Origin of the sequence: Microcystis viridis FACHB-1342, assembly GCF_014698335.1 — a bacterium.
GTDB classification, from domain to species: domain Bacteria; phylum Cyanobacteriota; class Cyanobacteriia; order Cyanobacteriales; family Microcystaceae; genus Microcystis; species Microcystis ichthyoblabe_A.
The window spans coordinates 1-56,707 of sequence record NZ_JACJSV010000025.1 but is presented as its reverse complement, the minus strand read 5'-3'; the positions used below and the strand labels follow the sequence as shown (position 1 = coordinate 56,707).

At 43.7% G+C, this 56,707-nt stretch carries 55 protein-coding genes, 1 other RNA gene and 1 pseudogene; 29 read left to right on the top strand and 28 right to left on the bottom strand.

Annotated elements, in window-relative coordinates; translation table 11 throughout:
• Positions 1–344 precede the first annotated feature (344 nt).
• The 6 genes from H6G40_RS10370 (at position 345) to H6G40_RS10345 (ending at position 8,204) form a co-directional block, all read left to right on the top strand.
• Complete coding sequence (locus H6G40_RS10370; protein ID WP_190537632.1) at positions 345–2,036, top strand: Cas10/Cmr2 second palm domain-containing protein; 1,692 nt, start codon at positions 345–347, stop codon at positions 2,034–2,036.
• A gap of 284 nt (positions 2,037–2,320) precedes the next feature.
• Positions 2,321–3,325, top strand: coding sequence for a CRISPR-associated protein (locus H6G40_RS10365; RefSeq protein WP_190537631.1), 1,005 nt, complete (start codon positions 2,321–2,323; stop codon positions 3,323–3,325).
• Positions 3,326–4,210, top strand: a complete 885-nt coding sequence (locus H6G40_RS10360) for an RAMP superfamily CRISPR-associated protein (protein ID WP_190537629.1) — start codon at positions 3,326–3,328, stop codon at positions 4,208–4,210.
• Positions 4,207–4,677 carry a hypothetical protein gene (locus H6G40_RS10355; protein WP_002733192.1) on the top strand — a complete coding sequence of 157 codons (471 nt, stop codon included), beginning with the start codon at positions 4,207–4,209 and terminating at the stop codon, positions 4,675–4,677. Before H6G40_RS10360 ends, H6G40_RS10355 begins: the two co-directional genes overlap by 4 nt.
• Before the next feature lies 1 nt (position 4,678).
• Positions 4,679–6,430 carry a hypothetical protein gene (locus H6G40_RS10350; protein ID WP_002732226.1) on the top strand — a complete coding sequence of 584 codons (1,752 nt, stop codon included), beginning with the start codon at positions 4,679–4,681 and terminating at the stop codon, positions 6,428–6,430.
• 244 nt (positions 6,431–6,674) lie between these two features.
• Positions 6,675–8,204 (top strand): hypothetical protein, encoded by a 1,530-nt coding sequence (locus tag H6G40_RS10345; RefSeq protein WP_069474078.1) that lies wholly within the window; start codon positions 6,675–6,677, stop codon positions 8,202–8,204.
• A gap of 267 nt (positions 8,205–8,471) precedes the next feature.
• Here H6G40_RS10345 and H6G40_RS10340 read toward each other — a convergent pair whose 3' ends face one another.
• The 4 genes from H6G40_RS10340 to H6G40_RS10325 form a co-directional block, all read right to left on the bottom strand.
• On the bottom strand, positions 8,472–8,636 hold the full coding sequence (locus tag H6G40_RS10340; RefSeq protein WP_170863675.1) for a hypothetical protein: 165 nt from the start codon (positions 8,634–8,636) through the stop codon (positions 8,472–8,474).
• Positions 8,637–8,751: 115 nt separating this feature from the next.
• Positions 8,752–9,129: a hypothetical protein gene (locus tag H6G40_RS10335; protein WP_069474077.1), complete on the bottom strand. Its 378-nt coding sequence runs from the start codon at positions 9,127–9,129 to the stop codon at positions 8,752–8,754.
• 5 nt (positions 9,130–9,134) lie between these two features.
• Positions 9,135–9,569 (bottom strand): ribbon-helix-helix domain-containing protein, encoded by a 435-nt coding sequence (locus tag H6G40_RS10330; RefSeq protein WP_002774994.1) that lies wholly within the window; start codon positions 9,567–9,569, stop codon positions 9,135–9,137.
• Between the two features lie 483 nt (positions 9,570–10,052).
• Positions 10,053–11,777 carry a diflavin flavoprotein gene (locus tag H6G40_RS10325; protein WP_069474076.1) on the bottom strand — a complete coding sequence of 575 codons (1,725 nt, stop codon included), beginning with the start codon at positions 11,775–11,777 and terminating at the stop codon, positions 10,053–10,055.
• Positions 11,778–12,085: 308 nt separating this feature from the next.
• On the opposite strand from H6G40_RS10325, the pseudogene H6G40_RS10320 reads away from it, so the two are divergent.
• Positions 12,086–12,679: pseudogene (locus H6G40_RS10320) on the top strand (transposase family protein); the annotation flags it as partial.
• A 326-nt stretch (positions 12,680–13,005) separates the two neighbouring features.
• Here the strand turns inward: H6G40_RS10320 and H6G40_RS10315 are convergent.
• Positions 13,006–14,052: a glucokinase gene (locus H6G40_RS10315; protein WP_069474075.1), complete on the bottom strand. Its 1,047-nt coding sequence runs from the start codon at positions 14,050–14,052 to the stop codon at positions 13,006–13,008.
• A 190-nt stretch (positions 14,053–14,242) separates the two neighbouring features.
• Here H6G40_RS10315 and H6G40_RS10310 point away from each other — a divergent pair, with 190 nt between their 5' ends.
• A complete protein-coding gene (locus H6G40_RS10310) occupies positions 14,243–14,884 on the top strand; it encodes a beta-carboxysome protein CcmP (RefSeq protein ID WP_002766539.1) in 642 nt (213 codons plus the stop codon).
• A gap of 385 nt (positions 14,885–15,269) precedes the next feature.
• Here H6G40_RS10310 and H6G40_RS10305 read toward each other — a convergent pair whose 3' ends face one another.
• The 3 genes from H6G40_RS10305 to ssrS all read right to left on the bottom strand — a co-directional run bounded on the left by H6G40_RS10305 (position 15,270) and on the right by ssrS (position 17,343).
• The gene (locus H6G40_RS10305; RefSeq protein ID WP_190537627.1) at positions 15,270–15,524 is read right to left on the bottom strand and encodes a hypothetical protein; all 255 of its coding nucleotides are present in this window, start codon (positions 15,522–15,524) and stop codon (positions 15,270–15,272) included.
• A gap of 52 nt (positions 15,525–15,576) precedes the next feature.
• Positions 15,577–16,956 carry an NAD(P)/FAD-dependent oxidoreductase gene (locus H6G40_RS10300; RefSeq protein ID WP_190537625.1) on the bottom strand — a complete coding sequence of 460 codons (1,380 nt, stop codon included), beginning with the start codon at positions 16,954–16,956 and terminating at the stop codon, positions 15,577–15,579.
• Between the two features lie 199 nt (positions 16,957–17,155).
• Positions 17,156–17,343, bottom strand: a non-coding RNA gene (gene ssrS, locus H6G40_RS10295) — 6S RNA.
• Positions 17,344–17,596: 253 nt separating this feature from the next.
• Between ssrS and H6G40_RS10290 the strand changes: the two genes are divergently transcribed.
• The 3 genes from H6G40_RS10290 (at position 17,597) to H6G40_RS10280 (ending at position 20,562) form a co-directional block, all read left to right on the top strand.
• A complete protein-coding gene (locus H6G40_RS10290) occupies positions 17,597–18,886 on the top strand; it encodes a M16 family metallopeptidase (protein WP_069474073.1) in 1,290 nt (429 codons plus the stop codon).
• Between the two features lie 189 nt (positions 18,887–19,075).
• The gene (locus H6G40_RS10285; protein WP_069474072.1) at positions 19,076–19,936 is read left to right on the top strand and encodes a fructosamine kinase family protein; all 861 of its coding nucleotides are present in this window, start codon (positions 19,076–19,078) and stop codon (positions 19,934–19,936) included.
• A gap of 35 nt (positions 19,937–19,971) precedes the next feature.
• Positions 19,972–20,562, top strand: coding sequence for a Uma2 family endonuclease (locus tag H6G40_RS10280; RefSeq protein ID WP_069474071.1), 591 nt, complete (start codon positions 19,972–19,974; stop codon positions 20,560–20,562).
• Here H6G40_RS10280 and murG read toward each other — a convergent pair.
• On the bottom strand, positions 20,544–21,617 hold the full coding sequence (gene murG / locus H6G40_RS10275) for an undecaprenyldiphospho-muramoylpentapeptide beta-N-acetylglucosaminyltransferase (RefSeq protein WP_069474070.1): 1,074 nt from the start codon (positions 21,615–21,617) through the stop codon (positions 20,544–20,546). The two genes, H6G40_RS10280 and murG, sit on opposite strands and share 19 nt — an antisense overlap.
• A 77-nt stretch (positions 21,618–21,694) precedes the next feature.
• Here murG and H6G40_RS10270 point away from each other — a divergent pair, with 77 nt between their 5' ends.
• A complete protein-coding gene (locus H6G40_RS10270) occupies positions 21,695–22,501 on the top strand; it encodes a hypothetical protein (protein WP_002734171.1) in 807 nt (268 codons plus the stop codon).
• 47 nt (positions 22,502–22,548) lie between these two features.
• On the opposite strand, the gene H6G40_RS10265 is transcribed toward H6G40_RS10270, so the two are convergent.
• On the bottom strand, positions 22,549–23,400 hold the full coding sequence (locus tag H6G40_RS10265) for a cytochrome c biogenesis CcdA family protein (protein WP_069474069.1): 852 nt from the start codon (positions 23,398–23,400) through the stop codon (positions 22,549–22,551).
• 87 nt (positions 23,401–23,487) lie between these two features.
• Positions 23,488–24,069 carry a TlpA family protein disulfide reductase gene (locus H6G40_RS10260; protein ID WP_002734087.1) on the bottom strand — a complete coding sequence of 194 codons (582 nt, stop codon included), beginning with the start codon at positions 24,067–24,069 and terminating at the stop codon, positions 23,488–23,490.
• A 363-nt stretch (positions 24,070–24,432) separates the two neighbouring features.
• Between H6G40_RS10260 and H6G40_RS10255 the strand changes: the two genes are divergently transcribed.
• From H6G40_RS10255 to H6G40_RS10245, 3 genes are read left to right on the top strand one after another with little or no spacing between them, the layout of a single operon-like run.
• The gene (locus H6G40_RS10255; RefSeq protein WP_042790288.1) at positions 24,433–25,044 is read left to right on the top strand and encodes a cysteine dioxygenase family protein; all 612 of its coding nucleotides are present in this window, start codon (positions 24,433–24,435) and stop codon (positions 25,042–25,044) included.
• Positions 25,045–25,077: 33 nt separating this feature from the next.
• Positions 25,078–26,532: a sensor histidine kinase gene (locus H6G40_RS10250; RefSeq protein WP_190537623.1), complete on the top strand. Its 1,455-nt coding sequence runs from the start codon at positions 25,078–25,080 to the stop codon at positions 26,530–26,532.
• Positions 26,529–27,209: a response regulator transcription factor gene (locus tag H6G40_RS10245; protein ID WP_002731739.1), complete on the top strand. Its 681-nt coding sequence runs from the start codon at positions 26,529–26,531 to the stop codon at positions 27,207–27,209. The genes H6G40_RS10250 and H6G40_RS10245 overlap by 4 nt, the downstream gene beginning before the upstream one ends.
• A gap of 83 nt (positions 27,210–27,292) precedes the next feature.
• On the opposite strand, the gene H6G40_RS10240 is transcribed toward H6G40_RS10245, so the two are convergent.
• The 3 genes from H6G40_RS10240 to psb32 form a co-directional block, all read right to left on the bottom strand.
• Positions 27,293–28,105 carry a transglutaminase-like domain-containing protein gene (locus H6G40_RS10240; protein ID WP_190537621.1) on the bottom strand — a complete coding sequence of 271 codons (813 nt, stop codon included), beginning with the start codon at positions 28,103–28,105 and terminating at the stop codon, positions 27,293–27,295.
• A gap of 434 nt (positions 28,106–28,539) precedes the next feature.
• Entirely contained in the window at positions 28,540–29,139 is a 600-nt protein-coding gene (locus H6G40_RS10235; RefSeq protein WP_190537619.1) for a hypothetical protein, read from the bottom strand.
• Positions 29,140–29,283: 144 nt separating this feature from the next.
• A complete protein-coding gene (gene psb32, locus H6G40_RS10230) occupies positions 29,284–29,967 on the bottom strand; it encodes a photosystem II repair protein Psb32 (RefSeq protein WP_002734975.1) in 684 nt (227 codons plus the stop codon).
• Between the two features lie 194 nt (positions 29,968–30,161).
• Between psb32 and H6G40_RS10225 the strand changes: the two genes are divergently transcribed.
• The 6 genes from H6G40_RS10225 (at position 30,162) to apcB (ending at position 37,583) form a co-directional block, all read left to right on the top strand.
• Positions 30,162–32,171 carry a GAF domain-containing hybrid sensor histidine kinase/response regulator gene (locus H6G40_RS10225; RefSeq protein ID WP_016515378.1) on the top strand — a complete coding sequence of 670 codons (2,010 nt, stop codon included), beginning with the start codon at positions 30,162–30,164 and terminating at the stop codon, positions 32,169–32,171.
• A gap of 74 nt (positions 32,172–32,245) precedes the next feature.
• On the top strand, positions 32,246–32,698 hold the full coding sequence (locus H6G40_RS10220) for a hypothetical protein (RefSeq protein WP_069474067.1): 453 nt from the start codon (positions 32,246–32,248) through the stop codon (positions 32,696–32,698).
• Positions 32,699–32,703: 5 nt separating this feature from the next.
• On the top strand, positions 32,704–33,345 hold the full coding sequence (locus H6G40_RS10215; RefSeq protein WP_069474113.1) for an LppP/LprE family lipoprotein: 642 nt from the start codon (positions 32,704–32,706) through the stop codon (positions 33,343–33,345).
• A gap of 274 nt (positions 33,346–33,619) precedes the next feature.
• The gene (gene recJ / locus H6G40_RS10210) at positions 33,620–35,584 is read left to right on the top strand and encodes a single-stranded-DNA-specific exonuclease RecJ (RefSeq protein ID WP_002732373.1); all 1,965 of its coding nucleotides are present in this window, start codon (positions 33,620–33,622) and stop codon (positions 35,582–35,584) included.
• Between the two features lie 167 nt (positions 35,585–35,751).
• Positions 35,752–36,891 (top strand): glutamate 5-kinase, encoded by a 1,140-nt coding sequence (gene proB, locus H6G40_RS10205; RefSeq protein WP_069474066.1) that lies wholly within the window; start codon positions 35,752–35,754, stop codon positions 36,889–36,891.
• 98 nt (positions 36,892–36,989) lie between these two features.
• On the top strand, positions 36,990–37,583 hold the full coding sequence (gene apcB / locus H6G40_RS10200; RefSeq protein WP_199309388.1) for an allophycocyanin subunit beta: 594 nt from the start codon (positions 36,990–36,992) through the stop codon (positions 37,581–37,583).
• A 63-nt stretch (positions 37,584–37,646) separates the two neighbouring features.
• Here the strand turns inward: apcB and ruvX are convergent, their stop codons facing one another.
• Both ruvX and H6G40_RS10190 read right to left on the bottom strand, forming a co-directional pair.
• The gene (ruvX, locus tag H6G40_RS10195) at positions 37,647–38,126 is read right to left on the bottom strand and encodes a Holliday junction resolvase RuvX (RefSeq protein WP_069474065.1); all 480 of its coding nucleotides are present in this window, start codon (positions 38,124–38,126) and stop codon (positions 37,647–37,649) included.
• A complete protein-coding gene (locus tag H6G40_RS10190) occupies positions 38,126–39,367 on the bottom strand; it encodes a GNAT family N-acetyltransferase (RefSeq protein WP_002732511.1) in 1,242 nt (413 codons plus the stop codon). Before H6G40_RS10190 ends, ruvX begins: the two co-directional genes overlap by 1 nt.
• 211 nt (positions 39,368–39,578) lie before the next feature.
• Between H6G40_RS10190 and H6G40_RS10185 the strand changes: the two genes are divergently transcribed.
• The gene (locus tag H6G40_RS10185) at positions 39,579–40,085 is read left to right on the top strand and encodes a hypothetical protein (RefSeq protein ID WP_002731881.1); all 507 of its coding nucleotides are present in this window, start codon (positions 39,579–39,581) and stop codon (positions 40,083–40,085) included.
• Between the two features lie 8 nt (positions 40,086–40,093).
• A complete protein-coding gene (locus tag H6G40_RS10180) occupies positions 40,094–40,501 on the top strand; it encodes an MAPEG family protein (RefSeq protein ID WP_002734719.1) in 408 nt (135 codons plus the stop codon).
• Positions 40,502–40,591: 90 nt separating this feature from the next.
• Here H6G40_RS10180 and H6G40_RS10175 read toward each other — a convergent pair whose 3' ends face one another.
• Positions 40,592–41,632 carry an adenosine deaminase gene (locus H6G40_RS10175; RefSeq protein WP_002733386.1) on the bottom strand — a complete coding sequence of 347 codons (1,041 nt, stop codon included), beginning with the start codon at positions 41,630–41,632 and terminating at the stop codon, positions 40,592–40,594.
• A 241-nt stretch (positions 41,633–41,873) separates the two neighbouring features.
• On the opposite strand from H6G40_RS10175, the gene H6G40_RS10170 reads away from it, so the two are divergent.
• Positions 41,874–42,704, top strand: a complete 831-nt coding sequence (locus tag H6G40_RS10170; RefSeq protein WP_069474064.1) for a hypothetical protein — start codon at positions 41,874–41,876, stop codon at positions 42,702–42,704.
• A 227-nt stretch (positions 42,705–42,931) separates the two neighbouring features.
• On the opposite strand, the gene H6G40_RS10165 is transcribed toward H6G40_RS10170, so the two are convergent.
• Entirely contained in the window at positions 42,932–43,822 is an 891-nt protein-coding gene (locus H6G40_RS10165; RefSeq protein ID WP_069474063.1) for an alpha/beta fold hydrolase, read from the bottom strand.
• A 739-nt stretch (positions 43,823–44,561) separates the two neighbouring features.
• On the opposite strand from H6G40_RS10165, the gene H6G40_RS10160 reads away from it, so the two are divergent.
• The gene (locus tag H6G40_RS10160; protein ID WP_002731861.1) at positions 44,562–44,747 is read left to right on the top strand and encodes a hypothetical protein; all 186 of its coding nucleotides are present in this window, start codon (positions 44,562–44,564) and stop codon (positions 44,745–44,747) included.
• A 200-nt stretch (positions 44,748–44,947) separates the two neighbouring features.
• Here the strand turns inward: H6G40_RS10160 and H6G40_RS23250 are convergent, their stop codons facing one another.
• The 6 genes from H6G40_RS23250 to H6G40_RS10125 all read right to left on the bottom strand — a co-directional run bounded on the left by H6G40_RS23250 (position 44,948) and on the right by H6G40_RS10125 (position 49,774).
• On the bottom strand, positions 44,948–45,778 hold the full coding sequence (locus H6G40_RS23250) for a hypothetical protein (protein WP_242028740.1): 831 nt from the start codon (positions 45,776–45,778) through the stop codon (positions 44,948–44,950).
• A 37-nt stretch (positions 45,779–45,815) separates the two neighbouring features.
• Positions 45,816–46,262: a DUF6636 domain-containing protein gene (locus H6G40_RS23955; RefSeq protein WP_002794146.1), complete on the bottom strand. Its 447-nt coding sequence runs from the start codon at positions 46,260–46,262 to the stop codon at positions 45,816–45,818.
• Positions 46,263–46,275: 13 nt separating this feature from the next.
• Entirely contained in the window at positions 46,276–46,758 is a 483-nt protein-coding gene (locus tag H6G40_RS10140) for a CHAP domain-containing protein (RefSeq protein ID WP_002794147.1), read from the bottom strand.
• Between the two features lie 115 nt (positions 46,759–46,873).
• Positions 46,874–47,596 carry a CHAP domain-containing protein gene (locus H6G40_RS10135; RefSeq protein WP_002794149.1) on the bottom strand — a complete coding sequence of 241 codons (723 nt, stop codon included), beginning with the start codon at positions 47,594–47,596 and terminating at the stop codon, positions 46,874–46,876.
• A 46-nt stretch (positions 47,597–47,642) separates the two neighbouring features.
• Positions 47,643–48,602, bottom strand: coding sequence for a glycoside hydrolase family 75 protein (locus tag H6G40_RS10130; protein ID WP_069474062.1), 960 nt, complete (start codon positions 48,600–48,602; stop codon positions 47,643–47,645).
• A gap of 62 nt (positions 48,603–48,664) precedes the next feature.
• Positions 48,665–49,774 carry a DUF2235 domain-containing protein gene (locus H6G40_RS10125; RefSeq protein WP_069474061.1) on the bottom strand — a complete coding sequence of 370 codons (1,110 nt, stop codon included), beginning with the start codon at positions 49,772–49,774 and terminating at the stop codon, positions 48,665–48,667.
• Between the two features lie 520 nt (positions 49,775–50,294).
• Between H6G40_RS10125 and H6G40_RS10120 the strand changes: the two genes are divergently transcribed.
• The gene (locus H6G40_RS10120; protein ID WP_190537618.1) at positions 50,295–51,011 is read left to right on the top strand and encodes a hypothetical protein; all 717 of its coding nucleotides are present in this window, start codon (positions 50,295–50,297) and stop codon (positions 51,009–51,011) included.
• Positions 51,012–51,080: 69 nt separating this feature from the next.
• On the opposite strand, the gene cysK is transcribed toward H6G40_RS10120, so the two are convergent.
• Entirely contained in the window at positions 51,081–52,040 is a 960-nt protein-coding gene (gene cysK, locus H6G40_RS10115; protein ID WP_002734500.1) for a cysteine synthase A, read from the bottom strand.
• A gap of 252 nt (positions 52,041–52,292) precedes the next feature.
• On the opposite strand from cysK, the gene H6G40_RS10110 reads away from it, so the two are divergent.
• On the top strand, positions 52,293–52,487 hold the full coding sequence (locus H6G40_RS10110; protein ID WP_002753616.1) for a hypothetical protein: 195 nt from the start codon (positions 52,293–52,295) through the stop codon (positions 52,485–52,487).
• Between the two features lie 650 nt (positions 52,488–53,137).
• On the opposite strand, the gene H6G40_RS23680 is transcribed toward H6G40_RS10110, so the two are convergent.
• From H6G40_RS23680 to H6G40_RS10100, 3 genes are all read right to left on the bottom strand, one after another.
• On the bottom strand, positions 53,138–53,266 hold the full coding sequence (locus tag H6G40_RS23680; protein ID WP_256380573.1) for a hypothetical protein: 129 nt from the start codon (positions 53,264–53,266) through the stop codon (positions 53,138–53,140).
• Positions 53,267–53,664: 398 nt separating this feature from the next.
• The gene (locus H6G40_RS10105; RefSeq protein ID WP_002753611.1) at positions 53,665–54,027 is read right to left on the bottom strand and encodes a DUF5615 family PIN-like protein; all 363 of its coding nucleotides are present in this window, start codon (positions 54,025–54,027) and stop codon (positions 53,665–53,667) included.
• Positions 54,002–54,301: a hypothetical protein gene (locus H6G40_RS10100; RefSeq protein ID WP_103112216.1), complete on the bottom strand. Its 300-nt coding sequence runs from the start codon at positions 54,299–54,301 to the stop codon at positions 54,002–54,004. The genes H6G40_RS10105 and H6G40_RS10100 overlap by 26 nt, the downstream gene beginning before the upstream one ends.
• Positions 54,302–54,736: 435 nt before the next feature.
• On the opposite strand from H6G40_RS10100, the gene H6G40_RS10095 reads away from it, so the two are divergent.
• A complete protein-coding gene (locus tag H6G40_RS10095; RefSeq protein ID WP_190537615.1) occupies positions 54,737–56,014 on the top strand; it encodes a hypothetical protein in 1,278 nt (425 codons plus the stop codon).
• Between the two features lie 148 nt (positions 56,015–56,162).
• Positions 56,163–56,707 (top strand): RNA-guided endonuclease InsQ/TnpB family protein (locus H6G40_RS10090; RefSeq protein WP_190537613.1); only part of this gene is annotated, 545 nt, incomplete at its 3' end.

Here is a 56,707-nt window from a genome sequence, read left to right as displayed (position 1 = left end):
CATTTTGGGTCTGATTTGTTTTTGTTAATGATCAGACAGTACCTGATGAGCCTTTCTTTGTCAACTCTTGAGGTTGATGCGTTTCATTTTTGAATTGGCGAGATATAAAAGTACAAAAGAGCCAATTAATCTAACAATCCTATTTTTTTAGCCAGAGATAAGTCTTTTCTAGGTCTTTTCAAGGCTGTTGAATATACCTCTTAAACAATCGAGTTTTCTATAGCTACCTAAGCAAAATTAATTACACATATCTAACCACCCCTAGCCCCTTGCCCCTTGCCTCTTGCCTCTTGCCTCTTGCCTATCTTCACTAGGAAATTAATTTTGCACGACTACTTAGCTTTATGTCCAAATATATAGCCATCACCTTCTCCCCCGTCCAAAGCTTTATTGAAAAATCCCGCAAATTGAGGGACCTGTACGGAGCCTCTCAGATTCTCTCGGATCTGACCAGTACAATCGTCACCCACCGGCCCGAGCAGTACCACCTAATTAGCCCCGGACTGCTATACTCCCAACAGGGAATGCCCAACCGTGTTCTCCTGAAAATCGATAGCGAAATACAGTCCTCCTCCTCCGAGGAAATCATTGCGGAACTGCAACGAGCCTTTTTAAATCGTTGGAAAAATATTCTCGCAACCTGTAGAAAATGGGTCGAAAACGCCCTCGCGCCTTACTATCGATCCTCAGAATGGAATTGGCAAAAAAGCTGGAAAAAGTGGGAAAAACGCACCTGGGAATTTTTCTGGGGCATGGGGGACAATCTAGAGTCCGCCATGGTCGATCTAGAAAATCGTAAACTCGCCCGCAATTGGCAAGGGGTGAATTGGGTCGGGGAAAGCTCTAGTCTGTCCGGGACTGACGCGATCGCTTGGTACGGGATGGATCGGGAAAACCAAGACATGAAAACGCTTGACTGGAGCGAAGAAAACCGACATATCGCCCTATTCTACCGAAGATTAGCCTTCCTTCTCGATGGAGTTAACGATCCTGACGGCCAACCCAAAGATAGACAACCGGAAGGCAAATACATCGATGGAAACGAAAGATTGAATATTCCCGAATTAACCAAACGGTTGATCACTCTCCCACATATCGCCCGCTCTCTAGTAATCGAACTTCCCGAAGAACTTCGCCAGCGAGGATTTCGAGACCTGATCAGGAGACCGCAAGATAACCCCGCCTCAGTGGGACAAAAAACGGGCTGGTTCATGGGAGATGGCGATAAAGTGGGCGATTACCTGAAAGACCTCGGCTCAGACCAAAAAATCCGAGATTTCAGCAAGATTATGCGTCAGTGGGGACAACAATTTCAGAGGGACTTTAACCAGACCGAACTCGGCAGAATAATTTACGCCGGAGGAGATGATTTTTTAGGCATCGTTTATAATAGCCAATTTCCCGATCCACAACTCGACTCGATCGAGATCGATCGAGTTTTTCACTGGCTACAAACCCTCGATCAACAGTGGAAAACTGGAAAAACTGAAGAAATCAATCAACGGGTGACTCTAAGTCTCGGCTTCGTTTGGGCAGCCCACAGCATTCCCCAGAGAGACGTTTTACAGCACTGTCGGGAAGCAGAACAGCGCTCGAAAAAACTAGGACGCGATCGCCTCACCATCCGCGTTTTATTTAACAACGGGCAATATGTTCAATGGACAACCAAGTGGAAATACTTGAACACGCTAAACCACTATCGAGATCGGGACGGCGGGAAAAACTGGGGTCATATCTATAGCGACTTTGCCCGACTAAAAGCCCGTCACGCTTTCGGTCTGGGCTATCTCGATAACCCTAGAAGCCATTCCGATGGCGCAGACTCGAAAATCCTCGATAACCTCTCCACACTCCTACAGTTTTTCGATCTATACTTTAGCGGCTATAAAGAAATTTTAGAAAAAGAAGATGATCAGATCGTCTCCCTCCCAAAGGACGCGCCATCGAAGGACTACGCTAGGGCGATCGTTCGCTGGATAGACGAACTGATCGCGATCGGTTGGCATCTCTCGATCGGGGAAACGATCAAAAAATAATCCTAAATCTGAATCTATTGCCTATTGCCTATCCTAACCAAGAAATTAATTTTGCACGACTACTTAGGGTTTGCTGAATAAATCTAAAAACCTTGTTGGGTAAACCTTTTAGACTTTTTTTCCCTCAAAAAGTGCCAACCATTGGAGTGATCGGGGGTAAAATCCCTGAACTTTTTCCCTGAAAATTAGGTAATTGACCAGATGAAAATCGCTAAAACCCCACACCCTACACCCCACACCCCACACCCTGCCCCCAGGAAAACCTTTTTCAGCAGACCCTACTTATGTTTTCCCATCTCATCATCATTAAACCCCTCGGCATGATGTACGGCAGTTCCGGCGCGTTCCTCTCCCCAGAAAACCTTGTCGGACGTTCTGGCTCTAAATTTCCCCCCGATGCCGCCACCTTATCTGGACTATTTTTCAGCGCCAATAAAACGACCCATCAGTATAGCCATCGGGAATTAAGAGACAACCTCTTCATCGCTGGCCCTTTCTGGGCCAAAACCAATAGTCTTCGTAACGTCTATATCCCGATTCCCCGCACGAAAATAATCGCCACCGACAAATCCGACGAATGGCGAATCATAGCTGCACCCGATCGACAAGTCGTCTGGGAGCGAGATTGCGACAAGGACTCAATAGAACCCGAATTTTCCTGGATTTCTAGTGAAGATTGGACAGAATCGGCGCAATACATCGCCGACAACGGATTTGCGGAACTCTCACCGTGGGAATTTACCCCGATCCTACATCCCAAGCTAGAGATCGATCGACGCTGTACCGTCGAGAAGGACGGTCTGTTTTTAGAATACGCCGTGCAGATGAAGGAGGGAACCTGTTTGATCTATCTAGCCACCCATCCCCTCGATCCGGGATGGTATAAATTCGGCGGAGAAAATCATCTAGTCGAGATCGAGAGCGTTGAGATTAAACCCGATTGGGCCATCTATCAATTGCTGAGACAGCCAATCGAACAGGCCTTTGCGACGATCACTCCGGCCATCTGGGGATCGAAACGATTTTCCTCCCGAATTCCCGAACAACCCGATTTCCCCTCAGTTCAACTGCTGCTCACCGACAAACCCATCCCCTACCGTTACGGTTTAGGTGGACGCTTGGGACGGGGTAGGTATTCCGTTCCTTCGGGAAGCGTGTATGTGCTGGAAGAACCGATCGGGCGATCGTGGTGGGACTGGCCGGAAGACTGGTTTCCTAGAGAGGGGTTTCCCCTCAAACATATCGGCTGTGGACTATCTCTACCGCTAACAATAAAAGGATTGAATTGAATGTATCTAAAAGCCTACGGCATCATTGAAACCCTTGCCCCACTCCATCTGGGAGCCGCCGCCGGGGAAGAAAGCGGCAACCTTAACCTAATCTTTCGCGATCAGTTCACCCAAACAGGCATAATCCCCAGTAGTTCCCTACGCGGTCGTCTCCGCTCCGATATGTTAGCCCGTTTAACAAGCCAATACAAGAAGCGAGGGCAATCCCCAGAACAGGCCAAAACGAGCGCGTTACAAGAAGTGGAACGCTGGTACGGCCGCGGTGCGGAAAAAAACCGACAGGAAAACTACGATTATGAATCGATTATCAAACCAGAACACGCCTCGATCGTCTGGCTGCCGGTTTTCTGCCCCGGACAACCGATCGTTTGGGTTAGTTGTCCGAGTTTACTGCGACGCTACCAACGCATTGCCGACGTCAAGGCAGACATCCCCCCCGCGTACACCGGCTCGCAAACTCTAAAAACCCGTTCCAAAAACAACTCTGACCCCGTACTTTTCTTCAACTTGGGGTTTATCACGGTGAGTTACCCCAATTGGGATCTAACACCCTGGTTTCCCCTCAAAAACCTGCCCGCCGTGGTGGTCGATGACAATGATATGGGTATGATCCACGATATGGCTCTCTATCGTCAGAGTCGCGTGCAGTTAGAAGAAGATCGGAAAGTGGCGGCTAATAAAGCTTTTTTTAATGTCGAGGCAATACCAGAAGGAACAGTCCTCGCTTTTCCCCTTGCCCTTAAACCGATCGATGATAACGTTTGGGACAACTGGAAACCACTGGAACAAGATAAAACGGGGGATATTTATCTAGGGGGACTCGAATCGGTCGGCTTCGGCCACTGCATGATGACCTTGAAAAAACCATCGGGAGGTGCTTCATGACATGGAATCCTTATAACCTCGATCGGGCTGCCCAGGAATTGGTCTTAAAATACCGAGACAGCGAGAAAGTGTTAAATGAATCCCACAAAATGAGAACCACCGTCGCCTACGGTTTAGAACGTTTTTGGGGTGAACACCTGAGATTGATCGACAAAAATGACGCTACTGATCGACAAAAAGGACAATACTGGCGAGATGTCTGGCAGAAATTCGTCGATATCTTAGAAGAGGCGGGATTACGGGTTCCCCGTGGCAAGATTAATCCTCAAGATAAACCGGAAGCTCAAACCAAAGCTATCCAAGCGATCGCCAGAGAGTTCTGGAATCAAGAAACTTTTCCCCTAGAAGATCAGAGAATCGCTCTCTACGTCCTCACCCAACTTTGTGATAGCTTGGTCTGGTGGACGCAACGATACAAACAACCTAGCTCTAATCCCCAAAATCCGAACATCGAGGAGGAAGAATAAAATGCCGGACTGGTCAGATGTACCCCTCCTCTATCAAGCACAGATCGAGGGAAGATGTCAATTACAAAGACAAGAAAATAAACAAAAATCGCGAGCCTACGATTGGGTCGATCAGTGGACTAAACTTTATCATTCCACTGACGATAGCGGTGGTCGATCCGGGCAACCCGATAAAACTCCCAAATCGCAACAACGTCCGTCTCCTGTCAAAAAAAATAACCTTTCCGAACCACCGCAATTTAGCGGGGAAGCCAAGACGCGACCCTATACTATGACTTGGCGACTCGTCACCAATGGAGGTCAAGATGATGGCATTATCCGACCGGCTATCGGTGCGCGAGGCTATCCCTACTACCCCGGATCATCGATGAAAGGGGCTTTCCGTCGTGCCTGTGCCTGTACTACCGAACAAGCTCTAAAGTATTGCGGCAAACCCTCCCAAGGCGATCAGGGTTCTGAACCAGGTATTCTGCGCTTTCTAGGAGGCTATCCTACGGATAATAACTGGACTCGAAACTTAGTCGATATCGCTCATCCCCAGCAGGAAAAACAAGTTATTCAAGACGGAAAAACTAACGCTAATGTACTATTATCTTTTCACGAGGTAACTCTCAACTTCGGGATTTCCAGTACCATTCCCCTCGACGAACAAGAATGGCGAACGATCTGGCAAATTTGGGAGAAAGCGATCGGCAATGGACTCGGTTCCAGAGTTAGCGCCGGATACGGTCGCTTTAAAGATGTACCCTCACCAGAAACCCTCTTACAAGTTCATCTCAAAGGACAGGGAATCACCGCTACATTACTCGACAAAACCTCCGAATTCCGTCCCAATATGTTTAAAGCAGCCCTTCGAGGTCATACCCTACGTTTACTAGGAGGAATGACCGATGAAAAGACCGCTAAACATCTGACCCAAATCCTCTGGGGGGGTATCGACGGAGCCGCTACTCTGGGACAACTCGGCATCAGCTTCACCTACCATGATGATGATTTAAAATTTGACAAACATCCCTACACTCCCCCGGGTAAAAGCGAGCAAATTATGCCTCTATACAATCTCAAACGGGGAACTTTACAAATTTCCTGTATGAATCGTCGCACTTCCTCGGAAGATCGGCAAGAACTCGCGGAATTAGCCAAGGCAATAGTGCAATTTGCTCTTTTACTCGGGGGATTCGGCAAATCATGGCGAAGAGCGGATCACTGGCAGTTTTTCCGTCCCTATTTAGAAAAAGGCAATAAACCGATGATCGGGTGTCATTGGAAATTTATAGACTCTTCAGAATCTCTTTATCTTCCTATCACCGATTTACAACAAGATCTATCGCAATTTATCGATCGCCTTCGGATACGATTCCAGAATTACGCCGCTAAACAAGGCTATACGATTCATCCTGATAATCCTGTACACTGTGATTGGCGAGAAGCTTGGTATCCTTATGATAATCAAGGTGGGGTGCAAGTCTGGGGAAGAATTGTCGAGGATCGGATTAAAGCTATCAAATGGTTCCATCAACCTTACGAGGGAACCCACACCCTGCGGAACTTACAAGGAAGCATCGGACGGGACTCGCAAACTGGAAGACTTTGGCATCGAATTTACCCTTATTATCACTTGAATTCTGAAGGTAAACTGCAACGACAGAAACCACCGATCGAACTATTGACTTTCTTTCCCGAAACAACCGAGGATAGCGCTCATTTTATCGCTTTTCTCAACGAGCGATCGGACTTTGTACAAATTTGGTAATATTTGTCATATTTATCGGGTATGCTGAAAAAGTACGGGCGAAGCATTCGGATAGAAAATCTACAGTTTCACCGATAGGTTATTGCCCGAATGCTTCGCCCCTACAGGACGCGGGCCGATAAAGACGCAAGGTTTTGAACGACGATCAAAATCTTGCACCTGTGAGAGCAAAACAGAACCCTAAAACCCTTACCTCGTCCATATTGCCCATTTATTCAGCAAACCCTATTTATCGGGTAAAACCATGACTACTTGGATTATCACAACGGGAAACAGCGATATTCAATTAAATACCGATGCCAATTGGACGAGAGGGAAGGGATTATTTAAGAAGGCTAAAAACAACGAACCTCTCTGTAATTGCCAGGGAGAAGGTGCAGATTTTGCCAATCTTAAACGAGAAAACGATACTAAGCGTTTTCCGGTTGCCGCTAGAGTTTTGGGATTAGTTTATCAAGATCATGAACATTGTTATTCAGATTTAGTATTCCCTTTGCTTGATGTTTTAATTCAAGCATTTCAAGATCAAGAATTTCCCGATCGAGTTTATATCATCCTAACCGATCAAGAAAAGCTTTTTAAAACATCGGACATCAAAAATTCTTCCTGTCCTTTCTGGCAAGATACCTGTACCTTAAAACCGCTTTTTGAATGGTACTTCCAGACCAAACTTAAGCTAAAACCAGATTTTATCACTTTACAGCCTTCTGATAAGGATAAGGATAAGGATAAGGGGCTAGATCACTGGGATCAAGTGTTAACTCTTGTCACCAAAAAGTTAACAAAAATACAGCAAGATGATGTTTTTTACATCAGTCATCAAGCTAGTACCCCCGCTATTTCCTCGGCCGTTCAATTTGTCAGTATTGGTTACTTCTCTAACGTCAAGTTCTTGATAGTTAATCGATATTATGAAGAAAATAATATTAAAACAAGCCCCGAAATTATTCCGAGTTCTAGCTATTGGAAACAATTACAAATACAGAAGGCTAAAAAATTAATCACAGATGGTTTTCCGGGGTCGGCATTAGCATTATTAAAAGAGGTAGGATACAATAACTCAGAAAAAGAAAAAATTAAGGAGCTAGAAAGATACATCGATCTTTTTAATATGAAAACCATAGACACTGGCGATGAATTTGATCCGACACAAGCGATCAAGAGAGTTCGTGAAACCTTAGATTTAATCGAATATTTCTTGAAACAAGAAAACTATCTTCAAGCAATTATTCTATTATCTGCCGCTCAAGAAACGTTTTTAAAAGCTTCTATTTCACTCTATTTACAAAAACATATACCCGGAGGTTTTAAAGAATGGAACGAGAAAGGATTATCACTTAACTTAAAAGAAACAAAAATCCAGGAAGTGATTAAGCAACTTCAATCATCTAACCAGAGAAATTATAAATTTCAGAGTCCTCATGAACTTTTTCCTTTACTCAAAGAATTTACGAAAACTGTAGATAATGATTATTGGCAATTATTAATTTGGTCATCCATAAGAGACAGAGAGCATGAATTCGATCGCCGTAACCAACTAATGCACAATTTACGGGGAGTAAAAAAAGAAGAAGTGATTCTTTATCTCACCGATCCCAAAAAGTTAATCGATCTAAATCAAAACGATAGCAATCTCCCCAATAAGGTAGATGAGGTTTATAGAAACGAGATTAAAGGTAAATTTATTTCTGCATTGGAAACCCTATGTGGATGGACGGAAAATGATTATACCCCTTTAAAGCATCATCTCGAAGAATTAGCCAAATCCCTATAAAAAATACGTTCCCCTAGTTTTTAGTTAAACTAGGGGATATTGATTACTTAGGGCTTGCTGAATAAATGTAAAATATAGACGAGGTAAGGGTTTTAGGGTTCTGTTTTGCTCTCACAGGTGCAAGATTTTGAGAGAATCGTGCTTCAAAACCTTGCGTCTTCATCGGCCCGCGTCCTGTAGGGGCGAAGCATTCGGACAATAACCTATCGGTGAAACCGTAGATTTTCTATCCGAATGCTTCGCCCGTACTTTTTCAGCAGACCCTACTTATTTTTCATCTTTTGGCTTTCTGTTGTTGATGCAGATTTCGATCGATCCCCAGACCAGAACGTTTAGCGCAGGTGCGATCGCATCGTGCGGTGCAACTACCGAGACTACATTACAGACAACTAACGCGGAAACCTTAATGGCGGCGATTTTGGTGATTTTCATTACTACGTCTCCATGCGTAGACAAAAATCAGGTCTTTTCGCGATGGATAATTGTAGTCATTTCTGCCACACCTTTGACTAATATAACACATCAGATCGCAATCTGTCCAAAAGAATTAGACTTTTGGCTTCAAATAAACAAGTCGGTTAGTCCAATCCTGCTTTCCTTGCAGTTCCCACAAGGCTAAAAGCGAACGGATCAAAAGACCGAAATTGCTAGGGGGAATAGACTCATAATCGATAAAAATAACGCCGCTATGACTTTTCCAAGCTTCTCCCCATTCCCACAAAAGCGAGGGAATACTGTTCTGGTCGTAGGTTACTAGAGTTAATCGGGCTTCAGCCGCCGCTTTTAAGACGATTTCATCCGAATAGCCCAAATATCTACCTTTTTGCCAAGTTATTAGGGGAAAAATCGAGATTTCTGGACGTTTATAAATAATTTGTTCGGCAACCGTCGGAAAAATATGTTCATCCAATAAAAAAGATAGCATTTTAGCTATTCCCCGCTCAAATCAGCAGAAACCGTCATTGTTTCCAATTGCGGTAAGAGCCGCTTTATCGTCGTTTCATTCATCGCTTGAGCATCGGAAATCGCAGTTTGGACTTCGGACCGATAGGCTTCGGCATAGAGCAGGGCAGAGCGTACCCATTCCAGGGGTCGATGAAAATGTGCCGCCGTTTTTTCTTCATCTAGTCCGTAGCTTTGAGCGATTTGAATTACTTCCCACAGAGCCAAACTGGAGTTTTTTAGGTAGGGCTGCCGCCCCAAAGGAGAATGGCGAAATTCAATATAGGGGAACTCGCTTTCTCGGAGGGATTCCTCGATTAAAATCGCGCCGGTTTCGCTAGGGGTTTTTCCTAATCGGCGGGCTAACCTTTTCAGTCTTTCTGCTGTGTGGTCGGGCAGTCTGGTGCTAACAACTTGGGACATCAATTTTTTTAACTTTTAATTACACTGTAAACAGTGTAACTCAACTCATTCTGCCAATGCCATTAAAGAATTGACCGTTCACCGAAAAATTAGGACTAATACTAAATCCGTTGAGTACAGGCTAGTTATGAGGAGAGGCAAGAGGCAAAAGGGGGAATAAATAATCAGTTTTTAATAACCAGATTTAGTACAAGGTAGTGGCGCGGAGAAAAACCTTTTCTTTGAGTATTACCATAAGATAAATTTATATTGTTGTGACAATCTATAAGCATCTGAGGGGGTAAGACAATCCCTAAAATCCTTATTCTCTCGTTGACCCCCTCGGATGCCCTTGTACTTCTTTTGTCTATTGCCTATCCTGATATGTAGCCTATACTTAACGGATTTAGTATGACCAACTGGTTGAGAGGTTAAACCATCTCAAAAGCTGAGAGCAAACATCTTGATCTGTATTTTCTCAACCAGTCAAATCAAGCAAAAATCCTAATAATAATTACCGACTTTGCGATGGTGAACAGCCGTTAAACTATCAGGTTTAGAAACGCGACCATCGGTGACTTTATTGTAAACAATCCAGTGGTCAGCACATTCCATGCGACTAGCGACCTCACATTCTAAATAAGCGAGAGCATCGGCTAAAATTGGGGAACCATTATTAGCGGTGTGAGTATTGACTCCTGCGAAACGATCTTCCCCAGGTCCGAAACGTTTTAAAAAGTGTTTCATCAGGGTTTGATAATTGCCTTCTTCCAGAATATTTAAAATGAATTGATCCCCCACTTGCATTAAAGACTCGATCGCCCGATCTTTGGCCACAGCAACGGTAAAACCGGGAGGATCAAAACTTGCTTGCGTCACCCAAGAAGCGACCATTGCACCGCTTCTGTCTCCTTTCTTGGTGGTAATAATATATAAACCTCCGCTAATCCGTCCGATGGCTTTATCAAGGTCAGTATCGAGGGATTTTCTTTGTTTAACTTTTACCTCTTGGGTTAATAGTTGTCCCATGTCTGTACCCGCTTCTTCACAGCGTTGATAGAGACTCTCGTTAGGAGTTTCTGCGCTACGAATGGGATCAAAAGCTTTGGTTAAGCCAACTTCACGAAACTTATTAAATAGAGGTAAAATTGATTCATCATCATCCCCTTTAGATTCAAACATTCCGAGGTATTGTTTGGGGTTAACCGAGGCGAGAATTGTGCCTAGATTACCCGTAATTTCTTGGGCATGAATACCAGAAACGGGGGGAGTACCGATGACGATTCCCACCGCAGAAGAAGCTAATTCTTTTACCTCTTGGGGATCGGCGGATTTCAGGTCTAAAGTTTCTACAACCAAACCAGTTTTAGTAATACCTTTGGCAATCGATTGACAGAGGCGATCGCTATAACCATAATCGGCAATGTAGAAAACAGCGACGGTTTTTTCTGCCTTTGTTTGTGCCTGACTCCAATCACGATAATGGGTCAATAATTCAGTAACATTATATTTTAATACTGGTCCGTGACCATTAGCCACGAGATTAATATTACCTAGAGGTTCCATCCGTTTCATCGCCGCTAGTACCGAGCGAGCATTAGGAGCCATTAAACATTCATAATAGAAGCGATAATCTGGTTCAATAGCACTTAATTGCTCATCGTAAAGATCATCGGAACAATAGTGCATTCCGAAGGCATCACAGGTAAATAAAATTCCCGAACCGTGATCGTAGGTAAAAATAGTATCGGGCCAGTGTAAATTAGGAGCGTTAACAAATTCGAGAATGTGACCATTGCCTAGGTCTAACTGATCGCCATTTTTGACCAGTTGACGTTGAAAGGGATGATGAACTAAATTCTCTAAAAACTGAATTGCCACTTTCGACCCAACGACGGTAATATTGGGAGCGAGTTGCAGCAGATCTTTGACTAAACCACTGTGATCAGGTTCAGTATGACTGATAATTAAATAATCGATTTCTTGGGGGTTAATTAATCCGTTGAGACTATCAAAATATAGTTGACGGAATTTTTCGTGAGAGGTATCCACAAGGGCGATTTTTTCCCCACGAATCAGATAGGAGTTATAAGTCGTACCGTTTTGTAATCCGAATTCAATATCGAAGCGATCGCGATCCCAATCGAGGGAACGAATAGCGGTGATGTCTGCGGTGAGATCGGCCACCTGCACAGTGAGACGTTTTGTTTTGACTGGTGTAGCAACCATCGAACCCCTCCTTATTGTTAAGTTTTTTATACTTTGTCTCTATTGTGCCACGAGGAAATAAGGTATGGAAATTTATTTTCCGATAATTACTGATAACAGCTATCTTAATGGTCAGGGAGGAGTCGATCGTCGATTTGAGCAGAAACGCTCTCTAGGTATCTGTAGGAGGAAATGGGTGTTATACATTCCAGTCAAGGTGAACTACTTCCTATGTCACGGGGGATTGCCTCAAAACCGACTTACACCCAGTTTTTGGTCTTACATCCCCGACCTAGGCAGTATCTCCAGTTCCTATTTGGTATAAAGTTAGGATTGTAAATAAGACGGAAAAAATGCTTTTACAATCGGGAAACTTCCGTTTAAAAGGAAAAAAAGCTCTACTAAATCAAGCAGAGATACCGGTCATAACGGTAATGGATGTAACGGAAACTCCCAGGGAACTCCCCAAAAAGAAACAGAAAATTTTTTTTGGTGGTAAAAGAGGTTATCATACTTTAAAATCTCAATTAGTAGCTGATAAAAATACCGAGGAAATTATCTGTGTCTGTTGTGGGAAAGCTAGAGGTCACGATTTTAGTTTATTTTAAAAAAGTCGAGTTCGGTTTCATCCTTTAACTCCCAGCAGAGAAGACAATGATTATCAGGGAATAGATGCATAACATAGTAATAGTTATGCACTGAAAAAGAAACCGAAAAATAGAAAATTAACAGAGTTATAAAAGGAGTATAACAATGCTTTAACCAAAGAAAGGATTATCATTTAACCTATAAATAGTAAACTCAAAATTTTGAAAATATTATCGCGTAAATATCGGAATTGTCGTCGAAGATATAGTTTAAAAATTAACTTTTTGACGACTATTTATAACTATGAGTTAGGAATAGTTATAGCAACTTCTTAAAAGTTGCCAAACATTAATCCAGTCAAGGATAATTTATTCTCAATAATAAAAATTGAGATGGTTTCTGCAGCTTAAATAAAGAGGTTTTGATAACCAAATTAAAGCATATATAAAGAGTTTTGAGTTAAAAGTAAAACTTCAGGTTTTCATTCAGAAAAAATGCACTAATTGGCTAATTTTCCCAAAAAATTAGTTAGCCTACCATCATAACATATAATTAATTTGCAAGAGTTCTAATGCACAGCAAAGGAAAGGATTAAGCCTCCATCACTACTACCGAATCACCACCTGAAAATAATCCCTAGCCATCTCCACTAAACCCTCCCTCATAGCTGACTAGCACAGTAAACCGCCCCCATCAGTCCCACTTGAGCATTAAGAACGATATGGACGGGAATATTGCTTAATAGCTCCGTCATCCGACCTTTAGCCCGAAAAGCCTTCATAAAGCTACCCTCGGTCATTAGGGGAAGATTTTTGGCCGCAATCCCTCCCGCGATGTATAATCCTCCGTAGGGAAGCAACTTCAGGGCTAAATTGCCCGCTTCCGCACCGTAGGCCTCGACAAAGATTTTCATGGTTTGATAACAGAGATGATCCGAGTTATCTTGGGCAAAACTGGCGATTTCAGCCGCTAAATCGACGGTTTTTTGCGGTTTATCCATTTCTGCTAACCAAGTGCGGTAAATTTCCGCCATGGCCGGTGATGACTGACTATAGTTACTATCGTGGAGAAATCGATAGATAGAAGTGATTCCAGGACCAGAAACCACTCGCTCCACCGAAATTCGCTCGATATTATAGAGTTCCAAGAGATAATTTAATAGTTGATATTCTAAACTCGATCGAGGGGCAAAATCGGCGTGGGATCCCTCAGTAGCAAAGACCCGATATTTACCCTTCGAGACGGGAATCAAAAAACCCTCTCCTAACCCCGTCCCCGCACCGATAACCGCAATCGGGGCATCCGGTACCGTCGGGGCCGACTGTAGATTGTGCAGCTCCTCTGGGGCTAATCCTAACACCCCATAACCGATCGCCGCAAAATCATTAATCAATTTTACTCGCTCAATCTGCAGCTCACGGCTTAGGCGATCGCCAGTTAGAGACCAACTTAAATTAGTCAATTCGGAACTATTGTTAACCACCGGACCTGCAATACCGAAACAAGCTTTTGTCACTGGGGGAATAGTGGTTTGTCGGGCCAAAAACTGCCGGACGATCGGCACCAGATCGGGGTATTGTTCACTGGGATAAATTTCTTGATCGAGAGTAGTTAGCAGGGGTTGGGGACTATCCGATGAGTTTTGGCAATCCACTAAACGCAGGATTGTTTTAGTTCCCCCGATATCTCCCCCTAAAAGAATCGTCATGCTGGTTTTTCCCTGAGTTTGTCCCCATAATTATAGTTTTTTACCCTTTCTATCAGGCAAATTTAAAGGCCACCAATTCTATACTATAGTGAAAGATGGTAATGCCTAAGCCCTAATTAAGGATTGATTAATCGTCGCTCCGGGGTTTGCATGGGGATTGGCTAGAGGACAGAAAGAGGGAGAAATTAGCTTGGGTGTAGAACTTCGCAGTTACGTTTATCTTGACAATTTACAGCTTCAACACGCCGCTTACATCGGTACAGTCGCCCAAGGATTTTTACCCTTACCCGGGGATGCTTCCCTCTGGATTGAAATTTCCCCCGGCATCGAGATTAATCGCATCACCGATATTGCCCTCAAATCCGCCGTGGTTCGTCCGGGGGTTCTATTCGTAGAACGACTCTACGGACTCTTAGAACTCCATTCTAGCAGTCAGGGAGAGGTCAGGGCGGCCGGCCAGGCAATTTTGCAGTATTTAGGCGTTAGTCAGCGCGATTGTCTGAAACCGCAAATTGTCTCTAGCCAAATTATTCGCAACATTGACGCTTACCAAGCCCAATTAATTAACCGTAGTTCTCGGGGTATGATGTTAATGGCAGGACAGACTTTATACGTTTTAGAAGTGCAACCGGCCGCCTACGCTTCCCTAGCCGCTAATCAGGCCGAAAAAGCTGCTTTAATTAATATCCTACACGTTACTTCCGTGGGCAGTTTTGGCCGCTTATATTTAGGGGGAGAAGAACGGGATATTATCGCCGGTTCCAGGGCGGCAGTTTCAGCTTTAGAAAATATTCAAGGTCGAGCTTTTCCGGGTAGCGACAAAAAAGAATAAGCTAATAAAGGCCGGAGGCAAAAGGCAAGAGGTGTTTAGATATGTATAATTAGGGCTTGCTGAATAAATGTGAAATGTAGGCAACGTAAGAGTTTTATGGCTTTTCTCGCGAAACAGGTGCAAGATTTTGAGAGAATTGTCGTTAAAAACCTTGCGTCTTCATCAGCCCGAGTCCTGTAGGGGCGAAGCATTTGGGCATAACCTATCGGTGAAATCGTAGATTTTCTATCCGAATGCTTCGCCCGTACTTTTTGCCGCAAGCCCTAATTAATTGTGTCTAGCTACTTACTAAATCCCGTTTAAAAGGTATAGGATAGTGGGGAGTGGGAAGAAGGGAAAGAAAGTTTGAGCATTTGTACTAAATAGCTAAAAAAGGAATTTCGCCCTATTGGGGAGATTCAAAAATTAGTTCGCCATTATTCATTTTTTCAACGACTAAATGGCGATAGAGTGTCACTTGCCGGAGGATTTGGTCGGGATTATTTTTCTTATTAGAAAACATGATTGTTTTAATCGATTCAAATTCTATTCTTGTGATCACACCATCTTGGATCGCTCGTTCAATTGTAACTCGTAAATATTCTAATTCTTGGCTTTCCTCTGGGGTAATTTCTAGACTGTTAGGATGTTCTATTTTCATGATCGATTGTTCTTACCTGCTAACTGATAACTAGATAATCACGGCTATTTTTTCACACTTTCACAATCGGTGGAGAGAGAGTTTCCGTCTGGTTAGAAACGGCCAGATTATTATTATTTTGGCTGTTATTTTGCGGCAATTGTCCCGAGGCTAAATTCTGCCCCTCTCCCGTAATCAAACGAGCACCACGACCGCGGGTAAAATAATTCCAACCCCATTGCACCATCACCACTAATTTATTATCAAATTCGATCAGATAGTAAATATGAGCCCAAACCCAGACTAACCAAGCGATAAACCCAGAAAACTTGACAAATCCCAAATCAACCACGGCCGCATTTTGGCCGATCACTGCCAGACTACCTCGATCGATATAATGAAAAGGTTTAATACTTTGCCCTTTTAGGCGAGAAATTAATAAATTAGCCAGATATTCGCCCTCCTGCATGGCCACGGGGGCAATTCCGGGTAAAGGTTTATCTCCCTGATGGGCAAAATTAGCCAGATCCCCGATCACAAAAATATTGGCATAACCGGCGATACTTAAATCGGGTTCAACGATTACCCGTCCGACGCGATCGAGATTTACCCCGGTTCTTTCGGCCAAAATTCGCCCCATTCTCGATGCTTTTACCCCCGCTGCCCATAAAATTGTCTCGGCCGCGATTTCTGTGGTTTTTTCTCCCTGACGGACGGTGACACAACCTTCAACAATATTGGTAACGATGCTGTTAGTTTGCACTGTCACCCCTAATTTTATGAGAGAAGCGGCAGCTTTAGCGGATAAATCGGGCGCATAGGGAGGTAATACCCGCTCCATCCCTTCTAAAAGCAAAATTTTCGCTTCTGTGGGGTTAATCTGGTGAAAATCAGACCTAAGCGCACCGTGGGCAATTTCTGCGATCGCTCCTGCTAATTCTACCCCCGTCGGTCCACCACCGACAATAACAAAAGTTAATAAAGCTTGCCGCTTTTCGGCATCGATTTCTTTCTCGGCCTTCTCGAAAGCAAGATAGATGCGACGACGCATTTCTACTGCATCTTCAATGGTTTTTAACCCTGGAGCGTAGGGCTGCCATTGTTCATTGCCAAAATAGTGATGACTGACTCCCGTGGCAATAACTAATTGATCGTAGGCGATCGGTGGGTGATCTTCCAAGATCACTTCTCCCTTGACTGGATCTATATCTATGGCATGATCGAGGAGAATATCTGTATTGTCATGACCCCGTAGGATTAAGCGCAAAGGTGAGGAGATATCGGCCGGAGATAGCGCCCCAGTAGCGACTTGATAGAGGAGGGGCTGAAAAAGATGGAAATTTCGCTTATCGATGAGGGTAACATGAACGGGGGCGTTTTTTAGGGCTTTGGCCGTGTATAAACCCGCAAATCCGCCGCCTATGATAACAACTCTTGGCTGTTTTTCAGTCATTGCTTAACAATAATTCATAAATTTCTCCCTAGTGTAGTCCGGATTGTCACAATTTAGCGGTGACAAGCGTTACCGAAAATAGCAGTCTTTACCCTAGAAAAAAATATAGATACTGGCTTTTTTGACCAACCAAGAGGGCAAAACTAAGGAAGTACAGGAAATCTCCCCATAATTTGGCCTATATATGCTCGAAAAACTTGAAAAGACCGCTACGCCGTTTTACCTAAGTTTATGACCTGGGTTAACCAGGTGGGAACTTATATTCCGCGTTTCTGTTTCCGAGTACAAGCTCGGTTTACTACCACACGGATTGGTTATTTGCTCCCTTATCACAATCAAGCATAGATCAAAAAACTTGAAAGGCAGTCACCAACGTAGAAGCCCGATTTAGTTTTATCGTAGCATTTTTTTTTCTCAGAGGCAAGAGGGGAAGTGGGAAGTGGGGTGTGGGGTGTGGGGTGTGGGGTGTGGGGTGTGGGGTGTGGGGAGGATAAAGCGGCCCATTGCCCATTGCCTATTGCCTATTGCCTCCTGAATCCTAACACCCAACACCTGATCTTGTTTGCGCTCTGAAAGTCTGGGACTACAATAGAGAAAAGGGACAATCTTTGCCAGAGTGATTACCGAGGACTAATAAAGAATGACGGCTATCCTAGGGAAACCTGCCACACTTAACACTCCGATTCTGCACCGTCTTGCTAATGGTTTAACGATTATTGCCGAAAGTCAACCGGTAGAAGCGGTTAACCTCAATGTTTGGCTGCAGGTCGGCTCGGCCTTAGAATCGGATCAGATCAATGGGATGGCTCATTTTCTTGAACACATGGTTTTTAAGGGAACCCGTAACTTAGACAGTGGTGAATTTGAACGGGCGATCGAATCGAGGGGAGCGGTGACTAATGCCGCTACTAGCCAAGAATACACCCATTATTACATTACCACTGCCCCGCAGGACTTCGCCCATCTGGCCCCGCTGCAGCTAGAAGTGGTTTTAGACGCTTTAATCCCTGATGAAGCTTTTGAGCGGGAAAGACAGGTTATTTTAGAGGAAATTCGTCGTTCTCAGGATAATCCCCGTCGTCGCACTTTTTATCGCACCATGGAGACTTGTTTTCAAGTTTTACCCTATCGTCGTCCGGTGTTGGGTCCGATGGCAGTGATTGAAAATCTTACTGCTCAACAAATGCGCGATTTTCATCGGACTTGGTATCGTCCCGAATGGATGACGGTGGCGGTGGTGGGTAATTTACCTGTAGATGATTTAATGGCTATTGTGAGCGATTCTCTAGATACTTTAGGCAGTAAGGGCAATTCTGGGCTTATTTCCCATCCTATCGCTAATCTACAGCCCGAAGCTCCCTTTAACGAGATTATCCGTCAAGAATACGAGGATGAAAATTTGCAGCAGGCCCGCTTAATCCTATTTTGGAAAGTGCCGGGGTTGAGAGACTTAGAAAAAACCTATCCTCTCGATGTTTTAGCGGCTATTCTCGGTCAGGGCAAGGTATCGCGATTATTTCAGTCTCTGCGCCAAGAAAAGGCCTTAGTTTCCCAAATAACTGCCAGTAATATGTCCCAAGCAGTGCAAGGGGTGTTTTCCGTGTCGGCCCAATTAGCCTCGGAAAATATCGAGCAAGTGGAGAGAGAGGTGGTAGCACAGATTGGACGAATTCAACAGGAAGCTGTGACAGTTTCTGAACTGGAACGAGTTAAAACCCAAGTGGCCAATCGGTTTATTTTTAGCAATGAAAGACCGAGCGATCGGGCCAACCTTTACGGTTATTATCATACTCAGATCGGTGATTTACAACCAGCTTTTTGTTATCCCCAACACATTGAAGCCCTCACTTTAGAGGATATTCAAAATGCCTGTCAAGAGTATTTAAATCCCCACGCTTACGGTGTGGTGGTGGTGAGACCAATTCAGTAATCAGTAATCAGTAATCAGTGAACAGTAATCAGTGAACAGTAATCAGGGATAAAGATGAAGATAAATAAATAAATCAATAACTAATTAACTTAAAACTTACATCTGATAACTTACATCTGATAACTGATAACTTAAAACTTACAACTGATAACTTACAACTGATAACTGATAACTGATAACTGATAACCTATGTGGACTCAAATTGCTCGACATATTGCCCAAACCACGGAAAAACCCTTTGAAATCGAGAAAAGTCGTCCCGTTAGTGGTGGCTGTATCAATCAGGGTTATGCCGTTAGTGGCAATGGTTTAATTTATTTCGTTAAGATTAACCAAGCGAACCAAGAGGCCATGTTTGCAGCCGAAGCTTTAGGATTAAAGCAAATTCACGCCACCAAGACTATCAGGGTTCCAGAGCCAATTTGTTGGGGAATTGCCGATAAATCTAGTTATTTAGTGCTAGAGTGGCTAGAATTCGGTGGTGGCGATAGTCAAAGCTGGGAAAAAATGGGGCAAAATTTAGCTCATTTACATCAAGTTTCTTTATCCGATCGCTTTGGTTGGCATTGTAATAATACCATTGGTTCTACTCCCCAGATTAATACCATTAGTAACAATTGGGCGGATTTTTTCGCTCATCAGCGTATTGGCTATCAATTAAGACTTGCAAAGGAGCGCGGCGGCAATTTTCCCGACGAGGATCAAGTTATTCCCGCTATTAGCGAGATTTTGAGTCAGCATCAACCCCATCCCTCCCTCGTCCACGGTGATTTGTGGTCGGGAAATGCGGCAATTACCGTCGATGGGGAACCAGTAATTTTAGACCCTGCCACCTATTGGGGAGACCGGGAGGTAGATTTAGCCATGACGGAACTTTTTGGCGGTTTTCCGGCGGCTTTTTATCGGGGTTATAACGATGTTTTCCCCCTCGATGCCGGTTATCAAAAGCGCAAAACTCTTTACAATCTCTACCACATTCTCAATCACTTTAATTTATTTGGTGGTGGTTACGCTTCCCAGGCCAATCGGATGTTACAGGAAATTCTTTAAGGGTTTTACTTGTGAATATTTACCGAGGATAAGTTATGTCTATTCGAGAAACTAATGTGATTAAAAATCCAGAGACAAAAGTATGGACTGATGCAGAGTTTATGGCGTTACCTGACGATGGTAATCGTTACGAATTGGTCAAGGGAGAGTTAATTAATCTGGGTAATTCTGGTGCTTTACACGGTTATATTGCCATTATTTTAAGTGCTGCTTTATTCGCTTTAGTAACATCTCGAAAACTAGGGGTATTATTAGACTCCAGCACTGCTTTTACCATGAAAAATGGCAATAAACGTTCTCCTGATATAGCCTTTTTTGCCAAGGAACGTCTGCAAGAATTGGAAGAATTGCCGACGGGTTTTTTAGAAGGTGGGCCAGATTTAGTGGTAGAAATTCTCTCTCCAGGGAATACAGTGGCAGAAATCGAGGACAAAATTGCCGAATATTTTGCCAATGGGACTCGTTTGCTCTGGGTTATCAGTCCAGGTCAACACTATGTTTTAGTTTATCGTTGCGGGTACGAACCGCAGGGATTATTAACATCAGGAGATTTTTTGGAGGGGGAAGATGTGGTTCCGGGGTTCACTTTTCCCGTGGCTGATTTGTTTCAAAAACTATCTTTTTGACTCTTTCTTCTCAACAAATCGGCTAATAAATCGGCACTATCACTAATAGCTAGATGAGAAGCTTGTTGAGCCATGGCGGCCAATTTTTCGGGATTAGACCATAAATCGAGGACTAATTCGCCTAAAAACTGAGCAGTTAACTCATTTTGACGATAAAGATAAGCGGCTTGAGCTTCGGCGAAAACTTTGGCATTGTAGAACTGATGGTCTTCGGCAGCAAAAGGATAGGGAATTAAAATCGAAGGCGTACAAGTGATCGCTAATTCTGTTAAAGTGCCGGCACCGGAGCGACTGATAGCCAGATTAGCTCTTTGCCATAATCCCGCCATATTGTCGTAAAAAGGCCGGGAAAAATAGTTAGAATGGCGCAAACTATCCGCTTCGGGGTCGTTTTCTCCCGTGAGATGCACGATATAAATGCCTTTTTCTAACCATTGGGGAGCGCTTTGCCGGACAATTTGATTAAGAGCCACGGCCCCTTGAGAACCACCGGCAACGACAATTAAAAAAGCATCCTCTGGAATCGGTAAATCTAGGGACTGGGGAATGAGAAACTGCTCTCGTACAGGCGTACTAACCCAAGTGGTGCGAGTGCCGGGTAAATAGCTGGCGGTTCCCTGAAAACCGAGGGCAACCGTATCGCACCAGCGACCGAGAACTTTCGTGACTTTGCCCGGTATGTAGTTAGATTCGTGTAGGATGACAGGAATATTGGCTAAACGAGCCGCTAAAATGGTCGGGCCTGCAATATAACCCCCGGTGGTAAAAACTGCCGCTATCTGACGTTTTTTGATTAAATTACGCACTTGCCAAATGGCCCGCAGTTGACCGAACAGAATCTTGAGAGTTTTTAACCCGAAACGGGTTTGAAATCCCTCAATCGGGATGCTGTGCAGGGGATAGGTTTTTGGAACTAAGGACTGTTCCAGACGGTCTGGAACTCCTAACCATTCAATCTCGTAATCCGGCAAACGCTCGGCCAGGGCCAAAGCGGGAAATAAATGACCACCAGTACCACTAGCGGCAATCAGGAGACGGGTTGGAGTGCGTGCCATAATTCGAGAGAGGGTAAATTCAGCCCTAGAATGAAATAATCTACCATAGTTATCGATCCTTACACAAACTATCACTAATGCGTAACTTGAACACGATTCCCAATAAATTTTTTCGTCAATCCCTCAATTTTTCCCTATCGTTGCTGTTAGGTTTGGGGTTAACTTTGACCCTTGCCACCGGTCTGCGGGCCGAAAAGCCAGAAACTGCTCCGGCTAATTTAAAAACCCTTATCTCCAAAATCGAAACGGCCGCTAATGAGCGGGATCTCAAGCAATTGATGGAGTTTTATAGTCCGAAATTTACTAATTCCGATGGTTTGACCTACGAAAAAACTCAAAAAGCTTTAACTCATTTTTGGGAACGTTATAACAATCTACAATACACCACAACCCTCGAATCTTGGAGTCGTTCCGGGGACAAGTTAACGGCCAATACAATTACTAAAATTACTGGGACGGGAAAGGTGCAGGGACGAGTGGTGGGAATGAATGCCACGATTCGTTCTCGTCAACAATTTCAGGGTAATAAACTGGTTTATCAGGAGATTTTAAGCGAGAGAGTTGAGTTAAATACTGGCAAAAATCCCCCCAGTATTCAAGTGAGAATTCCCGAAAGGGTGAAAGTGGGTGAAGAATTTGATTTTGATGTGATTGTTCGCGAACCTTTAGGGGATGATTTATTGGCTGGAGCGGCGATCGATGAGAAAGTAGATATTGAGCGCTATATTAATACAAATCCCCTAGAATTGGAATTATTACAGTCCGGCGGTTTATTTAAGCGGGTAAAAGCGCCGGCAACACCAGAAAATCGTTGGTTATCGGCGATTTTAATTCAAGGAGATGGGATTGTTGTCGTTACTCAACGGGTTAAGGTAGAAAAATAAATTTTATCTGGCGGCTTTTTTGGCATTCCCCCTCTAGAGTTACCATCTTAGCTGCCCATAAACCACTGAGTACCAGTAACTAAATAATAGGCTCCCGTCGCCATCAGTGCCACGCTACCTAAACGGATAATCGTCTCGGAATGTTGCAATAAATTCCGGCTTTGTTTGGCTAGACCAGTAAATAAACTGGCCAAGAAAATGAGAATCGTATAACCAAGAGCATAACTAACCATGGTCAGGGTGCCGAGGACTTGAGAACCAGTAGCGGCAGCGGCGGCCAAAACAGCAAAGAGGACAGGACTAGCACAGGGAGAGCTAACAAGAGCAAAAGTTAATCCGACTCCGTAGGGGCCTGCTTGGGGGAGATTTAAGTTCATTTGCGGTAAAGGTAGCTTAATTACTCCCAATAACCACAGACCCATGACCGCCATAATCAAACCGACAACAATATTAATATAACCTCGGTACTCCACCATTACCGTCCCGGCAAAGGAAGAAACTAAACCAAAAAGACTTAAAATTGTCACCGCTCCTAGGACAAATAAACCTGCTTTGCTGAAGGCATCCCAACGAGATTCTATTTTCAGGGTGCCGATATAGCTGAGGTTAACGGGCAATAGTGCCAGAATACAGGGAGATATGCTGGCAATTACGCCACCCAAAAAAGCTAGGGGCAGTAAAACTAGAGGATTGTTTGTATCTTGTCGATCTAACCATTGCTGATAGCTATTTTCGATGATCGAGATTGCTCTTTCCAGAGGATGGCCGATAATTGGTCCGATAGTAAGGACTAAAATAAGAGCTAGAAGCCCTAAAACCAGATAAAATAATAATTTTTTCGATATTTTCGCTTTTTTGTCGGGTTTCAAACCCTTGACTGATTCCGATACTCGTCGCATAAAATTCTCCTGAGATGATCCAAAAAATAAAGTTGCCCTGGGAGTCCTTGGCGATCGCTGGTACTCCCCAAGCTGGGCAATCTTCGACTATTTTTTATTAATAGCCGAGTTCAGTACGGAGGAATAGGCGGATTTATCGGCATTATTCCGGTATTGTGCCAAAATACTGCCCGTAGCGGGATCAATAATCGCAATCATGCCAGTTTGGGACTTATTCGCCTCAAAAAAACGACCTAGACCCAATTCTTGGGCTTTGCGGGCCGATTGGGCCGCTTTCGAGCGATCGCTGACATCTAAGACGATAAAATTAGCTTTACCCGCGTAATCTTTTTTAAGTTGGGAAAGAGTGGGTGCAACATTTTTACAGGCAGGACACCAACTAGCATAGATATCGACAACCACTGGTTTTCCTTGCAATTGTCGCGCTAAGGGACCGCCCACATTACCCTGTTTAGCAGCGCAGGGATTTTTCGAGGCACAGGGATCAGTGCCAGCGCAGGGATTTTTCGAGGCACAGGGATTAGCTTGGGCAATACTAAAAGTACCTTTACTGACCACTGAATCAGAATTAGTCAAGGTTTTCGCCGATGTTCCGGCCACCAGGGAAACCGTAACCGCTAAACTACTAAGACAAAGACCGAGCCATAATAACGCTGATGGTTTACGCATGAGTTAAATTTTCCAATTAAGATTAGAGATTTTTTGGTAAGTCAAGGGTATTACCCCGGAAGAATCCAGCTTGCCACCGGAGGAAACCAGTGTAGCTGACAGTTAAGATTAAATTCTAGAAACCTGAGTCTCAGATGAAGACCAGATAGATAATAGATAAAAAATCTGACTTTAACTGGCAATTGCCCTCATCCATCCAGGAGAATCGTCCTTCCATCTTTTCAGCAAAAATTCATCTACCGATCACGAAGGGATCATCTTTTCCCGAAATCTTGCTGATAAAATCAAGAAGAAACCCGTTAATTGCGGCTAAAAGACAACTTTTCGCCCTAATATGCTAATTTAAACCATTATTTCGCAACTATGACAGGAAACGACTGGTTGGTGGATAATCATGGGCAATGCTCGGCCTACGAAATAACCCCCACAAACTCCGAATTATCCCATCCCTACTGGCTCTATCGCTTTTTATCCGATCTCGAAGATACCTTAACCCAGATTAGCGATGATCGCTCACGATTAGAAGCAATTCGGATTCTAGTTCGCCAACTCTTAAACAATTCACCCTGGTTAGATATTCTTAGTCTAGAACCCAATCCCGAAACCGGTTGGGAGGTATTAACCCTCTACGATGAGCCATTTTTTCCCCTGACAGTACAACTGGTCGCTTGGTCTGTGGGTAGCACTTCCCCGATTCATAATCATGGTTGTTGGGGGGTAGTAGCTTTGTTAAAGGGACAGGAAAAAAACAGCTTCTGGCAACGTTCCCCCACCCCCGAATTACCGGATCAGATCAGAAAAGTCGGCGATCGCCTACTCGTCCCGGGTGATATTCTCTGCTTAATGCCAGCTGCTATTCACCATGTAGAAGCGATCGGAGATGAGCCAACCCTGAGCTTTAACCTGTACGGTGAAACTAACTATAGTCAGCGTTTCGAGTTCGATCCAGGACAAGGTACGGCGAAAAATTTTTAAATCTCCCTATTTTTGATCACTAACCATACACCCATGAAGCTACCTCGCCTTGTCGGCATTTTTGGGCAATTTTTGCCCAGTAAACCTGTTTCTACTAGCTCGCTTCAGTTTCGCTTAACCTTAGAACTATTGACCATCTCGATTATCGGACTTGGTAGCGTAGCCATTTGGGCCGGTTGGCAAATGGAGCAGAATTTAGTCGCTGCCCATAAACAAACTCTAGAATATATCGCCAAGCGTTTTCCTGAACAGTTGGAAATGTACGCTCAGATGGGAACCCTGACTACGGGATTAGAAAAAACCATTGATCGAGTCTCCACTGCGGGGTTAGTCATCTGGGTTAAAAACTCCGATGGACAACTGTTGGGACAGTCTCCTGGAGTCGATGGCAATGTCACCGAGATGCGTGCGGCGGCATCCCTAACCAGAGTACCCGATGCACCCCAAATTATTCACTTTGATGGACGCGATATTGTTTTATGTGGCACTCCTCTGACTATCAAGGGTCAACTGTCGGGGAAATTGTATCTATCCCAAGATATCACGGCCGATCACCAGAAATATCAGGCGGGGTTATGGGGCTTATTTTGGCTGAGTATTCTCGTCCTATTGAGCTTAATTGTCTTAATTTCCCAACGGATTCGTCAGGCTATGTTGCCGCTGACCCGCATGAGTCAAATTGCTAGTGCCGTTTCTGCCGATGATTTAAGCGGGGCGAAATTGCAACTCGAACAAGCGCCAGATGAAATTTTAGGACTAGCTACCGCTTTTAATCAGATGTTGTGGCGATTATCGGGAGCTTGGGAACAGCAACGTCAGTTTGTCGGCAATGTTTCCCATGAACTGCGTACCCCTCTAACAGTCGTGATCGGTTATTTACAAAGTCTCCAGCGACGCAGCACTAATTTAAATCCCTACCAACAGCAAGCTCTGGAAACAGCCACGTCAGAAACCGAGAGAATTATCCGGATGTTACAAGATTTGCTCGATCTCGCCCGTGCCGATAGCGGTCATCTCCATTTTCGCTCCCATCCTATTATTCTCAATACTTTGCTGACAGAAGTGGCGGCGATGAGTCAAAAAGTTAGCGATCGCAAGATGACTTTATTATTAACCAATGAAGATGTGGTAATTTGTGGCGACCAAGATCGATTACAGCAAGTTTTAATCAATTTGCTCGATAATGCGATCAAGTATTCTACCCCCGAGCAACCGGTCGATCTGATCTTAGAAAAGCAGGCTAATTCGGCTCTTATCCATGTACGCGATCGGGGAATCGGTATCTCTCTCTCCCATCAAAATCGCATTTTTGAACGGTTTTATCGGGTTGATGAGTCGATGACTCGCTCGCGAGACGGTACGGGTTTGGGTTTAGCGATCGCTAAAAGTCTAATTGAAGGAATGGAGGGTCGCATCACTCTCCGCTCTCAACCCGGTCAAGGCAGTACCTTTACTATCATTCTACCTCTCTGGCAACCGCAGTTATGAACGACCATATTCTTCTCGTGGAAGATGATCCCAAGCTCGCCGAATTTATCGCCACAGAACTTCATTTGGAAGGCTATCAAGTTACTATTGCTTCTAATGGCATGGATGGACTGAAAATCGCTAGGGATTCTTCACCAGATTTGTTAATTTTAGATTGGATGCTGCCGGTTATTTCTGGATTAGATTTATGTTTACGACTGCGAAAAACCGGGATGGAAGCACCGATTATTATTTTAACAGCTAAAGATGAAATCCCCGATCGAGTGACGGGCTTAAATGCCGGAGCCGATGATTATGTTACTAAACCTTTTAGCATGGAAGAACTCTTAGCTCGGGTGAAAGCTCGTTTACGTCGCACCCATGCCCAAGATTTAAATATATTTACTTTTGAAGATTTGACCTTGAATTGTCTTGCTCGGGAAGTGTATCGAGATAGTCAATTGATTGAATTAACGGCTAAAGAGTTTGACTTATTAGAGTTTATCTTACGTCATCCCCGGCAGGTACTCACTCGCGAGCAAATTCTCGAAACCGTTTGGGGTTACGATTTTATGGGCGATTCTAATATTATTGAAGTGTATATTCGTGCCTTACGGGTTAAGTTGGAGTCTGCTAATCCTAAACGTTTGATCCAGACAGTGCGAGGAGTAGGCTACGTTTTAAGAGATTATGCTTAATTGTGATTTATCAGAGGAACCGAGGGAGGAATTATTTAGCCCCGATTTGATCAAAAAGGCTGTAATAAATACTCTGATTAAACCTAGAGATGGGAAACATCGCTCGTCCATACCTTAAATTTTGTTAAATTTACTTGACCAAAAGAAGTTGTTAGGGCAGCATCGACGGCATCTAAGCCGCGAGTCATTAAAATTCGCCCGATTCTGGGGGTGTTATGACGAGCATCGAAAGTGTACCATTGATGGTCTAAATAGACTTCAAACCAAGCACTAAAATCCATCGGTAGAGGTTGGGGAGAAATACCGATATCTCCGAGATAGCCAGAGGCATAACGAGCAGGAATATTTAGGCAACGGCAAAAAGTCAAAGCTAGATGGTTAAAATCGCGACAAACCCCCTTTCTTTCCCGATAGACATCATAGGCGGTTTTTGTCACCCGTGCGTATTCGTAACCAAAACGAATGTGACTATGAACCCAATCACAAACCGCTTGTACCCTTGCCCAACCGGGAGGAGTTTGTCCGAAAAGTTCCCAGGCAATTTCCGAAAGCAAATCCACTTCACAATAACGGCTACTCATTAGGTAGGGAAAAACTTGGGTTGGTAACTCTGTTAAGGGAATTTCTTGGGCATTCCAATTAACAATATCGGGTTTCCATTCATTTTCGATAACCGCTTCATTGTGAACGCGGATCTGTCCGGCGGGTAAAATTAGACGACTGGTTCGATTACCGAAGCTATCTAAAAATTCTTCTATTTTTGTTGCTGGTTGCACCTGCAACTTCTCCGATTGTCTAACTTGATCTAAAATTGAGGGGTGTAGATAAAGTTTTAACAACATGACTAGGGGTAAAGGGGCATCAAAGCCAAATTCATAACCAACATGGATTAACATTATTCCTCCTATCTAGATGAAATTTTGTCAGGATTGGTAGAGATGAAACGCCAATAATCGCCAGACTGAAAAAATTTAGGCCCGACTACTTAGGGGCTGCTGAAAAAGTTTTTCGTGGGGGCAGGGTGTGGGGTGTGGGGTGTGGGGTTTTACCCATTTTCAGGTGGTCAATTACCTAATTTTCAGGGAAAAAATCCCTAAATTTTCCCCCCAATCACTCCAATGGTAGGGACTTTTTCAGGGAAAAAAAGTCTAAAAGCCTTATCCAACAAGGTTTTTAGATTTATTCAGCAAACCCTACTTAGTTAAAAGTTTGAGGATAAAGTAATAGCCAAGCTGAAAACCGATAAGCTTTGTACAGAGTTACTTTTATTATAAACCGCCTCAACTAAAAGCTTTGTAACTTTGAAGACAAGCCATCGGCAGGATTATATCTATCGAAAAGAGTCTGGGGTGGATGGTTCCTCTAATGGACGGATTTCAATGGGGATGTAGGCTAGTTTAGCAAAAATCTTTTGTTGATAACTGACGGGCCACCATTCGTAAAGAAAAATTTCTAAAGGTCGCCAGAGGGCTACCCAACCACTAATTAATAATCCTTCTTCTAAGAAGTGAATAAATGTATCGGTGCCAAAACGACTAATTAATTCGCTGAGACTCAAACAAACAAAAAGAAAGGAGAGACCAATTATTAAAGATATGCGTCCCTGTCGCCAAATTGTGCGTAATTTTCTTTGTTCTCCCTGTTGGCGATAGTCAAAATAATTATGTAAAGCTGAGGGTAACAGATTTCGGGCGTTATTCTGTTCTTGACTGGGGAGATAAAAGACTAATTTAAGGGTGGTATTGAGGGGAAATTCATCCACAGAGTTAATAATATAATTTTCGGCGTTATCGTCTAAATCTCTATCTAAAAATGGCGAAGGATCCAAAGAATTAAAGACTTGCTGTAACTGATTAAGTTTAATTTCAATTAAGTAAGCTCCTTCCTCCTGTCGATAATAGGATTGTAATTTATTTACCATTTTAGGCATTAGTTATTAATGTTAAGCAAATGGGGTGAACTGACACAACTAAAATCTACTACTAGAAGTTACTTCATCTTGCTCATACAGGCTAAGGATTGAGCTATCTCTGAGAGTATTTTAGCTGTATCAGTCCCAGATCATTAATTTAATTTAGCGACCAAAACCAGCGTACCAAAAATAGGTAACCATGGGAATTACTGTGGCTAAAACCAGTAAAACTATCACCCAAATTGTGGCATTTTTATCGTCAGTTTCTTCTGCGGTAGTAAAGGTACTTTCGATATTAATTGTCGCTACTTCCGGCGGTCCGGGATCCGCTTCTCCAGAAAGTACCGCCGTTAGACGACGACTAGCATCGAGTAAAGCTTGATTATATTTTCCCCCATCTTTGAGGGGAACTGCCATAGTTTCCGAGAGGATACTATCAGCAATAGCATCGGTTAATAGGGGTTTTGCTTCCTCCCCAACCCGGATAGCAGTTTTATTGGTTAAAGTATCAAGGACGATGATAGTTTGATTGGCACGATCTTCGGAGTTAGGATACCATTCTCTCAGGATATCATCGGCTAAATTGTCAATTTTTTGACCGTAATCCAAGCGTCGGACTACCACCATTCTTACTTCTTGTCCGGTTTTTTCGGCGAGGTTTTTCAGATCTTTATTTAATTTTCCTTCGTTAGCGGCACTAATGGCCGAAACGGGATCGACCACATAAGTGGGCGCTCCAGAGCTTAAAATGGGGAGGTCATAGACTCCCATGGCAGCAGCCGGTGACAGAGAAACACCCAAGACTACACAGCAGGAGAGAAGGAGAGAAGCTAATAATTTGAGCATATTGATTCGGTAAAATTCCTATAGAACATAATAGGGGAAAAGTTTACTGTTTTTTGATTAGGGAGACGGGAGACGGGGTGATGGGGAAATTCAACTAATACCCTCAAACCCTAAAACCCCAACACCCAAACCCTTTTAACTGATAACTGATAACTGATAACTGATAACTGATAACTGATAACTGATAACTGATTATGAGTGATTTTGAGGAACTAGAGTCTAAAAAACGGGAAAAAGCTCTAGAAATGCAGGCCTATCGCGATAATTTGCTCTCACGGGTGACAAGATTACTAATTTCTCAAGATATCCACTTGGCGATTGATCATACCCTAGAACTGCTCTGTCAATTTACCCAGAGTGCGCGCTGTTACATTATTCAATATTCCACCTGTCGTCAGCAGTGGAGTATGGTTTATGAATACTGTCACCCCGACTATCCCCAAGTTATCCCGATTAGGGAACAATCACAAAATCTCTCGACGGAAACCTTTCCCTGGTTTTCTGAACAATTATTAAACGGTATTCCAGTTAAACTGAACTCTTTAGACGATTTACCCGCTACTGCTATCCCTGAAAGAGCTATTCTCGCTAATAGTTCTACTCCCTGTCTCTTAATCGTTCCCATGTGGGATAGTTGTGGGGTAACGGTGGGTTATCTGGGATTGGATGCCAGTGCAGAAAAGCAATGGACAAAGGAAGATGTCACCTTTGTGCGGTTGGTGGGAGAATTAATTGCGATCGCACAAAGTAGATATGAAGCGGAAAAAGGATTAAAAGAGGCTAAAGAAGCGGCAGTTAAAGCAAATAAAGCTAAAAGTGAGTTTCTAGCTAACATGAGCCACGAATTACGCACTCCTCTTAATGCTATCTTGGGTTTTACTCGCTTAATATCCCGGGATAGCAGCATCAGCAGTGAATATCGGCAATATTTGGAAATTGTCAATCGTAGCGGGGAACATTTATTAGAGTTAATCAACGATATTCTAGAAATGTCGAAGATAGAAGCGGGAAGAACGGTTTTTAACCCTAGTAATTTCGATTTATACGCTCTTTTAGATAATATTGCCGAAATGCTACGCTCACAAGCGCAAGCAAAAGCTTTAAGCTTAATTTTTGATCGCAGCTCCGATCTGCCTCAATATATATGTACTGATGAAAGTAAATTGCGACAGGTGTTAATCAATCTCTTGGGTAACGGATTGAAGTTTACTGAGTCGGGAGGGGTGACTCTCCGGGGAAAAGTAGGAGAGAAAAGAGGAGATTATCAGCGATTGCTCTGGGAAATTGAAGATACAGGCGCAGGAATCGCCCCAGAGGAGATTTATAAGCTATTTCAACCCTTTAACCAAACGGAAACGGGACGAAAATCCCAACAGGGGACAGGATTGGGTTTACCTATCAGTAAAAAATTTGTTGAGTTGATGGGGGGTGCGATCGGAGTTAGTAGTATTCTGGGTCAAGGAAGTATTTTTAGTTTTGATATTCAGGTGGGTTTGGTGGGGGAAAATGAGATTAAAACCGAAACCAATAGGGCAAAAGTTATCGCTTTAGCCGAAAATCAGCCTAAATATCGCATATTAGTCGTCGATGATCGACCGGAAAGCCGTTTACTGTTGCTGAAACTCCTGACTACCCTAGGATTGTCCGTGCAAGAGGCCGCTAATGGTCAAGAAGCGATCGCAATTTGGCAAGCATGGCAACCTCATCTTATCTGGATGGATATGAGAATGCCAGTGAAGGACGGTTACGAAGCAACCAGGGAAATTCGGCGGTTAGAGGCTGATAATCGCGGAAAAACGGTGATAATTGCCCTAACTGCCAGTGCTTTTGAAGAAGATCGCGCCTTGGTTATTGCCGCCGGTTGTGATGATTTCGTGCGTAAACCTTTCCGAGAGGAAGTTATTTGGCAAAAAATGGGCGAATATTTAGGATTAAAATATATTTATGCCGATAATGAGCCAAATCAGCCCAATTATTCGCCAGTTTTCCTCGATTCCCTGCAATCCCTATTAAAATTAATTAGTCCCGCTTGGATTGGACAATTGCAACAAGCGGCGCGAGAATGTGATGATGAAAAAATTATCGCCCTAACCGCAGAAATTCCCCCCGATTATGCTACCCTTGCCCAAGGTTTACAACAGTTAGCCAGAGAATTTTCCTTTGATGCGATCGAAACCATAATTAAAGATTTAAACATATCTTAAGAGAGTATTTTATCTAGATCTCAAAAACGTGATATTCTAAAGGCATAAATCCCTAAATATGGCAATTTTAAAGGATGAAACTGTTAAAAATGCTCATCGGTACTTTCCTAATACTACCGATTTTTTTCGTTCATGCTCAAGTACCCTCGCTTCCCCCAATCAAGCAAAATTCCCCCAATCTTGGTGATCTACCGAATGATCCCACCCAGCAGAAAAATTGGGTTTGTAACCAAGAAGATCAACGCATTGCCGTGGCTGCTAAAGAAGAGAAAGGTTGGAAAGAATTAATTGAAAAACAAGGTTGGCAATGTCGTGAAGGAAATACCGATATACCCGATCAAACTCTCAGCTTTTCCTGTGAACCAGAACAAGCCATCGGCATCTTGACAGTTTACTGGTTAAATGGTAGTAATGGTCAACAACAATTAAGTCAATGGCGAGATAAATTAGCGGCACAACAGGGGATGGTTTGTACCATTAATAACGTGCAGTTATTCGATACTCAAGAAAATATACCCAATCCATGACAACCATGATTAAATTAGCAGTTTTGCCTCAATCTATCCTCCTGGGTATCAGTTTATTATTAAACAATTCTCTGCCCTTACTTGCCCAATCTGCACCCCTGAGCGTGGATAATTTAAGAAACACCGTCTATAACATTCCTAATCGGGGTTCCGTAATTGTCAGCGATGGTATTTTTCAATCCAATGAGGGACAAATTTTAGGAGTGCAAGTCAGTCGAGAAGCTTTGATGGGGGACTATAATAATGATCAAAGGACTGATGGTATTGTCGTATTAAGAGTGATTACTAGAGAGCAACAGCAATTACATTATTTAGCCCTAGTGATTGATAATAATGGTACTGCCACTAACACCGATACTGTCCTGTTAGCCGATCGAGTAGTTGTCGATAATCTTAGTGCTAAAGATGGTACGATCACCGTCAACATGAGAAGATTTCTCCCCCGGGATCCTTCCTGTTGTCCGTCGGGAGTTATCACCCAACAATTTGCGATTAATCCTAGTATTAATCAATTGACTTTACTGAGTACCAACGAAAGTCAACCCACCACCCCAAATGTGCAGGTAATACCCGGTTCTCCCCTGAGAATTAATAATAGTAATCTCCCCTTTCAACCTCCTGCTGGGGCCATCCAAATTCGCTTTTAACCTTGTTTTTAGTGCGTTACGCTGGGTACATCTCCTATTTGTGAATCTACTCAGTTGGGATTCCCTGATAATCTTTTTTTTAAAACTGTGCTTTCTGGGTTTTTTGTCTTATAATTCAGACTCTTGGGGGGTTCTATCCCCCGATCCTCCTGTGCATTAGTTTTTCGGTGAAATGCTTAGACGCATTTGTTGATATATTTGTACCAGTCTAAGAGTCACTGATAATTCCTAAAGGCAACTCTCCTGACTCCTGACTCCTGACTCCTGATAAAAAATGCCCTACAAATATCCCATCCAGCGCTGGTATATTGCCGCAACTAATCCCGAAAAAATCGCGGGGTTAGCGCGGGAAATGGGATTATCATCCTTATTAGCAACTATCTTAATTAATCGCGGTATTGATACCCCCGAATTAGCTAAAACTTATATTGATCCTGAAGCGGATACCTTACCCTCTCCCCTGGGGGAATTTCCCGACTTAGAAAAAAGTGTCAATTTATTAGTAAAAGCGATCGCTAGGGGCGATAAAATTGCTATCTGTGGAGACTACGATGCCGATGGCATGACCAGTACATCTTTACTACTAAGAGCCTTAAGACATCTCGGCGCTAGGGTAAATCATGCCATACCCAGTCGCATGAAAGAGGGATACGGAATTAATCAGCGCATTGTCGAAGAATTTGCCGAATCTGGAGTCGGATTGATTCTCACCGTTGATAATGGCATTTCCGCTCACGAACCGATCGCCCTAGCGATAGAATTAGGATTAAAAGTTATTATCACCGATCATCACGATCTACCGCCAATTTTACCAAATGCCTCCGCTATTCTCAACCCGAAATTATTAACCCCTAACTCTCCCTATCAGGGATTAGCAGGGGTGGGAGTCGCCTATATTTTAGCGGTGACAACTGCCCAAAAAATGGGTAAATTACAGGGATTAACCGAGTCATTATTAGCATTATTTACCCTAGGCACTATAGCAGATTTAGCTCCATTAATCGGGGTAAATCGTCGCTGGTTAAAACGGGGTTTAAGAAAATTACCCAAATCCCAATTAGTCGGGATTCAATCCCTGATGCAAATAGCGGGAATTAGCGAGGAACAAAAGCAATTACAACCGGATGATATTGGCTTTAAATTGGGACCGAGAATTAATGCAATTGGCAGAATTGGCGATCCCCAGATAGTTATTGAATTATTAACCACCGATGACGCAGGAATTGCCTTAGAAAGAGCAATGCAGTGCGAACAAATTAATCGTACTCGTCAAGAATTGTGCGAAAAAATTGAAGAAGAAGCGATTAAATTAGTAGAAGAAACACCGATTCTTTGGCAACAAGATCGAGTTTTAGTCTTAGTGGAAAAAGATTGGCATCATGGGGTAATTGGTATTGTGGCATCCCGTTTAGTGGAACGCTACGGAGTGCCGGTTTTTATTGGTACTTACGAGGAAGAAGATACGGATAAAATTCGCGGATCTGCCAGAGGAATTGAAGAATTTCACGTTTTTGAAGCCCTGCAATTTTGCCAAGATTTACTAGGAAAATTTGGCGGTCATAAAATGGCGGGGGGTTTTAGTTTACCCACAGCTAATTTACTAGCATTTAAACAAAGATTAAGTCAATTTTCTCACAAAATTTTACAAATAGAACAATTAAAACCTTTAATTAAAATTGATACTATCATTGATTTTAAACAAATTACCCTGGAACTTTTTCAACAAATTGATAGTTTACAACCCTGGGGAATTGGCAATGAATTACCCGTTTTTTGGACTCCTAACGTGCGAGTAGTGGAACAGAAAACTATCGGAAAAAATCATTTAAAATTATTGCTGGCTCAAAGCGATAATACCAGAATTAAAGCCCTAGCATGGCGTTGGGGCGAATATTGTCCTTTACCAACTCGTTTAGATATTGCCTATAAACTCAAAGAAAATACTTGGAATGGTAATACAACCATAGAAATTGAATTAGTGGGAGTGCGATTACCCCAAGAAAATGATAATATTAAAAAAGCAATTTTTATGCACGCCGATAAAATCTATCAATGTAGTTTTTGGGGTGATTTAAACGAGATTCGCATCAAAAATGAACAGGGCGAGATTTTAGTCGTGCAGAAAGGGCAGCGCATTGGTTTATTAGGGAAAAATCGGCAACAAGCTAGAGAAGTCAACGTGACTGAACCCCGTTTTTATACTTTAATTAAAGTTGCCATCAAAGCTTTGGCTATCTAGGGCTGGCTGAATAGAGATAATACCAAATCCGTTTTTAATAGTGTGATTAACTCTCAAGTTATGAATTGTTTCTCCCTACACCCTACACCCTACACCCCACACCCCACACCCCACACCCCACACCCCACACCCTACACCCTACACCCTACACCCCACACCCTTTGACGATGAACCAAACCATAGTGATCAAAATCGGTACTTCCAGTTTGACCGATAATCAAACCGGCCAATTATCCCTCTCCACGATCGCCGCTTTAGTGGAAGTCCTCACTCGGTTGCGCGCTGCCGGTCATCGGGTGGTATTAGTATCTTCCGGGGCCGTGGGGGTGGGCTGCCGTCGTCTGGGAATACAGGAAAGACCGAAAAAAATCGCCCTCAAACAAGCGATCGCCGCCGTCGGTCAAGGTCGTCTGATGCGGATCTATGATGACCTCTTTACCAGTCTTGGTCAACCGATCGCCCAAATTTTGCTCACCCGTCCCGAATTGATGGAACGCACCTGTTATGTCAACGCCTATAATACTTTTCAGGCTTTGTTTGAATTAGGGGTGATTGCCATTGTCAACGAAAATGATACAGTGGCGATCGATGAGTTAAAATTCGGCGATAATGACACTTTATCAGCCCTTGTAGCCAGTTTAATCGAGGCTGACTGGTTATTTATCCTCACCGATGTGGATCGCCTCTACAGTGCCGATCCGCGGCTATTTCCCGAAGCACAGGCCATTGCCCGAGTTAGTCCCGCGCAATTAGCGCAACTATCGATCGATGCCGGTAGTAGTGGCAGTCAGTGGGGGACCGGGGGTATGGCGACTAAATTGGCCGCGGCCCGGATTGCCACCAGTGCCGGGGTAGAAATGGCGATTACTAGGGGACGGCAGCCCAGCAATATCTTAAAAATTATGGCAGGAGAGGCGATCGGAACCCGTTTTGAAGCACAAAAACGCAGTGATAACGCCCGCAAACGCTGGATCGCCTACGGACTAATGCCCATGGGTAAAATCTATCTCGATGCTGGGGCGATTCAAGCCATTTGTCAGGGGGGAAAATCTCTCCTAGCGGCCGGGATCACCAAAGTGGCAGGGGAATTTAGTGCCTCGGAATCGGTGCAATTGTGCGATCAAGAGGGCCGGGAAGTGGCCAGGGGAATTGTTAACTATAGTAGTGAGGAGATCGATCGAGTTAAAGGTCAACATTCCGAGCGTATTGCCAGTTTATTGGGTTATAGGGCGGCGGAAACCATCATTCATCGCGATAATCTCGTCATTTTGAGTGCCTCGTCCACCAACTCGACTAATAAGGGATAATTCCGCCACCCTGAGCAAGTCCAGCCAATGCCTTAAATGTAAAGAAATGTCTCAAAAAAACAACAAATTGTTAGACAAGCAAGAGAGTTAGACTAGGGATGTCCCCCGAAGTTCAACCCTGTGAGATTATAAATAAAGCGAAACTCAAAAATGTCTTTATTGCTGTTGGGAGAAACTTAATAATGCGAGACGCGGTAACTAGCCTGATTAGAAAATACGATGTCACCGGACGTTATCTCGATCGAGATGCGATCGATAATCTTAAACAATATTTTGCCTCGGGAACTGCCCGTCTAGCTGCCGCCGCCCTCATTAACGCTAATTCGGCGGCGCTCGTGCGTGGGGCGGCGATTCGTCTATTTGAAGAAGTTCCCGAATTGATCCGCGCTGGGGGTAATGCCTACACCACCCGTCGTTATTCTGCCTGTCTGCGGGATATGGATTACTATCTCCGCTATGCCAGTTATGCCCTAGTAGCTGCTGATACTAATGTTCTAGATGAGCGGGTACTGCAAGGACTGCGGGAAACCTATAATTCCCTCGGTGTCCCCATCGGTCCGACGGTGCGCGGTATCCAAATCATGAGCGAAATGATTCAAGCCATGGCTGTTGAGGCGGGTATTGCCGACACCTCTTTGATCGCTGAACCCTTTGATCATCTCACTCGCGAATTAAGCGAAGTGTCTATTTAAATTCAGTTATCGGTTATCAGTTAGGAAAGGCAAGAGGCAACAGGCAAGAGGCAAGAGTATTTATTAATTTGTCTCCCGTCTCCTGTCTCCTGTCTCCTGTCTCCCGTCTCCTGAATTATTAACTCGCCGTCGGCGATCGAGCCATTGTTGCAAAATAATCGCCGCCGCTTCCCGATCGATCGCTCCCTTATCCCAAGAGGAAAACTGTTTTTTGGCTTTTAAGAATTCTTCCGCCTCTAGGGACGTGCAACGCTCATCAATGTATTCGAGGGGCAAATCCAAGGCGATCGCTAGTTTCTGGGCGTATTTTTGTACCTGTTTGGCCTGAAATCCTAACTCTCCGGCCATGGTATAGGGCAGTCCCGCCACCAAAATCTTAATATTTCTTTCCTTGACAATTGCCTTAAACTGTGCTGCATCGGCAACAAAGGAAGAACGGATAATCGTAGTCAAACCAGTGGCGATTAAACCTGTACCGTCACATCCTGCCACTCCTACCCGTTTTTTGCCGATATCTAAGCCCAGGGCGGCGACCCTTTCCATTACACTGGATGCCCCTGATCCGGGGGTTCCGAGGGGGGTTTAGCGGGGGGAAGTTCTCCCGGACTGTCGAGGGAGTCTAGGGGGGGATTATTGGGCCATTTTAACCAAGACATCCGACTAGGGATGGGAGTTCGTGGCACCGATTGTAAACCCTGGAGCATTTCTGCTAAGGCGGAATTTTCCGGCTTAGTTTCGCGGATTTTGTGCCATACCGAGCGCGACATCATCAGGGTGTGGGAACTGCGGATTGCTCCCAATTGTTCCAGATATTCCCGTCTTTCGTGCTGATAATCGGCAGATATCAACTCTAGCGAGCGAGGGGGATACTTGCGAGTGATCTGGGCCATCTGGATTAATAACTTAGGATAGAGCCAAGTGTAGGCGGGATGGACAATTAATTTCGCTTGATGGGGTCGCTCATCCCGATTAGATAGAATTAATTCAAAATAACCGATCGCCGCTTTTCGTTGCGGTTCAAAAACGTAACCGCGACTAATTTGCGGACCGCCGCACCAACTCTGACAGCGACCGAACAAACTATCAACTAAACTGATTTTAAAATCCTGGATATGGCGATCAAATACCTGACGCAGTAGCGGCGGCATAGACACACAATCTAACTGATAAAGCAATTGAGCGTCAGCATTGCTCACAGGCAGTAAATTCGGTAAATCTGCCTCTTGTTTGCTCAATTCCTGTAATAATTGCGGCGGTAAAGACCAATAGGTTAATTCTGCCAAAGGCTGAAAACCGTGTTGCCGGAAAAGTGCCAAACTGTCCTTTTGATTGATATTAACCTCTAACACCCAGGTGCGGGCTTCCCAAACCGTTTCTAGACAATAACGCAGTAATTGCGCCCCGATGCCCTTGGGTTCGCCTAAAGACTCCCCTGGATGCACCCGCACCTGTTCCACCCGCCAAGTGCTGCGACTACTATTAAAAGGAGTGACTTGGATAGCCCCGCGAATTTTCCCTTCTTCTCCCTGATTAGCCAAGGACTCGGCCACATAGACATGAAAACGGTGTTGGAGAGGATTGGGAAAAAAACTGAGAATTTTAAACAACCCAAACCAAGGCCGCACCTGCTGCACCTGGGTGCGGAAATTTTGGGCGCGACGATCAATATCCTCATCGAAGTCATCCAGGGTTAAAGCTTCAATGTCTTCCAAATCCCGATACTGTACGGGACGGATTGGGCGATCGCTGAAATCGTCCCCTTGGGGAACAGGAGAAGTGGTCATGGCTCTGGGGTAAATATCGTCTATGCACCTATCTTACCGCAGAATCTAGAGGCACTTCCCCACCAATAACAATTTCTGACGGCTCAAGGAGACTGCCACAGAAAGGACACCTCGATGAGCATCTGGGGTTTTTTAGTCCAAATTTCCAATCATGAGAATTCGATGCTACAATAACGGACGGTTAATCAGTCCGAATTTGCAGTAAAAGTCTTTGAGTCAATCTGTAGATACCACTAACACCCTAGACACTCTAGCTCAAGAACTGGCCGCCATTCAGCAGACCGGTTCTAAGCGCGTCGCTTTATTGGGTTCCCGTCACGTTCCCATCACCCACCAGCAATTGATCGAAATGATGGCCTATGCCCTCGTGCTGGCGGGCAATCGGATTATGACCTCCGGGGCGGCGGGAACCAATTCCGCCGTCATTAAGGGGGCAATGCGGGCAGATCCTAATCTGTTAACCGTGATCTTACCCCAAAGTCTCGATCGCCAGCCCCTGGAATCCCAAGAACAACTTCAGCAGGTTATCCATCTGGTGGAATGTCCCGAAAATGACCATCTATCCCTAGGGGAAGCCAGCAGCCTCTGTAATCGCGAGATTATCAATCGTTGTCAACAGTTAATCTGTTTTGCTTTCCACGACAGTCAGACTCTTTTGCAAACCTGCGCGGAAGCAGAAGATCAACGCAAGCTAGTTACCCTATTTTATTTTGACTAAATTCAGCGATGAATCTCTCCGTCAGTGCCATTCTTCTCTATTCGATAGTGGCTGCCGCTATCTCTGTCTATCTACCTTTTCTGCTGGTGGCCTACGCTAGAGCTAAGGTGGGTTACAATACCTCCGCTCCCCGGGCCATGTTCGATCAACTCCCATACTACGCCAAACGAGCAACTTGGGCCCATCAAAATGGTTTTGAAACCTTTATGATCTATAGTGCCGCCGCTCTCATGGCCTACGTCACAGGAGTCTCCTCATCCCTAGCTGCTAACTGTGCGATCGCTTTTGTGATCCTCCGGCTTCTATTTTCCCTTTTTTATATCATTAATATCCCGATCGCTCGTTCCCTGATGTTCGGTCTCGGTTCTCTCTGTACTTATACTCTCTTTGGGTTAAGTTTAATCAAGATTCAGTAGAATTACCCAAACCAGATGCAGGAGAGTGGAAAAACGCTATAGTTCGGGAGCGGTAAAGAATTTGCTTAACCCAAACTATAGTTAATTGTGTTACTGATAAACCGGTAATTTGGGATTATCTACTGATAACAAACCGGTTAAAAGTGAGGCGGGTTTTTGACTATAGGGCCAGGCAAAAGCATGGCGAAAAGCCGCATCTTGACAAGCTTGTAATTGTCGGAAATCGATCACATCTAGGGTGAGTAAATTCTCGTACTCGAAGGGCAGCCGGACATTGTGTAAACCAGCATTATCGGTACAGATAGCAATATCAACCCCCGCTTCAAAACAGCGATCAAAGACTATCTTTAATTGCGATAAACTTTCGAGGGTGCCAGTTTTTAAATAGGTGGTGGGACAGACTTCTAAACATTGATGACGACGGGCAACTTCCGGCAGCAATTCTGGGTATTGTAGGGGAATTTGAATACCGTGACCAATTCTTTGCAGATAGGGCAGTAATTGGGGATAACAACCGTTCTTTGTTTCATAAAGATGACCGGTGGTATTTAAACCCTCTTCCCTGGCATGACTGTATAAACCAGCAAATTCCTCTAGTCGAGTTTGGTAGTAGGAATCACCTCCAGCAATATCGATCGCACAGACGTATTCTCTCATCTCTAGGGCCAGATCAACGATCGCTTTGTTGACTTCGTAGGGAAGTCGCGAGTGCATACAGAGAATTTGACTGGTAATAATCGGATATTCGCTCATTTTCGAGGCTTGACCAACGATCTCGACAATTGATCGCATTTGCTCGATTCGCTCTGTCTGGTTCAAATGTTCGTCGGTGCGATAGTAGGGAGTATAGCGCAATTCTAAATAGGCAAGATTCTCGAAGATATAAGCACCGCGAATCAGACGATAGATAAAATAGGGCAAAGTTTGGGCGGTTTGGACACTTTCGACAAGGGTGTGTAATTCTAAATACTCATCTAAACTATTGCGTTCGCGGGTGTAAAATTCCTCAAAAGCGGGATATTCTGGGAATTTATCCGCTAAATCCCGCTCATGTCTGTGAAAGTAGCGCCAGAGAATTCTCGGTACTACCGATCCCCCTAAATGCCGATGCAAATCCGCGTATAAAGCCACAACTCCGCTGCTCCTTAGTCTCTCAAATGTTCCTTAAATATAACGAAGTTTTACAATTGTTTGACAATTGCTCGCAAATAGTATCAGTACCTAGTCGGTGAACAGTGTGGGGTGTGGGGTGTAGGGTGTGGGGTGTGGGGAGTTTTCTCAGTGAACTGATAACTGATCAGTGATCAGTGATCACTGATCACTGCTTAATGATTTGATAGCATGGAGGAAAACCTATAGAGGGTGAAGCGGTATGAGTAACTATAAAGATTCTTCTTCCATGCGCTATTTCTTGGCAGGATTAAAACCCTTTGCCCAACCTTTATTTTGGCTGCCCCTAGGAATATTTTCCTTAGCTCTCATTGCTTTCTCGATATATCAACAGAATCCTGAATGGTTGGGTTCGGTATTCGATACCCCAGGAAAGTCCTTGGAGGAACGCGAAATCGAGAGCAACAAGATTACCGATACTCCTCTCCCCACTGCCGTACCACTGCCGGCCATTCCTGCCAATAATAATACCGCTCGCCCGGGGAGACCGGCCTCGACGCAGCCTTTTGATCCTTTAAATACTAATCCCAATGACAACCAGAAACCCTCTTTATTCGCTCCGTTAATGCCGCCAGTCAAGCCAAATCCAGTACCGAATGCTAGTAAAGGTCTGCAACCGATTCAAGTGCAACCGATTAGTGGCAACACTAGCAATTATCCTTTACAGAGAGAAATCGAAAATCGCTCGCGGACTGCTAACTTGAATAATTATTCTAATCTCAACCCTGGGGGCAACCCGAATCAAGTCGCCCCCCAGGGAAATTATTCCCCTTATCAACAAAATGTTCGGACCCTACCCTCCCGGAATAATGCCAACCCTAACCCCGTCCCTGGCTCTAGCAACCAATCCAACTATTATCAACCCCCCATATATCAGGCCCCCGTTTACGGCAATCAACCCAACGTCACTGGTTATCCCAATCAGGGAATACCGCCCAACAATAATGGCATCCCCAATCAAGTTCCCCCTCAAAGTATTAACCGGGGTTTCTCCATCCAACAACCGATTAATACCCGGTCTTCTGGTTACTAGAAGGACTTAGATAGGGATTGCTGAATAAATCTAAAAACCTTGTTGGATAATATTTTTAGACTTTTTTGAAATCAAAAAGTACCAGCGATTGGAGTGATTGGGGGGAAAATTCAGGGACTTTTTCCCTGAAAATTAGGTAATTGACCGCCTGAAAATGGGTAAAACCCTACACCCCACACCCCACACCCCACACCCTACCCCCACCAACAAACTTTTTGCCGCAAACCCTAGATAGGAGCTTGCAGGAAGTCTAATAAAATCGGATTAACTATTTCTGGGGCCTCGTCCTGGGGACAGTGGCCTAAGCCAGCTAAGGGGATAAACTTTTTTACTGTCGGGAATCGTGCTAATTCTTGGCCCAAGGGCAAGGGTTCCCAGGGATCCTCGCTACCCCAAAGCAGAATGGCTGGACAGGGGAGAATCGGCAGTAGATCTTCCGGGAGTGGGCCACCAGAATAACCGGTAAAAGCGAGGAAAACCTCGATCGCTCCTGGATCTCTGGCGGGTTTTAAGATTATTTCCACTAATTCCTCCGTTACCGCTTCTGATCGCCGATAAGCTTGCAGGAGAATTTTACGCACTGTCTGGGGTTTAGCGATCTGTTGGAAGAAAAAAGCCCCAATTGCTTTATTTTTGAGAATTATTTGGGCAAAATCCGCTCCTAAACGACGATACCAGGGTAATTCCCCCCGTTTTCTTTCGTGAAGTAGTCTGAGGGAACAATTAATCGCCGCCACCCCAAGGACAAAATCGGGATGATCGACGGCAGCCTGCATAATGGCGATGCAACCGATGGAATTCCCCGCCAAAAAAGCAGCACCCCCCACCACTTCCCGACAAAAATCGGCAATTTGCGCCCCCCAAGTCTCGAAAGTGTAATCGATCTCGTTTTTCGGTTCGGGTTTGTCGGAACCGCCAAAACCAATTAAATCTAGGGCAAAACAGCGACATTTTTCGCCTAAAACAGGGATATTTTTCCGCCAATGTCCCCAAGATGCCCCAAATCCATGCACAAGCACGATCGCGGGTCCTGTCTCCCCCGCACTTTGATAGGTGATTTTGAATCCCCGCCAATGCCAGATTTTTGCTTGTGTCTCTAATCCTAGAATTTGCTGCATACTTTGTTGTGTCTGTAAAGTATTTGTTGCTTTTCTTAATATATACTGTCAGGTTAAGTGGCGGCTTGGCTGGTGGTCTGGGGATGAGGTTTAAAGACTGATCGGGTTCCAATTATTTTTATTAATAAATATTTTACACACTTGATACTGGGTAAGCAAGAGGCTACGGCACTACTAACAGATCATTTCCTCTAAAAAAATGGAGAATCACGTTTTTATCCATGACTACAATGCACAGTAAAGCAAAGGATTAAGCCTCCATCACTACTACCGAATCACCACCGATCAAGAGTAAGACTGATTCTGTATTCTGTGCTACCGTTTGAATTGGGAATTACTGTCTAGAATTTGGTATCGACGACTGGCGACTGGCTCCCCAAAACGAAAACTGGCTCTTCGGGACTTGGTATGGTTCGATATGGGGGCATAAATCGACTAAATCCTTATCTGGCAAGGGATTTAATTGATTAGTTCGCTCTAGATCGCAAACAATTGACAAAAATCGCGGTAATGTCTGTCTCTATAAGGGTTTCATTCCTTATAACCCCCATCCATTGCATAACACAAACCGAAGAGCCCGAAAACTTTATACCTCGCCCTTGAGATGACTGTTATAAGTTATGTTGAGAAATGTGTAGAGTTGGAGCAAATCCTTGACGGGAACCTAAGGTCTTGTGATAACTTGTATAGGAGTTATCGACAAGACCCCATCAGCTAGACAGACCCTTCCAGTTTCTCTATGTTTCATCCTAACCAATCGGAAACCCGCGAAGATATCCGTGAGTATGTGGCTCAACTACAACTTCACATGGCTTTACAAGCTCGTAATCTCGTGCCTAGTCTGACTAATACTAGAGATAGTCGCGAGAAACTGCTGCAGGATACCCAGGCGACTATTGAAAAAATCGTTTCTCGTCATTTCTAGTTGACCGATTTTAGCATAGTCACTTGAGCCACAGGACAGGCAATACAGGTGCCACAATTGCCACTGCGATTGTTTGATAACAGTATTGACTAGAGCTTTCAGTTTTTGGGTAGTCATCATTTTTGCTCCTTTTTTGCCTGATTCTGGACAGGTTACTTTAACAACAGCAGACAGTTAACAAATAGGATATTTTCCCTTTGTCAAGTTAAGGAAGTTACAGTGAGTTGGATGCTATCTCGATTATTGCCATAGGCGATGATCACATCGTTAGCAAAGCAGTAAAGCCGTCCTGTTTTTGGGGCTATAAACTGTTTATTTGTGCCGATGAGGAAGAAACTATCTTGAGCTTTATCAATTGAACCAATCAGTGAAAACCAAGGTGAATTAGGCATTCGTCGTAGTCCTTCACATAGTTTCAGCAAGAAATTAGGACTTTCATAACCATCAGCATTAGAGGTAATTGTCCAGTCTGTCCATTGACCTGTTGCTTGAAAATGATATTCTTGTCCAGCGACAAGATTAATTCCCGTATCGTTCCAGATTAGTTTTGAGTCTATGGTTATAGGGAGATTTGTGTTTTGCATTGCAAGCAGGGAACGTAACCCAAGCCAAATCTTAAATTTTTTTTCCAGAGATAAAGAATCAGGAATCGTCACTGCACCTTCAGTATTATCAGTATTAAAAGCATTGGCTTGTTCACAGGTATCTTTATCTGCTAATGATTGATCAGCTAATTTAGTGATCGCTTCCAGATCACTTACTTTTATTTTTTTCTCTAAGATTAACTGACTTTGACGAGTCGAGTCTAATTGCCTAGAACTGACAGGATAGAGAAAGAGGACATCTTTTGGCTCATTATCTGCCACTAAAAGGCGAGTTACTTCTAATTTTGGACAGGGGACTTTAACTACTGCGAGTGTTGATAGATTCTCAGCCTTAATTTGGGCGATTGGGAAAATCAAGCTGAGAAAAAGAGTCAAGCTGAGTCCTAATAATAGTTGAAAAAGGTGATCAACGGTGTAGGTTTTCATAATTTATTGTCTCCTAGGAGATTGGGAATTTTTTATTTCAAAAAGCCTGCCACTGCTGACGACTCAGAAAGAAACCGTGTCCACCGGGATTACCACACATTAATCCCGTTCTTTGTGAGATACATTTAAAGCCTGAATGTTGCCAAGTTTTTCCATAAGAAAGGATGTTATTAGTACCGGCAATGGTATCACTTATACAAAGAACTTCTGGTTTACCTTGTTGAGGGAGCAGAAAACCAGCTCCCCAATCAAATTGACAATAATTAGGATAAGGTTGAGGGGGTAGAGGATTTAACATACTTTGGATCTCGCACCGTAGCATATTATTATCTTTCCCAATTAGAGCGCAATAAATGTTACCACTTGGCATCACAAAGCTAGGGGGATTTTGAGCGTTAAGTTCACTGGATAGGACGCTTATGACACAGGCGCTCAAAGATAAACAGACAGGGATGCTAACTTGATTTGTTAGAGTTTCAATCATGTTACTAATGTTGTTAGGAGTTGAGCAATACCTGATCAAGTTCAGAATCTAGTTTGCTAGTTTGATAAGGTGGACGACCATAACCCATAATCGTGCTTCCCTGATGGTTTACTCGTTTAACCTGATTATCAACATTCCCTCGAATCGCAACAATTGAACCATCAGAATTCACTTTTTCGACAATGCCAACGCTATCAGGCGACCGATCATTTCCCCAGTCAAAGAAGACGATATCCCCAATTTGAGGAGTTGTATGCCACCATCCATGTTCTTCAAACCATTTTTTTGCGTGGGGATGATAGGCAAACCCTTTATCTGTGGTAATTTCTAACGGTAAACCCGCATGATAAAAGCAATAAGAAACAAACATTGCTGCCCAAGGAACATGATTCATACCATACCAATCATTGTATTTAGTTTGGTTAGAACCTGAAGGGGTTTCTTTTGTACCTATTTGATCAATGGCAATTTGTAAAACGTCTTGTGGAGTCGTCATAATTTTAGTTTCTTCCTAAATAGCTTGAATTTTGAGGTTAATTCAAGCTTTTAAAGATGAGGTATGGCTTAATTTTTCTGTTTAATCCCATACCTCATCCACATCTAGTAATCATTTAGTCGGTTGTGATGGGTGCTTCCCATGCCGCATCCCACGAGATCGGTCCAATAATGCCATCAACTGTTAGACCTTTTTGTTTTTGGAATTGTTTTAGGACATTCTCATCTCGCTCCTTGAAGACACCATCAGCCTCAAGATTCCAACCTCGGTGAATCATTTTTCGTTGCCACTGCAAGACATCATCTCCTCGCATATAAGGGCTAGTTAGAGCAATGAAACGTTCCCAAACTGGATGTTCCTCTTGATCAGGGGGGACTAGACCATGATAAGGAGGACGACCATAACCTAAAATCCCTTTTTTCTGAGTTTTACGGCAAACTTCGCCACCGTTAGAGTCACCAAAATCATCAGAGGTATTCCCTTCAATAGCAACAATTGAACCGTCAGAATTAACTTTTTCAACTATACCGACATGATCGGATACACCATCACCTCCCCAATCATAAAAAACAACATCACCCACTTGAGGATCTGTATGCCACCATCCTTTATTTCTAAACCATTTCACTCCATAAGGACAATAAGCAAACCCTTTAGGTGTAGTAATGGGTAAAGGTAAGCCCGCATTGTAAAAGCAATAGGAAACAAACATGGCACACCAAGGCTGATAATCCATACCATACCAAATACCAAATTTATTATGGTTAGAATTTTTTGGGTTTTCTTTGTAGCCAATTTCCCGGGCTGCAATTTGAAGAACTTGTTGTGCGGTAGTCATAGTGATATTCCTCGATAAAGTAAAGGTAAATTGGCAGTTTTCTAGGTTAAGATGGGCTAAAACAAGCGTTTAACCTGGCCATTCCCCCCCAATTGTTGAAATGTTTTTCGGCTTCGGTGTTAATCTCAGAAAGCGATCGCGGCTTACCGTTGCCCGAGCCAGGAAAAACGACATACATAATACCGCTACTCACACCACCTGTTCGGGGACTGGAAGGAATGCCCAACGCTTCAGCAAGGGCAATTGAACCCTCGCCAATTTTGTTGGATGGACCAACATCTGCATAAATCCCATTGACAATCTTGCCGTTTTTACCATTAAAAACCACGGCAAAATCCCCCAGTTTTGCCCCGGCACTGCCACCACCGGGGAGAACAATATAGGGTATCCGAGTAGAATCAACATAGCGACTGGGATCAGTTTTTGCCTTAGTTCCATCCTGTAAAGCTGTCATAGAGACAAAATAACCTTGATAGGGTCCAGAGGGTTGCTCATAAGCTCGATTAGGATTTTGAGGGTCAGGGACAAGAATATTCTTCCACCAAGACGTATTTGGATAACCGGCATTTTTTAGATCATCTAAGCCAATATTGTCGGGGTGATAAGCATTAGGCGCACCATCGGCATCAATACTCATTTTTGATTGATAGAAAAAAGCGGTTTGTCCTGCAATTTGCCAAACAGAATGACCGCCAATTTCAAAGAGTTTCGTTCTTGGTTCACAGCTTATGGAAGAAGCTTCAATTTCTAAAGTAATTTTTTCACTGGCAACAGAATGATTATCTTGATCAAATCCTCTCGCTTCAATTTGACGTTTACCGTTGTCAGTAAAACGATAAGAGACTGACCAATTGCCATTAGAAACTGAGCTATTACCGAAGTGCCACTTATTTTCTGCCCATAACTCAATCCGAACAATTTCATGACTTGCAGTGCCTTTAAAATTAACGTTATCTGTTATGGCAAGTGTGGCATTATTACTGGGTTGATTAATTTTGATAACCATTAATTTGATCCTCAGTTAAGTAAAAAGTAAAGTGAAGGCGACATTTTTGAGGCAGCGAAGTGCTAAACAGAGACTATTTCTTTCTTTCTCAAAGCACCAAGCTCTTGCTCAAGCATCATTTGAATTTCGGGAATAGCGGGTTTATAAGGGGGATTAAGATTCAGGTCTGTCCAGCGATTTTTAACACTTTCATGCAAATTGCTAACATCCCCTTCAAACTGACGAGGTGCTGTTCCCGCTACATTAAATGGCCATTTTGACGTATTATCAAAACGCGCACTACAATTGGGATGAACTTCATGTTGAATATAACTTTTATCTAAGACCAAACCCAAGGTTTCGACTTGTTCCATCATCCACAATAAAGCTCCATCGGATAGGCCAGATTCTTCCTGAGAACCTCCACCAACACAACCATGACCCCCCGGAAACCAAACTTGAACCACTTGTTCTTTTTGTTGTCTGATCTGGGTAGAATGGGGACGCATTAGCGTTACATCAAAGACTTTACGAATTTCATCAATGGCAACTGCATGAAACGCCTTTTCAATTGTAGGATTGATGGTCGAATCATAAAAGCGATAACGTTCGTTGAACTTTTCATCCAAGTGCAGAGAATGAACGATATCAGGGATACCTAAAGAAGCAACCGTATCCCAACAGCATAAGGCTTTAATGGGAACTCGTCGTCCATACTGATTACGGAAATCAATGGCATTTTTACCGTTAGGTGCGTTATTTTGGTCTTGTTTGTCTCGGTAAATTTCGTAGGCTTTGGGAATTTGTCGGATAAATTCTCGATACAACAAACCGCAATTATAAATTAACCCAGCTAAACAGCGTACAGTGTAAGCTCCCCGACTAAACCCAAAGAGATAAATTTCATCTTCAGGTTGATAGTTTAAGCACAGAAAACGATAGGCATCCTCAATCTTATGATCCATGCCAATGCCTAAAGCACCTCCAGTAATTTTAATTAAAGTATCAGTCATCTCGGCATTAGATTGTTTTGTCCCAATGCCTTCGTCATAGTAGATGATTTGACGGATGGGGTTGCCCTTACTATCATCAAGTGGCGTGATAGCTTGCACCATTTTGACGACATTGGTAGGATAAGCTTGTCCTAAATCTTGCCAAGTTCCATCACAACAAACAATAAGACGGCTTTTCATAGCGATGAACCTCCTAGGTTTCTTAAAACTCGCCAGTTTATGGAATATTTGAGGATTCTAGTGAATCATGACTCAAAATTATCGAGATTTTCCTTAAGGTAAAATTCCCGCAAGACCCAACCGAGACAAAGAAAGTTCTAACTCTGTTCGGAAATGATATAGATGAGTTAGATAGCCAGCTTGACTAGGTAAAATTAGGTGCGGTACTTATACTTACTACTCTAGATCGTCTATCAGAATTTACTGCCCCAAAGACGGCAAATTAACATATTTCTTTAGGTTTCTGTATATAAGTTTACAGAATATTGTTCAGCTATTTATTAATAAAAAAAGTTGAGTTTGATTGAAAACCATCCTAACACTTTAGCTCGCCAATCTGAACTTTAGCCGATTCTCGATCGCAATTTTAGGCCACCCTAGCACTTCGCTCTTTTCCCACAAGGATTTTTACCGAGAAAAATGATCTGTCTGCCTGAGAACAGGCTATAGTGATCATCAAACCCTCAGTGAAAAACTTCCTGTGTCTTCAGTATTCCGCCTTCCTCCCTATTTTTCTCCCGCTCTGCAGCGTCGAGTCATCAAAACTCTCGCCGCAAAAAAAACCCGTCAATTCTTGACATGGGCGGCAGCTTGTGCTAGTTTTTTGATCCTCTGGGCGTGGAATTGGCAGCTAGTTTTGGCCACTTTAACCGGGGTGGGGGCGATGATCGGAGTTTACCATCTCCAGGGGCAAAACTGGCCATCGCTGTGGCTGTGGTGGCGTGCTTTTTTCAGCGCCGATAGCGGTAAGTTAACTTTAGCGGTAGTCTGTGGCGGTTTAGGCAGTTTAGCCACCTATCTCGCTGTGGCAATTTGGACCTATGCCGAAAATCGCTGGTTGGCCCTGGGCTCAATTTTGCAAGGATTTGGCACGGTTTTGACTTTAATCCTGCTAGGATGGCATTTTCTCGACCATCGCGGTGAAAATGAGTCAAAAAACTTCGATCGCTGGTTAGAAAAATTAACAGTCAATGATCCCTTAATGCGCTTAATGGCCGTCCGACGTTTAAGTGAAATGGAACTTTCCCCTAGTCGTCGAGAACAATGTCAAGAATACTTTCGTTATCTTCTCTCGCGAGAAACCGACACGCAAGTGCGCTCGGCTTTACTTGATAATTTTTCTGGCAAAGAAGCAATCAAACCGCAACCTTTACAAATACCCCTACAGGTGAAAAAATCCCTCTTGAAATATGATTAAAAAGCTCTCTGCTATTAGCAATCAGCCCTCAACTAAAGCTGACTGCTAGAGGCTGAGGAGGATATTTTTTTACACCAAAGTTAACTCGCGCTCCTCGATATTTTGGAACATCAGCGTACTCAGATAACGTTCTCCAAAACTAGGCTGAATCACCACAATTAATTTACCCTCATTTTCCGGTCGTTGGGCCAGTTGAATTGCGGCACAAAGATTGGCACCGGAAGAAATCCCCGAAAGTAAACCCTCTTCTTTTGCCAAACGACGACCAAATTGAAAAGCTTCCTCATCACTGACGGTAATTACCTCATCAATCAGATCTGTGCGTAAAACTTCTGGAATAAAACCCGCACCGATACCCTGAATTTTATGGGGACCGGGATTACCCCCGGAAATCACCGGACTATTGAAAGGTTCCACCGCGACTACTTGAAAACTAGGTTTACGAGATTTAATCACTTCAGCGACTCCCGTAATCGTGCCACCAGTACCCACACCCGCAACAATAAAATCTACCTGTCCGTCGGTGTCTTGCCAAATTTCCTCAGCAGTGGTGAGACGGTGAATTTCTGGGTTAGAAGGGTTGCGAAATTGTTGCAACATATAAGCCCCGGGGATACTATCGACAATTTGCTGCGCGCGTAAAATTGCCCCTTTCATGCCTTGGGAACCGGGGGTAAGTTCTAGGGTAGCACCGTAGGCTTTTAACATCGCCCGGCGCTCTAAACTCATCGTTTCCGGCATAGTTAAAATCAAGCGATAACCCTTAGCTGCCGCAGTCATCGCGAGGGCAATTCCCGTATTGCCAGAGGTGGGTTCCACTAAAACCGTGGTTTCTGGATTGATTAAACCCGCTTTTTCGGCGCTATTAATCATGTGAGTGCCAATGCGGTCTTTGACGGAAGCAGCGGGATTCATCCCTTCTAATTTCATCACAATTCGGCCAAGACAGCCCTCCGCTTGGGGAATCCGATTCAATTGTACTAAAGGTGTGCGGCCAACCAATTCGGTGACATCGTGAGCGATACGCATGATATTTTCTCAGTCTGGGTGATTCGTGTGCTTAGTTATAGCGGTAAGTTCTCAGCTTTAGCGTTTGAGAATTTCCTCACTAGCCAAGGAGGCGCTATATAGCTCACTTATAGCAAAGGCCAGCCCTAGATCGGCAAAATTTCCATTTTCCTTTGTTTCTTTAATCAGTCCGCCTAGCTTGAGAGGATGTCCTATAAAATCTAGATATGATAGGAATGGGATTTTTCTGACAAACTGAAGGTTTTCCCACTGGTGAAAGAGGCTAATCCGTCTTATTTAACCCCTGAAGAACAAGCTTTATCCCTAGAGCAACGTCTGGCTTTTCTCAAGTTACCATTGATTGAGTGCAGGCGTATCCTTGAAGGGCAGGCTGAGTCTATGCTTGACCACTATCAGCAGGATTCTGAATGGCAGCAGTTAATGTCAGGTGATAGCATCAGCTACTAACTTTTAAATTCTGAAAAGTAGGTTACTTTGCTATGGCTAACTCACTAAAATATGCTGAGATACTATCCAAATTTTTGAGAAAAAAGCGATAATTCAACCTCGCTGATTACTGATAACTGATAAGTAGTCGGACATAAATTCTGTTGTCTATCTTGAGAAATGTAAATTGCCGCAATTCTTACTGACTACTGACTCCTGACTCCTATCTCCTATCTCCTGAATCCCGTCTCCTGAATCCTATCTCCTAACCCCATGGTAGATGTTGGATTTTTGTAGGAGTTCTATTTTTCAACAAAGATAAGCAAAAATTATCTACTAACTCCAAAAACTTGAGAATATTTAAATTAACATTCCGCAATATTTATAAATTCTTAAGAATTAATTGAGAAAGATTTTTATTTAACAACGATTTTACAATGGTTACAGCGATTTGATAGAATTTCATAGTGGGTTGTTGTGTGCTTTTTTGAACAGCAATGGTTGAAACCCTTGCCACACCTACAAGGTAATCCTAATTAAGACGGGTAAATCAGTCAATTTCACCCACAACGATGATCTTTTTTTTGTGTAGTTTTATTGCAAAAAAAAAGTTTTTTTGACAAAAAGCACAAAGTATGATAAGTACCCAACCTATTTCTGGCTGCCAGTAGTTATTGCAGAGTGGGAGTTGGGAAGCTTTTCCAGTAATCAGTGGACTGAAAACGCAAATCTGATAACTGATGACCCTCTTTTCTTTCCTCTGGCATCAAAATGGTTTCCCAACGCAAGGTGACAGCCATCATAATTTCGTTGGCAATCTTACCGATGTCGTTTTTGACCGCGCTGCCCTGAGCTCAGCGTTCGACAAAAGCTCGCGCCGAGGTCTGAACGGTGCGTTCATCCGGCGATGACTGGGTTTTTTAAGCGGTTGCTTACCCGGCCCCCTATTCTTAAGAGCATACATCATATAAAGTCGCCCTAAAAGGGCGAGGCTTTAAACCCAATTTTTCGGTAAGTTTTGACGAAATATTGGGTGAGGATGTGTAAATCCGATGTGAATCCCTAGTCAGGGAGAATAATGTAAAGATTTATTAAATTGTAGCGTAGGATACTGTGCGGGGGGTAGAGTGTATTTTTGTTTTGAATAGTTGGGGAGAGATTAAGTTAAGATTTGTGACAAGATCGAGACAAACCAGAATTAATAGTTCCAGTGGTTCAGGGAGATGAACTGATTAGCAAGGGGGACGTTAGCAGTTTCGAGATTGGCGATTGCCTTGACAATTGCCTTGAAGCCCATATTTTTTAAGAGGTTAGCGTTACGGTAAACCGCGAATATCCGCGAATGGCTGGGATTGGCTTGGTGCAACTCTTCAAAGTCATCGCAGTTATGAGTTAGCAGAATCCGATTTTCCTGTATGGCATAGTCAAGTACGACATTATCTGTGCAGCCAGCCAAACCAATTTCATTGATCGTCAGCACGTCATGACCAGCAGCCGTAAGTAACTTAACCAGAAGTTGGGCTTGCGAGTCCTCATCAAGCAATAATCTTAGACTCAACACTAATCCCCTTTGCTTCCAGACGGTGGCGTTCTTCTTCTGCTTCTTGCTTGAGTAGCTGCTGATTCGTCTCGCAATAGTCAATTGCTTCATAGATGGCAGCCAGGGGTAACTCCCAATTAAGGGCTGCTTCTTGAGGAGTCATGTCATTGACAATCATATCTGACCAGACATCAAAAGCTTTCAGCCTCCTGCCTTGAAAACAAAGCTGTTGTCGCCAGGAATGAGGACGTTTCTCTAAATACTGCCATTGAGTTTTCGCTACGTTGGTAGTCATGCTGATGCCTTGATGAAAGCTGGTATCCCTAGTTTATCCGATTAAAACAGGGGAAACCACCTGAGACTCCTTCCCCTGTGAATCCCTAGTCAGGGAGAAGAATGTAAAGATTTATTAAATTGTAGCGTAGGATACTTTTCGGGGGGGGTAGTGTGTATTGTTGTTTTCAATCGCCTTTGGGGTTGGGTGGGGGGTGGGGGGGAGCCTCTCACCTTTGTAACCCCTAAATCAGGTTTTTATGTCAAGCTATTTTGAAAGCCTTGCTAGAAACCAGTTTTATGGATAAGTATGATTACTCACTTGCATAAATGAGATGCTCCCGGGTGGGGCTGTTGCTTGACCCAAGCTACAGATCGCACTGGTATCAAAGGTGATTGAACCAATCACTTTTAAACCCAAACCAAAGACAAGACATTTTTCTCAAGGAGTTTTATTATGGCATTCGGTGACAAAAGCCAATGGGATTATCTAGCAATGGCTTTGATAAAGGAATATCGTGCGTTGCAGAATGCGTCTGCTCCGCAGGAGCGTGGGAAAACGTATTTCCAGTTTGCTGGACAGCCTTTACAGGCCGATTGGACATCAGGAACAGACTATCCCGCTTGGACACGCGCAAATATCGTCCCTGGTGATTTAGACGGCTTTTATCGAGAAACAACGAGTCTGGTGGCACGTTCATATTCTACCTATATTAGTTCCATTGCCCCTACCGGTTTTCAGACAAACCCGCAATATCAGGGATATCAAACTAATCTTTCTGCCCTGGAGAGTGACTACGCCACGCTGGCTGGCCAGGCAATGGATGCCTTCATTCAGTGGAAAAAACGATACCCAGAGATTGCTGGAAATACTACCTATTTTCAATGGCTTACCACTGAGGGGACGGAGGGTCCTAGTTGGAATGCACAAATTCAAAATAACCAGGAACAACAAAACAACGTCAAGAAAACAATCGCCGACTTTGTGAAAGCCGTTGATACGGATCTTGGTAGTGCACAACAAGCTGTAACTGAACCTGCCAATATGGAAAGCTTCACCATTGGTGGAGTAACCCAGACGGAATTGTTGACCACCATTGAGGATCTTTCCACTATATTGACCAAATGGACATCCAAGTCAGAGGGAGCGTATGAGCTTGATATTACCATCGACCAGGAAACCCTAGAAACTGGGGAGTGGCAGGAGTCAATCCAGTCGAGTGTGAAGCAAAACTGTTGTTCAATTTCATCGTCGGTGACGATTGACTGGAAGCGCGTGATTCAAGATACAAAATATAAGCTACAGGTGCAGGCTATCGGTGCAAACAATTTCCTGATCAGTCGGGGGAAGTGGTACAATGCAGACTGGCTAATGGCATCAAAGGTCGAGTTTCCTCAAGGTAGCCGATTTACAATGAAAGACTTCTTCGGTGAAGAAGGCACATTGCACATGGTGCCGGTATCAGTATTTGTGATTTACAAGCCAAAGGTGACACTTACTATCAGCACACAGACATACACTGAAACGGTGAAGAGTTACTACGATGCCTCGGCAAGCGTCTCGATTTTTGGACTAAATTTCTCGCTGGCGGGTGGTGAAGAGAAGTTTGTCCAAGACGGACCAAATGACACCAAGATCATTACATTTGACTCCTTCAGCGACCCGACCGCAACCCCGTTAGTCTTTGGAATGTCTTCCCAAGCTTTCTATCCGCCACCAGCACCAGCAAGCTAGTGCGATCGCATCGCCTGTAGGTTGGGTTGACGCAAGGAAACCCAACTTCCATATTCATCGAAAATTTGGGTCTGAAACCCCGTCGTTCTACGACGGCTTTACTGTTAAATATTAGAACATTTACGAAATATATGCTAAAATGTGAGGTATGGAAAAAGCCTATTCGTTTCGATTTTACCCCACACCCGAACAAGAGTCGCTATTGCGGCGCACATTGGGCTGTGTAAGATTAGTTTACAACAAAGCTCTCCACGAACGAACACAAGCTTGGTACGAAAAGCAAGAAAGAGTAGGCTACGCTCAAACTTCTTCAATGCTAACCGATTGGAAAAAGCAAGAAGAATTAAACTTTCTCAATGAAGTAAGCTGTGTACCTTTACAACAAGGGTTAAGACATTTACAAACAGCTTTCACTAATTTCTTTGCTGGTCGTACTAAGTATCCCAACTTTAAGAAAAAACATCAGGGAGGAAGTGCCGAATTTACTAAGTCTGCTTTTAAAATTAAAGACAAACAAATCTATTTAGCTAAATGCACAGAACCTTTACCTATTCGATGGTCAAGACAAATACCAGAAAGCTGTGAACCAAGTACAGTAACAGTCAGATTACATCCTTCTGGACGTTGGCATATTTCAATTAGATTTGATGACCCAACGATTAAGCCTTTACCAGTAACAGATAAAGCCATCGG

What these genes read in the sequence shown, in the direction of transcription:
- H6G40_RS10345 (WP_069474078.1), top strand. Translation starts at nt 6,675, where the DNA reads ATGACTACTTGGATTATCACAACGGGAAACAGCGATATTCAATTAAAT.
- H6G40_RS10170 (WP_069474064.1), top strand. Translation starts at nt 41,874, where the DNA reads ATGAGTAACTATAAAGATTCTTCTTCCATGCGCTATTTCTTGGCAGGA.
- H6G40_RS10095 (WP_190537615.1), top strand. Translation starts at nt 54,737, where the DNA reads ATGGCATTCGGTGACAAAAGCCAATGGGATTATCTAGCAATGGCTTTG.
- H6G40_RS10255 (WP_042790288.1), top strand. Translation starts at nt 24,433, where the DNA reads ATGACAGGAAACGACTGGTTGGTGGATAATCATGGGCAATGCTCGGCC.
- H6G40_RS10265 (WP_069474069.1), bottom strand. Translation starts at nt 23,400, where the DNA reads ATGCGACGAGTATCGGAATCAGTCAAGGGTTTGAAACCCGACAAAAAA.
- murG (WP_069474070.1), bottom strand. Translation starts at nt 21,617, where the DNA reads ATGGCACGCACTCCAACCCGTCTCCTGATTGCCGCTAGTGGTACTGGT.
- H6G40_RS10340 (WP_170863675.1), bottom strand. Translation starts at nt 8,636, where the DNA reads ATGAAAATCACCAAAATCGCCGCCATTAAGGTTTCCGCGTTAGTTGTC.
- H6G40_RS10360 (WP_190537629.1), top strand. Translation starts at nt 3,326, where the DNA reads ATGTATCTAAAAGCCTACGGCATCATTGAAACCCTTGCCCCACTCCAT.
- H6G40_RS10235 (WP_190537619.1), bottom strand. Translation starts at nt 29,139, where the DNA reads ATGCCTAAAATGGTAAATAAATTACAATCCTATTATCGACAGGAGGAA.
- psb32 (WP_002734975.1), bottom strand. Translation starts at nt 29,967, where the DNA reads ATGCTCAAATTATTAGCTTCTCTCCTTCTCTCCTGCTGTGTAGTCTTG.
- H6G40_RS10125 (WP_069474061.1), bottom strand. Translation starts at nt 49,774, where the DNA reads ATGAAAAGCCGTCTTATTGTTTGTTGTGATGGAACTTGGCAAGATTTA.
- H6G40_RS10180 (WP_002734719.1), top strand. Translation starts at nt 40,094, where the DNA reads ATGAATCTCTCCGTCAGTGCCATTCTTCTCTATTCGATAGTGGCTGCC.
- H6G40_RS10355 (WP_002733192.1), top strand. Translation starts at nt 4,207, where the DNA reads ATGACATGGAATCCTTATAACCTCGATCGGGCTGCCCAGGAATTGGTC.
- H6G40_RS10315 (WP_069474075.1), bottom strand. Translation starts at nt 14,052, where the DNA reads ATGACGATTCTTTTAGGGGGAGATATCGGGGGAACTAAAACAATCCTG.
- H6G40_RS23955 (WP_002794146.1), bottom strand. Translation starts at nt 46,262, where the DNA reads ATGATTGAAACTCTAACAAATCAAGTTAGCATCCCTGTCTGTTTATCT.
- H6G40_RS10225 (WP_016515378.1), top strand. Translation starts at nt 30,162, where the DNA reads ATGAGTGATTTTGAGGAACTAGAGTCTAAAAAACGGGAAAAAGCTCTA.
- H6G40_RS10220 (WP_069474067.1), top strand. Translation starts at nt 32,246, where the DNA reads ATGAAACTGTTAAAAATGCTCATCGGTACTTTCCTAATACTACCGATT.
- H6G40_RS10330 (WP_002774994.1), bottom strand. Translation starts at nt 9,569, where the DNA reads ATGTCCCAAGTTGTTAGCACCAGACTGCCCGACCACACAGCAGAAAGA.
- H6G40_RS10365 (WP_190537631.1), top strand. Translation starts at nt 2,321, where the DNA reads ATGTTTTCCCATCTCATCATCATTAAACCCCTCGGCATGATGTACGGC.
- H6G40_RS10135 (WP_002794149.1), bottom strand. Translation starts at nt 47,596, where the DNA reads ATGACTACCGCACAACAAGTTCTTCAAATTGCAGCCCGGGAAATTGGC.
- H6G40_RS10130 (WP_069474062.1), bottom strand. Translation starts at nt 48,602, where the DNA reads ATGGTTATCAAAATTAATCAACCCAGTAATAATGCCACACTTGCCATA.
- H6G40_RS10250 (WP_190537623.1), top strand. Translation starts at nt 25,078, where the DNA reads ATGAAGCTACCTCGCCTTGTCGGCATTTTTGGGCAATTTTTGCCCAGT.
- recJ (WP_002732373.1), top strand. Translation starts at nt 33,620, where the DNA reads ATGCCCTACAAATATCCCATCCAGCGCTGGTATATTGCCGCAACTAAT.
- H6G40_RS10285 (WP_069474072.1), top strand. Translation starts at nt 19,076, where the DNA reads ATGTGGACTCAAATTGCTCGACATATTGCCCAAACCACGGAAAAACCC.
- H6G40_RS10305 (WP_190537627.1), bottom strand. Translation starts at nt 15,524, where the DNA reads ATGAAAATAGAACATCCTAACAGTCTAGAAATTACCCCAGAGGAAAGC.
- H6G40_RS10190 (WP_002732511.1), bottom strand. Translation starts at nt 39,367, where the DNA reads ATGACCACTTCTCCTGTTCCCCAAGGGGACGATTTCAGCGATCGCCCA.
- proB (WP_069474066.1), top strand. Translation starts at nt 35,752, where the DNA reads ATGAACCAAACCATAGTGATCAAAATCGGTACTTCCAGTTTGACCGAT.
- H6G40_RS10245 (WP_002731739.1), top strand. Translation starts at nt 26,529, where the DNA reads ATGAACGACCATATTCTTCTCGTGGAAGATGATCCCAAGCTCGCCGAA.
- H6G40_RS10240 (WP_190537621.1), bottom strand. Translation starts at nt 28,105, where the DNA reads ATGTTAATCCATGTTGGTTATGAATTTGGCTTTGATGCCCCTTTACCC.
- apcB (WP_199309388.1), top strand. Translation starts at nt 36,990, where the DNA reads ATGTCCCCCGAAGTTCAACCCTGTGAGATTATAAATAAAGCGAAACTC.
- H6G40_RS10280 (WP_069474071.1), top strand. Translation starts at nt 19,972, where the DNA reads ATGTCTATTCGAGAAACTAATGTGATTAAAAATCCAGAGACAAAAGTA.
- H6G40_RS10260 (WP_002734087.1), bottom strand. Translation starts at nt 24,069, where the DNA reads ATGCGTAAACCATCAGCGTTATTATGGCTCGGTCTTTGTCTTAGTAGT.
- cysK (WP_002734500.1), bottom strand. Translation starts at nt 52,040, where the DNA reads ATGCGTATCGCTCACGATGTCACCGAATTGGTTGGCCGCACACCTTTA.
- H6G40_RS10300 (WP_190537625.1), bottom strand. Translation starts at nt 16,956, where the DNA reads ATGACTGAAAAACAGCCAAGAGTTGTTATCATAGGCGGCGGATTTGCG.
- H6G40_RS10335 (WP_069474077.1), bottom strand. Translation starts at nt 9,129, where the DNA reads ATGCTATCTTTTTTATTGGATGAACATATTTTTCCGACGGTTGCCGAA.
- H6G40_RS10165 (WP_069474063.1), bottom strand. Translation starts at nt 43,822, where the DNA reads ATGCAGCAAATTCTAGGATTAGAGACACAAGCAAAAATCTGGCATTGG.
- H6G40_RS10350 (WP_002732226.1), top strand. Translation starts at nt 4,679, where the DNA reads ATGCCGGACTGGTCAGATGTACCCCTCCTCTATCAAGCACAGATCGAG.
- H6G40_RS10325 (WP_069474076.1), bottom strand. Translation starts at nt 11,777, where the DNA reads ATGGTTGCTACACCAGTCAAAACAAAACGTCTCACTGTGCAGGTGGCC.
- H6G40_RS10215 (WP_069474113.1), top strand. Translation starts at nt 32,704, where the DNA reads ATGATTAAATTAGCAGTTTTGCCTCAATCTATCCTCCTGGGTATCAGT.
- H6G40_RS10160 (WP_002731861.1), top strand. Translation starts at nt 44,562, where the DNA reads ATGTTTCATCCTAACCAATCGGAAACCCGCGAAGATATCCGTGAGTAT.
- H6G40_RS10100 (WP_103112216.1), bottom strand. Translation starts at nt 54,301, where the DNA reads ATGACTACCAACGTAGCGAAAACTCAATGGCAGTATTTAGAGAAACGT.
- H6G40_RS10140 (WP_002794147.1), bottom strand. Translation starts at nt 46,758, where the DNA reads ATGACGACTCCACAAGACGTTTTACAAATTGCCATTGATCAAATAGGT.
- H6G40_RS10290 (WP_069474073.1), top strand. Translation starts at nt 17,597, where the DNA reads ATGACGGCTATCCTAGGGAAACCTGCCACACTTAACACTCCGATTCTG.
- H6G40_RS23680 (WP_256380573.1), bottom strand. Translation starts at nt 53,266, where the DNA reads ATGGCTGTCACCTTGCGTTGGGAAACCATTTTGATGCCAGAGGAAAGA.
- H6G40_RS23250 (WP_242028740.1), bottom strand. Translation starts at nt 45,778, where the DNA reads ATGAAAACCTACACCGTTGATCACCTTTTTCAACTATTATTAGGACTC.
- H6G40_RS10270 (WP_002734171.1), top strand. Translation starts at nt 21,695, where the DNA reads ATGCGTAACTTGAACACGATTCCCAATAAATTTTTTCGTCAATCCCTC.
- ruvX (WP_069474065.1), bottom strand. Translation starts at nt 38,126, where the DNA reads ATGGAAAGGGTCGCCGCCCTGGGCTTAGATATCGGCAAAAAACGGGTA.
- H6G40_RS10370 (WP_190537632.1), top strand. Translation starts at nt 345, where the DNA reads ATGTCCAAATATATAGCCATCACCTTCTCCCCCGTCCAAAGCTTTATT.